Source organism: Mesorhizobium jarvisii, assembly GCF_003601985.1.
GTDB lineage: Bacteria > Pseudomonadota > Alphaproteobacteria > Rhizobiales > Rhizobiaceae > Mesorhizobium > Mesorhizobium jarvisii.
In genome coordinates, this window is the sequence record NZ_QZXA01000004.1 from 456,534 (window position 1) to 513,571 (window position 57,038).

General features: G+C 63.3%; 52 protein-coding genes, 1 tRNA gene and 1 riboswitch (2 of these 54 cut by a window edge). Of the genes, 27 read left to right on the forward strand and 26 right to left on the reverse strand.

Going from position 1 to position 57,038, the window contains the following annotated elements; all coding sequences use genetic code 11:
- The 5 genes from D3242_RS13185 to D3242_RS13205 all read left to right on the forward strand — a co-directional run.
- Window positions 1-584, forward strand: the 3' portion of a protein-coding gene (locus tag D3242_RS13185; RefSeq protein ID WP_064984656.1) for an acetyl-CoA C-acetyltransferase. 625 nt of this gene lie to the left of the window's left edge; the window shows 584 of its 1,209 coding nt (coding positions 626-1,209); its start codon lies beyond the left edge, outside the window; the stop codon is at window positions 582-584.
- Between the two features lie 13 nt (window positions 585-597).
- Complete coding sequence (locus D3242_RS13190; RefSeq protein WP_064984657.1) at window positions 598-2,817, forward strand: 3-hydroxyacyl-CoA dehydrogenase NAD-binding domain-containing protein; 2,220 nt, start codon at window positions 598-600, stop codon at window positions 2,815-2,817.
- A 9-nt stretch (window positions 2,818-2,826) separates the two neighbouring features.
- On the forward strand, window positions 2,827-3,372 hold the full coding sequence (locus D3242_RS13195) for a thioesterase family protein (RefSeq protein WP_019863125.1): 546 nt from the start codon (window positions 2,827-2,829) through the stop codon (window positions 3,370-3,372).
- Between the two features lie 137 nt (window positions 3,373-3,509).
- On the forward strand, window positions 3,510-4,148 hold the full coding sequence (locus tag D3242_RS13200; protein WP_019863126.1) for a S24 family peptidase: 639 nt from the start codon (window positions 3,510-3,512) through the stop codon (window positions 4,146-4,148).
- Window positions 4,149-4,157: 9 nt separating this feature from the next.
- Window positions 4,158-5,018: a thermonuclease family protein gene (locus tag D3242_RS13205; protein WP_394811821.1), complete on the forward strand. Its 861-nt coding sequence runs from the start codon at window positions 4,158-4,160 to the stop codon at window positions 5,016-5,018.
- Here the strand turns inward: D3242_RS13205 and D3242_RS13210 are convergent.
- Window positions 4,984-6,630: a lysine--tRNA ligase gene (locus tag D3242_RS13210; RefSeq protein ID WP_038652069.1), complete on the reverse strand. Its 1,647-nt coding sequence runs from the start codon at window positions 6,628-6,630 to the stop codon at window positions 4,984-4,986. The two genes, D3242_RS13205 and D3242_RS13210, sit on opposite strands and share 35 nt — an antisense overlap.
- 157 nt (window positions 6,631-6,787) lie before the next feature.
- On the opposite strand from D3242_RS13210, the gene D3242_RS13215 reads away from it, so the two are divergent.
- Complete coding sequence (locus D3242_RS13215; protein WP_038644445.1) at window positions 6,788-7,201, forward strand: tellurite resistance TerB family protein; 414 nt, start codon at window positions 6,788-6,790, stop codon at window positions 7,199-7,201.
- A gap of 31 nt (window positions 7,202-7,232) precedes the next feature.
- Here the strand turns inward: D3242_RS13215 and D3242_RS13220 are convergent, their stop codons facing one another.
- Window positions 7,233-8,045, reverse strand: a complete 813-nt coding sequence (locus D3242_RS13220; protein WP_276315163.1) for an ABC transporter substrate-binding protein — start codon at window positions 8,043-8,045, stop codon at window positions 7,233-7,235.
- A 299-nt stretch (window positions 8,046-8,344) separates the two neighbouring features.
- Here D3242_RS13220 and D3242_RS13225 point away from each other — a divergent pair, with 299 nt between their 5' ends.
- From D3242_RS13225 to D3242_RS13235, 3 genes are all read left to right on the forward strand, one after another.
- A complete protein-coding gene (locus tag D3242_RS13225) occupies window positions 8,345-9,076 on the forward strand; it encodes a helix-turn-helix transcriptional regulator (protein ID WP_019863131.1) in 732 nt (243 codons plus the stop codon).
- A gap of 98 nt (window positions 9,077-9,174) precedes the next feature.
- Window positions 9,175-9,813 carry an acyl-homoserine-lactone synthase gene (locus D3242_RS13230; RefSeq protein ID WP_064984659.1) on the forward strand — a complete coding sequence of 213 codons (639 nt, stop codon included), beginning with the start codon at window positions 9,175-9,177 and terminating at the stop codon, window positions 9,811-9,813.
- On the forward strand, window positions 9,810-10,574 hold the full coding sequence (locus D3242_RS13235; RefSeq protein WP_019863133.1) for an enoyl-CoA hydratase-related protein: 765 nt from the start codon (window positions 9,810-9,812) through the stop codon (window positions 10,572-10,574). The genes D3242_RS13230 and D3242_RS13235 overlap by 4 nt, the downstream gene beginning before the upstream one ends.
- A 58-nt stretch (window positions 10,575-10,632) precedes the next feature.
- Here D3242_RS13235 and ppk2 read toward each other — a convergent pair whose 3' ends face one another.
- A complete protein-coding gene (gene ppk2 / locus D3242_RS13240; protein WP_019863134.1) occupies window positions 10,633-11,541 on the reverse strand; it encodes a polyphosphate kinase 2 in 909 nt (302 codons plus the stop codon).
- Between the two features lie 113 nt (window positions 11,542-11,654).
- Between ppk2 and D3242_RS13245 the strand changes: the two genes are divergently transcribed.
- From D3242_RS13245 to D3242_RS13255, 3 genes are all read left to right on the forward strand, one after another.
- Window positions 11,655-12,923, forward strand: coding sequence for an ATP-binding protein (locus tag D3242_RS13245; RefSeq protein ID WP_019863135.1), 1,269 nt, complete (start codon window positions 11,655-11,657; stop codon window positions 12,921-12,923).
- Window positions 12,924-13,028: 105 nt separating this feature from the next.
- Window positions 13,029-13,754 (forward strand): phosphate signaling complex protein PhoU, encoded by a 726-nt coding sequence (gene phoU / locus D3242_RS13250; RefSeq protein WP_019863136.1) that lies wholly within the window; start codon window positions 13,029-13,031, stop codon window positions 13,752-13,754.
- Window positions 13,755-13,850: 96 nt separating this feature from the next.
- Window positions 13,851-14,858, forward strand: a complete 1,008-nt coding sequence (locus D3242_RS13255) for a magnesium and cobalt transport protein CorA (protein ID WP_010913391.1) — start codon at window positions 13,851-13,853, stop codon at window positions 14,856-14,858.
- 116 nt (window positions 14,859-14,974) lie between these two features.
- Here D3242_RS13255 and D3242_RS13260 read toward each other — a convergent pair whose 3' ends face one another.
- Window positions 14,975-15,493 (reverse strand): GcrA family cell cycle regulator, encoded by a 519-nt coding sequence (locus D3242_RS13260; RefSeq protein ID WP_019863137.1) that lies wholly within the window; start codon window positions 15,491-15,493, stop codon window positions 14,975-14,977.
- 358 nt (window positions 15,494-15,851) lie between these two features.
- Between D3242_RS13260 and D3242_RS13265 the strand changes: the two genes are divergently transcribed.
- The 3 genes from D3242_RS13265 (at window position 15,852) to D3242_RS13275 (ending at window position 19,157) form a co-directional block, all read left to right on the forward strand.
- Complete coding sequence (locus D3242_RS13265) at window positions 15,852-17,051, forward strand: aspartate aminotransferase family protein (RefSeq protein ID WP_064984660.1); 1,200 nt, start codon at window positions 15,852-15,854, stop codon at window positions 17,049-17,051.
- Window positions 17,052-17,067: 16 nt separating this feature from the next.
- Window positions 17,068-17,979: an ornithine carbamoyltransferase gene (gene argF / locus D3242_RS13270; RefSeq protein ID WP_064984661.1), complete on the forward strand. Its 912-nt coding sequence runs from the start codon at window positions 17,068-17,070 to the stop codon at window positions 17,977-17,979.
- A 146-nt stretch (window positions 17,980-18,125) separates the two neighbouring features.
- Entirely contained in the window at window positions 18,126-19,157 is a 1,032-nt protein-coding gene (locus tag D3242_RS13275) for an Hsp33 family molecular chaperone (RefSeq protein WP_081296126.1), read from the forward strand.
- A 37-nt stretch (window positions 19,158-19,194) separates the two neighbouring features.
- Here the strand turns inward: D3242_RS13275 and apaG are convergent, their stop codons facing one another.
- The gene (apaG, locus tag D3242_RS13280) at window positions 19,195-19,587 is read right to left on the reverse strand and encodes a Co2+/Mg2+ efflux protein ApaG (RefSeq protein WP_038644452.1); all 393 of its coding nucleotides are present in this window, start codon (window positions 19,585-19,587) and stop codon (window positions 19,195-19,197) included.
- A 279-nt stretch (window positions 19,588-19,866) separates the two neighbouring features.
- Between apaG and D3242_RS13285 the strand changes: the two genes are divergently transcribed.
- Window positions 19,867-21,018, forward strand: coding sequence for a ceramide glucosyltransferase (locus D3242_RS13285; RefSeq protein ID WP_064984662.1), 1,152 nt, complete (start codon window positions 19,867-19,869; stop codon window positions 21,016-21,018).
- Window positions 21,019-21,050: 32 nt separating this feature from the next.
- Here D3242_RS13285 and D3242_RS13290 read toward each other — a convergent pair whose 3' ends face one another.
- Window positions 21,051-22,241 carry an O-succinylhomoserine sulfhydrylase gene (locus tag D3242_RS13290; RefSeq protein WP_064984664.1) on the reverse strand — a complete coding sequence of 397 codons (1,191 nt, stop codon included), beginning with the start codon at window positions 22,239-22,241 and terminating at the stop codon, window positions 21,051-21,053.
- Window positions 22,242-22,296: 55 nt separating this feature from the next.
- Window positions 22,297-22,374, reverse strand: a riboswitch (SAM riboswitch).
- Window positions 22,375-22,512: 138 nt separating this feature from the next.
- Between D3242_RS13290 and D3242_RS13295 the strand changes: the two genes are divergently transcribed.
- A complete protein-coding gene (locus tag D3242_RS13295) occupies window positions 22,513-23,607 on the forward strand; it encodes a 2'-deoxycytidine 5'-triphosphate deaminase (protein ID WP_064984665.1) in 1,095 nt (364 codons plus the stop codon).
- Window positions 23,608-23,708: 101 nt separating this feature from the next.
- Window positions 23,709-24,482 carry an ABC transporter substrate-binding protein gene (locus tag D3242_RS13300; protein ID WP_064984667.1) on the forward strand — a complete coding sequence of 258 codons (774 nt, stop codon included), beginning with the start codon at window positions 23,709-23,711 and terminating at the stop codon, window positions 24,480-24,482.
- A gap of 180 nt (window positions 24,483-24,662) precedes the next feature.
- Here the strand turns inward: D3242_RS13300 and araD1 are convergent, their stop codons facing one another.
- The 4 genes from araD1 to chvE all read right to left on the reverse strand — a co-directional run bounded on the left by araD1 (window position 24,663) and on the right by chvE (window position 29,996).
- Window positions 24,663-25,658, reverse strand: coding sequence for an AraD1 family protein (gene araD1 / locus D3242_RS13305; protein WP_064984740.1), 996 nt, complete (start codon window positions 25,656-25,658; stop codon window positions 24,663-24,665).
- A gap of 290 nt (window positions 25,659-25,948) precedes the next feature.
- A complete protein-coding gene (mmsB, locus tag D3242_RS13310) occupies window positions 25,949-27,235 on the reverse strand; it encodes a multiple monosaccharide ABC transporter permease (RefSeq protein ID WP_019863148.1) in 1,287 nt (428 codons plus the stop codon).
- Window positions 27,232-28,764 carry a multiple monosaccharide ABC transporter ATP-binding protein gene (gene mmsA, locus D3242_RS13315; RefSeq protein WP_038644461.1) on the reverse strand — a complete coding sequence of 511 codons (1,533 nt, stop codon included), beginning with the start codon at window positions 28,762-28,764 and terminating at the stop codon, window positions 27,232-27,234. Before mmsA ends, mmsB begins: the two co-directional genes overlap by 4 nt.
- A 161-nt stretch (window positions 28,765-28,925) precedes the next feature.
- Window positions 28,926-29,996: a multiple monosaccharide ABC transporter substrate-binding protein gene (gene chvE / locus D3242_RS13320; RefSeq protein ID WP_010913404.1), complete on the reverse strand. Its 1,071-nt coding sequence runs from the start codon at window positions 29,994-29,996 to the stop codon at window positions 28,926-28,928.
- A gap of 313 nt (window positions 29,997-30,309) precedes the next feature.
- On the opposite strand from chvE, the gene D3242_RS13325 reads away from it, so the two are divergent.
- Entirely contained in the window at window positions 30,310-31,299 is a 990-nt protein-coding gene (locus D3242_RS13325) for a LysR family transcriptional regulator (protein WP_038652073.1), read from the forward strand.
- Window positions 31,300-31,383: 84 nt separating this feature from the next.
- Here D3242_RS13325 and D3242_RS33485 read toward each other — a convergent pair whose 3' ends face one another.
- From D3242_RS33485 to D3242_RS13370, 9 genes are all read right to left on the reverse strand, one after another.
- A complete protein-coding gene (locus tag D3242_RS33485) occupies window positions 31,384-31,833 on the reverse strand; it encodes a hypothetical protein (protein ID WP_064984669.1) in 450 nt (149 codons plus the stop codon).
- A 139-nt stretch (window positions 31,834-31,972) separates the two neighbouring features.
- Window positions 31,973-32,046: transfer RNA gene (locus tag D3242_RS13335), tRNA-Gly, on the reverse strand.
- Between the two features lie 97 nt (window positions 32,047-32,143).
- Window positions 32,144-34,030, reverse strand: coding sequence for an acyltransferase family protein (locus tag D3242_RS13340; protein ID WP_019863152.1), 1,887 nt, complete (start codon window positions 34,028-34,030; stop codon window positions 32,144-32,146).
- Between the two features lie 214 nt (window positions 34,031-34,244).
- Window positions 34,245-35,738, reverse strand: a complete 1,494-nt coding sequence (locus tag D3242_RS13345; protein ID WP_064984671.1) for a hypothetical protein — start codon at window positions 35,736-35,738, stop codon at window positions 34,245-34,247.
- 151 nt (window positions 35,739-35,889) lie between these two features.
- Complete coding sequence (locus D3242_RS13350) at window positions 35,890-36,915, reverse strand: glycosyltransferase family 2 protein (RefSeq protein WP_019863154.1); 1,026 nt, start codon at window positions 36,913-36,915, stop codon at window positions 35,890-35,892.
- A gap of 110 nt (window positions 36,916-37,025) precedes the next feature.
- Complete coding sequence (locus D3242_RS13355) at window positions 37,026-38,456, reverse strand: sensor histidine kinase (protein WP_064984673.1); 1,431 nt, start codon at window positions 38,454-38,456, stop codon at window positions 37,026-37,028.
- On the reverse strand, window positions 38,453-39,127 hold the full coding sequence (locus D3242_RS13360) for a response regulator transcription factor (RefSeq protein WP_064984675.1): 675 nt from the start codon (window positions 39,125-39,127) through the stop codon (window positions 38,453-38,455). The genes D3242_RS13355 and D3242_RS13360 overlap by 4 nt, the downstream gene beginning before the upstream one ends.
- 49 nt (window positions 39,128-39,176) lie before the next feature.
- Window positions 39,177-39,563 (reverse strand): hypothetical protein, encoded by a 387-nt coding sequence (locus D3242_RS13365; protein WP_064984677.1) that lies wholly within the window; start codon window positions 39,561-39,563, stop codon window positions 39,177-39,179.
- A 177-nt stretch (window positions 39,564-39,740) separates the two neighbouring features.
- Complete coding sequence (locus tag D3242_RS13370) at window positions 39,741-40,358, reverse strand: outer membrane protein (RefSeq protein ID WP_064984678.1); 618 nt, start codon at window positions 40,356-40,358, stop codon at window positions 39,741-39,743.
- 436 nt (window positions 40,359-40,794) lie between these two features.
- Here D3242_RS13370 and D3242_RS13375 point away from each other — a divergent pair, with 436 nt between their 5' ends.
- The gene (locus D3242_RS13375) at window positions 40,795-41,058 is read left to right on the forward strand and encodes a DUF6460 domain-containing protein (protein WP_027047739.1); all 264 of its coding nucleotides are present in this window, start codon (window positions 40,795-40,797) and stop codon (window positions 41,056-41,058) included.
- Between the two features lie 13 nt (window positions 41,059-41,071).
- Here the strand turns inward: D3242_RS13375 and D3242_RS13380 are convergent, their stop codons facing one another.
- On the reverse strand, window positions 41,072-41,974 hold the full coding sequence (locus tag D3242_RS13380; RefSeq protein ID WP_027047740.1) for a histone deacetylase family protein: 903 nt from the start codon (window positions 41,972-41,974) through the stop codon (window positions 41,072-41,074).
- A gap of 133 nt (window positions 41,975-42,107) precedes the next feature.
- Between D3242_RS13380 and D3242_RS13385 the strand changes: the two genes are divergently transcribed.
- Window positions 42,108-43,448 carry an MATE family efflux transporter gene (locus D3242_RS13385; RefSeq protein ID WP_027047741.1) on the forward strand — a complete coding sequence of 447 codons (1,341 nt, stop codon included), beginning with the start codon at window positions 42,108-42,110 and terminating at the stop codon, window positions 43,446-43,448.
- Here the strand turns inward: D3242_RS13385 and D3242_RS13390 are convergent.
- Both D3242_RS13390 and D3242_RS13395 read right to left on the reverse strand, forming a co-directional pair.
- Window positions 43,441-44,520, reverse strand: a complete 1,080-nt coding sequence (locus D3242_RS13390; protein WP_038644482.1) for a quinone-dependent dihydroorotate dehydrogenase — start codon at window positions 44,518-44,520, stop codon at window positions 43,441-43,443. The genes D3242_RS13385 and D3242_RS13390 overlap by 8 nt on opposite strands.
- Window positions 44,517-44,867: a DUF952 domain-containing protein gene (locus tag D3242_RS13395; protein WP_038644484.1), complete on the reverse strand. Its 351-nt coding sequence runs from the start codon at window positions 44,865-44,867 to the stop codon at window positions 44,517-44,519. Before D3242_RS13395 ends, D3242_RS13390 begins: the two co-directional genes overlap by 4 nt.
- Window positions 44,868-44,974: 107 nt before the next feature.
- On the opposite strand from D3242_RS13395, the gene D3242_RS13400 reads away from it, so the two are divergent.
- Window positions 44,975-45,409, forward strand: a complete 435-nt coding sequence (locus D3242_RS13400; protein WP_027047742.1) for a hypothetical protein — start codon at window positions 44,975-44,977, stop codon at window positions 45,407-45,409.
- 182 nt (window positions 45,410-45,591) lie between these two features.
- A complete protein-coding gene (locus D3242_RS13405) occupies window positions 45,592-46,251 on the forward strand; it encodes a response regulator transcription factor (RefSeq protein WP_019863166.1) in 660 nt (219 codons plus the stop codon).
- Between the two features lie 17 nt (window positions 46,252-46,268).
- Here D3242_RS13405 and D3242_RS13410 read toward each other — a convergent pair whose 3' ends face one another.
- The gene (locus tag D3242_RS13410) at window positions 46,269-47,777 is read right to left on the reverse strand and encodes an MFS transporter (protein WP_064984742.1); all 1,509 of its coding nucleotides are present in this window, start codon (window positions 47,775-47,777) and stop codon (window positions 46,269-46,271) included.
- 134 nt (window positions 47,778-47,911) lie between these two features.
- Between D3242_RS13410 and D3242_RS13415 the strand changes: the two genes are divergently transcribed.
- Window positions 47,912-48,820 carry a LysR family transcriptional regulator gene (locus D3242_RS13415; protein WP_064984680.1) on the forward strand — a complete coding sequence of 303 codons (909 nt, stop codon included), beginning with the start codon at window positions 47,912-47,914 and terminating at the stop codon, window positions 48,818-48,820.
- Between the two features lie 42 nt (window positions 48,821-48,862).
- On the opposite strand, the gene D3242_RS13420 is transcribed toward D3242_RS13415, so the two are convergent.
- Window positions 48,863-50,140, reverse strand: a complete 1,278-nt coding sequence (locus D3242_RS13420; RefSeq protein WP_223217814.1) for an MDR family MFS transporter — start codon at window positions 50,138-50,140, stop codon at window positions 48,863-48,865.
- Window positions 50,141-50,282: 142 nt separating this feature from the next.
- Complete coding sequence (locus tag D3242_RS13425) at window positions 50,283-50,939, reverse strand: O-methyltransferase (RefSeq protein WP_019863170.1); 657 nt, start codon at window positions 50,937-50,939, stop codon at window positions 50,283-50,285.
- 93 nt (window positions 50,940-51,032) lie between these two features.
- On the opposite strand from D3242_RS13425, the gene D3242_RS13430 reads away from it, so the two are divergent.
- Window positions 51,033-51,668 carry a TetR/AcrR family transcriptional regulator gene (locus D3242_RS13430; protein WP_064984684.1) on the forward strand — a complete coding sequence of 212 codons (636 nt, stop codon included), beginning with the start codon at window positions 51,033-51,035 and terminating at the stop codon, window positions 51,666-51,668.
- A 33-nt stretch (window positions 51,669-51,701) separates the two neighbouring features.
- Here the strand turns inward: D3242_RS13430 and D3242_RS13435 are convergent, their stop codons facing one another.
- Window positions 51,702-55,211: a PAS domain-containing hybrid sensor histidine kinase/response regulator gene (locus D3242_RS13435; RefSeq protein ID WP_064984743.1), complete on the reverse strand. Its 3,510-nt coding sequence runs from the start codon at window positions 55,209-55,211 to the stop codon at window positions 51,702-51,704.
- A 250-nt stretch (window positions 55,212-55,461) separates the two neighbouring features.
- Between D3242_RS13435 and mscL the strand changes: the two genes are divergently transcribed.
- Both mscL and D3242_RS13445 read left to right on the forward strand, forming a co-directional pair.
- Window positions 55,462-55,881 (forward strand): large conductance mechanosensitive channel protein MscL, encoded by a 420-nt coding sequence (gene mscL, locus D3242_RS13440; RefSeq protein ID WP_064984686.1) that lies wholly within the window; start codon window positions 55,462-55,464, stop codon window positions 55,879-55,881.
- A 231-nt stretch (window positions 55,882-56,112) separates the two neighbouring features.
- Window positions 56,113-57,038: the 5' portion of a pyridoxal phosphate-dependent aminotransferase gene (locus D3242_RS13445; RefSeq protein ID WP_038644495.1), read on the forward strand. It continues 241 nt past the right edge of the window; only the first 926 of its 1,167 coding nucleotides appear in the window; it begins with the start codon at window positions 56,113-56,115; its stop codon lies beyond the right edge, outside the window.

A 57,038-nucleotide genomic window follows, 5' to 3' on the forward strand; every position in this document is an offset into this window, starting at 1 on the left:
GGCCTTCGACCGACATGCAGTCGCTGGCATCGCTCAACCCATCCTTCGTCATGCCCGGCGAAATGGGCGGCTTCGACGCGGTCGCGGTGCAGAAGCACCCCGAGGTGGAAGAGGTCAACCACGTCCATCACGCCGGCAATTCGTCCGGCATCGTCGATGGCGCGGCGGCCGTGCTGCTCGGCTCGAAGAAGGCCGGCAAGGCCATGGGCCTCAAGCCCCGCGCCCGCATCCGCACCTTCGCCAATATCGGCTCCGAGCCGGTGCTGATGCTCACCGGCCCGGTCGACGTTACCGAGAAGCTCCTGAAGCGCGCCAAGATGAAGCTGTCGGACATCGACCTGTTCGAGCTCAACGAGGCCTTCGCCTCGGTCGTGCTGCGCTACATGCAGGCCTTCGACATCCCGCACGACAAGATCAACGTCAATGGCGGCGCCATCGCCATGGGCCATCCGCTCGGCGCCACCGGCGCGATGATCTTCGGCACGGTGCTGGACGAACTCGATCGCCGCGATCTGAACACCGCGCTGGTCACGCTGTGCATCGGCGCCGGCATGGGCACCGCTACGATCATCGAACGCGTCTGACGGGGAGAGAACAATGAGCTACATCAATTTCACCCTCGACACCGACGCCGACGGCATTGCGCTCGTCACCTGGAACATGCCGGATCGCTCGATGAACGTGTTCACCGAGGAGGTGATGGGCGAACTCGACAAGATCATCGACCAGGTGGTGGCCGACGCCGGCATCAAGGGTGCGGTGATCACCTCGGGCAAGGACAGCTTCTCCGGCGGCGCTGATCTCACCATGTTGCAGAAGATGCTTGCCGTGTTCGCCAGGGAAAAGACCAAGGACCCGCAGAAGGCGGCAAAGCTGCTGTTCGACAATGCCGGCCGTATGGGCGGCCTGTGGCGCAAGCTCGAAACATCAGGCAAACCCTGGGTATCGGCGATCAACGGCACCTGCATGGGTGGCGCCTTCGAATTGTCGCTGGCCTGCCACGGTCGCGTCGCCGCTGATTCAGACAAGGTCAAGATGGCCTTGCCGGAGGTCAAGGTCGGCATCTTCCCCGGCGCCGGCGGCACCCAGCGCGTGCCGCGGCTGACCGATCAGCAGCAGGCGCTGCAGATGCTGACCTCCGGCCAGAATCTGTCGCCGCAGAAGGCGAAGGCCATGGGCCTTATCCACGAGATCGCCGAGCCGGCCAAGCTGGTCGAGACGGCAAAGGCCATGATCAGGAACGGACTGAAAGCCGTCCAGCCCTGGGACGAGAAGGGTTTCAAGCTGCCTGGCGGTCAGATCTATTCGCCGACCGGCTTCAATCTCTGGCCGCCGGCTATCGCCATCCTGCGTCGCGAGACCTATGGCAATTATCCGGCCGCCGCCGCCATCCTGAAATGCGTCTATGAGGGCCTGCTGGTGCCGTTCGACACCGCGCTCAGGATCGAACAGCGCTATTTCACCGAGATCATGCAGACCAGGGAAGCGGCGGCGATGATCCGCTCGCTGTTCGTCTCGCTGCAGGAACTGAACAAGGGCGCCCGCCGCCCGGCCGGCGTGCCGGAAACCAAATTCAAGAAGATCGGCATTCTCGGCGCCGGCTTCATGGGCGCCGGTATCGCCTATGTCACGGCCAAGGCCGGCATCCCGGTGGTGCTGCTCGACCGCGACATGGAGTCGGCCGAAAAGGGCAAGGCGCATTCAGACAGCCTGGTCTCGGATCAGGTCAAGAAGGGCCGCGCCAAGCCGGAGGAGAAGGACAAGCTCCTGTCGCTGATCACGCCGACAGCCGACTATGCCGATCTTGCCGGCTGCGACTTGGTGGTCGAGGCGGTGTTCGAGGATTCGGCCGTCAAGAAGGCAGCCACCGAACAGGCGGAAGCCGCGCTGAAGTCGTCCGCGATCTTCGCGTCGAACACCTCGACCATTCCGATCACGTCGCTGGCGAAGAATTCGGCCCGGCCGAAGAATTTCGTCGGCATCCACTTCTTCTCGCCGGTCGACAAGATGATGCTGGTCGAGATCATTTTGGGCAAGAAGACCGGCGACAAGGCGCTGGCGACCGCGATCGATTTCGTCCGCGCCATCAAGAAGACGCCGATCGTCGTCAACGACACGCGCGGCTTCTACGTCAACCGCTGCGTGCTGCGCTACATGTCGGAAGCCTACAAGATGCTGATCGAGGGCGTGCCCGCGCCGATGATCGAGAATGCGGCGAAGGCCGCCGGCATGCCGGTCGGTCCCCTGGCGCTGACCGACGAGACGGCGATCGACCTCGCCCAGAAGATCATGAAGCAGACCATCAGGGATCTCGGCGACAAGGCCGTCGATCCCAAGCAGATGGCGCTGATCAACACCATGGTCGACGACCATGGCCGCTTCGGCCGCAAGAACGGCAAGGGTTTTTATGACTATCCCGCCAAGCCCGCCAAGAAGAAGCTGTGGCCGGGACTGAAGGACCTCTATCCGCAGCTTGCGCCCGAGAAGGTCGATTACGAGGAACTGCAGCAGCGCCTGTTGGTCACCATCGCGCTGGAAGCGGCGCGGGTGATGGAGGAAGGCATCGTCACCGATCCGCGCGAGGCCGATGTCGGCTCGATCCTGGCCTTCGGCTTCGCGCCCTACACAGGCGGCGCGCTGTCCTATATCGACGGCATCGGCGCCAAGGAATTCGTCAAGATCGCCAAGGGATTGCAGAAGAAATACGGCGCCGAGTTCAAGGCGCCCAAGCTGCTACTCGACATGGCCGAAAAGGGCGAAACCTTCTACCAGCGCTTCGATCCCTACGCCAAGGGCGACGTGAAACAGGCCGCCTGACGGCAGGTCATGTATGTCTGGGCGCGCATGGCGCGCATGCTGGCCACGGCGCGAAGCCGTGGCCCCTATATGATGGGCGGTGAAAGCCGCCTGGCCTTTCGCTGCCTGCCGACCGACATTGATTTCAACGTCCACCTCAACAATGCGCGCTACATGATGCTGGCCGATCTCGGCCGGATCGACCTGTTCGTCCGTGCCGGCCTGATCACGCTGGCGCGCAAGAATGGCTGGGCGCCTATGATGGGCGGGCTGCAGGCGGTCTACGCACGCGAGATCAGGCTGTGGCGCCGCTTCGAAGTGGTGTCTTCCATCGAAACCTGGGAAGGCAGACAGGTCATCGGCAAGCACCGTTTCGTCTTCGACAATGGCGAGACGGCTGCCTTGATCCTGACGACCGCAGGCGTCTACGATCGCAAGGCGCGCCGCTTTCTCGATATCGACGAGGTCGTCGCCGCGCTTGGTCGCTCGGTGAACCCGCGTCCGCCGACCGAGGCGGAGCGGCTGTTCATGGAATCTCACCAAGCCCTGCGCCGCCAGGCCAAAGGACCCGCCTGAAGCCGCGTCCGGAGAGTGTGCGGCACTGTCGTTGCGGCACAGTTTTGTTCGTGATCCGTCGCCTGCGCGGTGGACATGCCGGCGGTTGCGAGTTAGACAGGAGAGGCATTTTTTCCTGTCTGGAAGGAGAGCACGACATGCTCTCGCACGACCGCGTTTGGGCCGCCATCGATGCTCTTGCCGAGCGCTATTCGCTTTCGGCGTCAGGTCTGGCAAGGCGCGCGGGCCTCGATTCGACCGCCTTCAACAAGTCGAAACGTCTGTCCTCGGATGGCCGGCCGCGCTGGCCCTCGACCGAATCACTGGCCAAGATCATCGAGGCGACGGGTGCCTCGCTCGACGAATTCACCGGGCTGATCGAAGGCCGCATGGCCGCCGCGCCCGCCCACAGGCGTTCCGTGCCGCTGCTCGGCTTTGCCCAGGCCGGCGCCGGCGGCTTCTTCGACGATGCCGGCTTTCCGGCCGGGCAGGGCTGGGATCTGGTCGAACTGCCGGCGCAATCGACCGAGAGCTCCTATGCGCTGCAGGTGCAGGGCGATTCCATGCTGCCGCTCTATCGCAATGGCGACGTCCTCATCGTCGAGCCGGGCGCTATCACCCGCAAGGGCGATCGCGTCGTCGTCAAGACCACATCGGGCGAGGTGATGGCCAAGGTACTCGAGCGCCAGACCGTCAAGTCGATCGCGCTGGTCTCACTCAATCCCGATCATCCCGACCGCGACATTCCCATGCGCGAGGTCGAATGGGTGGCGCGGATTGTCTGGGCAAGCCAGTAGGTCGGGCTGGTGCGGTTTCCTCATCTCATTGTGGCGGTTCTGATGGTCCCGGTGATGGCGGCCCTGGTTGTCGCCGGCGGCCGCACGCTGAAAGGAAGCCAAAGCACCGTCGCGGTGGATCAGATCGATCCCGGCGTGGACACGATCTCTCAGGCCGGCACCGATGCCGGGTCTGACGAACCAGCCACCTCAGCCATTCCCGCGCCCGCCGCTCCGCCGCCGCCAAAGCCGGCGGCGCATTCGCGGGCGATCGATCCAGATGTCGTCGCGCCGCCGGAACTGCCCACCGGGGAACTCGAGCGGGTCGAGCCGCGCGAGCCTCTGAGCAAGCTGGCGCTGGCCATGCCGCCCAAGCCGAAGATGCCCGATGACTGGAATGGCACGAAGCTGTTCCAGCCGGTCGCGACCGCCGCCGGCCTGATCGAGGCGAAAGGCTATTCGGTCGCGATCTCCGGCATCGATGTCGTCGGGCAGGACGAGACCTGCACCACCGACGGCAAGTCATGGCCGTGCGGTATCCGTGCGCGCACGGCGTTCCGCTCCTTCCTGCGCGGCCGCGCCGTGGTCTGCACCGTGCCGCCCGAAGGCGGACGCGACCGCATCGCGGCGGAATGCCGGATCGGCAAGCAGGACGTCGGCCAATGGCTGGTCGACAATGGCTGGGCGCGTGCCGCCAAGGGCGGACCCTATGTCGAGGCCGGTGAAAAGGCGCAAAGCGCAAAGAAGGGCATTTTCGGATCGGCGCCGAACCTGGCCGGCATCTCGGCGGTGCCGCCCGCGCCAGCCCCGGCGCCTCAGGCGCCGGGTTCGATCCTGGAAGAGGTCGACGGCGCCCTCAAGCCAGCTGACCAGCCAGCGCCTGCTGAATGAGCGCGCGGGTCTCGGCGACGCCGTAGAGCGCGGCGAACGAGCCGAAGCGCGGGCCGCGTTCCTGGCCGATAAGCACCTGATAGATCATCTGGAAGAAGGCGCCCGAAACGCCCGGGCCACCCTCCGGGCTCTGCTTGGAATGATCCTGATAGCGCTCGATCTTGCGCGCCACGTTGAGCGAAGCGTTCTGGATCGCTTCGCCGCCGGCATCCGCCGGCAATGCACCAAGTGCCCCGTCCAGGGCCTCAAGCGCCTCGCGCTCAACCTCGTCGGCCGCACGGAAGGTCTTCGTCGGCCGCACGAAATCGTCGAAATAGCGGATCGCGTGGCCGACCAGTTGGTCGAGCTCGGGATGCGTCTTTGGCGTCACGCCCTGCGTATGGCGCGAGATGAAGCCCCACAGCACGTCCTTGTTCTGCGCATTGGAGGCGCTGACCAGGTTGAGCAGCAGCGAGAACGGCACCGGCATGTCGATTGCTGGCGGGTTGCCGTCATGCATGTGCCAGACAGGATTGCCCAGCCGCTCCTTCCAGTCCTGCCTGGGGTAGGCGCCCAGGAAGGTGTAATACTCGTCCACCGCCCTCGGAATGACGTCGAAATAGAGCTTCTTGGCCTGCCGCGGCCGCTGGTACATGTAGAGCCCGAGACTTTCGGTCGGCGCATAGGTCAGCCACTCGTCGATCGTCAGGCCGTTGCCCTTCGACTTCGAGATCTTCTGGCCGTTTTCGTCGAGGAACAGCTCGTAGACGAAATGCTCCGGCGCGCGCCCGCCCAGAATGTTGCAGATGCGGTCATAGACCACCGCGTTGGTCTGGTGGTCCTTGCCGAACATCTCGAAATCGACGCCAAGCGCTGCCCAGCGCATGCCGAAATCCGGCTTCCACTGCAGCTTCACCCGGCCGCCGGTGATCGAAAGCGTGGTCTCGGTGCCTTCGTCGTCGAAGGTGATGGTGCCGGCCTTGGCGTCGACATGCTTCATCGGCACGTAAAGCACGCGGCCGCTCTTTGGGGAAATCGGCAGGAACGGGCTGTAGGTCGCCTGCCGCTCCGGCCCGAGCGTCGGCAGCATCACCGCCATGATCTTGTCGTAGCGTTCGGCGGCGCGCAGCAGCATCGCGTCGAAACGGCCTGACTTGTAGTACTGCGTCGCGCTGGCGAATTCGTAGTCGAAGCCGAACGTGTCGAGGAAGCGGCAGAGCATCGCATTGTTGTGGTCGGCGAAGCTCGCATAGTCGCCGCCGAACGGATTGGGGACCGAAGACAGCGGCTTGTGCAGATGCGGCTCGAGTGCCGCGCGATCCGGCACGTTGTCGGGTATCTTGCGCATGCCGTCCATGTCGTCGGAGAAGCACAGCAGCTTGGTGGCGACCCTGTCTTGCGTGAGCACGCGGAACGCATGGCGCACCATCGAGGTGCGCGCCACCTCGCCGAACGTGCCGATATGCGGAAGGCCCGATGGGCCATAGCCGGTCTCGAACAGGATCGTTTCGGGAAAGTCGCTGCCTTTGTAGCGCTCGATGATCTTCTTGGCTTCCTCGAATGGCCATGCCTTGCTCTCGGCCGCTGCCGCCAGCAGTTCGGGGTTGAGATCGATTATGTTTGATCCCGCCATGGTCGTGTTTTCCAAATTGTTCGCCGGTATGGTCGCAGTGTCGATTTTCAACCGGTCCTCTAGGCGCGCATGGCCGGAGCGTCAACGCGTTGGGCGCTTTTTCCTTGCGACCTTCGACCCCCGTTCCTACCTTCGAAACCCGTTCAAGGAGTAAAGAATGCCGTCGCCGACCCCGCATGAAGCCCTGATCTACCTGATGGTCATCACCTCGGCCTCCGACCGCGACATGACCGATGTCGAACTGGCCCGGATCGGCGACGTTGTCCGCTCATGGCCGGTGTTCGAGGATTTCAAGCAGGACCGCCTGGTTCCCGTCGCCCAAGCTTGCCAGAAGCTGCTGCATGAAAAGGATGGCCTCGAGGGTGTCCTGGCCCAAATTGCCGAAGCCCTGCCAGAGCGCCTGCGCGACACCGCGTATGCCGCCGCCTTCGAAGTGGCCGCCGTCGATCTCGAAATGCGCATGGAGGAAGTGCGCGTGCTGCAGTTGATCCGCCGCAAGCTCGATCTCGACACGCTGACCGTCGCCGCCATCGGCCGCGCGGCCAAGGCGCGGCTGCGCACGCTGACCTGAGCATCACTAGAAGAAGCTGACCGGGACCGGATCAGAAAAAACTGACCGGAAAATAGCGCAGGTAGAATTCGGCGAAGGTGCCTTTCATCGAGATCTCCTGCAGCGCGTAATCGATCGCGGCGGCCAGCGCCGGATTGTCCGCCCTTGTGGCGATAGCCATGCCCGTGCCCAGATATTCGGGCGCCAGATAGGGACCGCCGGCAAAACGGCAGCACCCGCCTGCATCCGAGCCGCCCAGCCAGAATGCGAAACGCATGCCGTCACCGAAGGCGGCATCGATCTTGCCCGCCTTGAGATCGCCGTAGAGGGCTTCCGGTCCGTCGAAGGAGACGATTTGGACCGTGTTGAAATAGTCGCGCAGCATGCGCTCATGCGCCGAGCCCGCGAGAACGCCGACGCGCTTGCTGCGCAGCTTGTCGAAGACCGGTTCGGCAAACGCCTTGTTCTTCGGCGTGATGAAGCGCGCCGGAAACTGCAGATAGGAGCGCGAGAAGGCGTATGTCTGGCGCGATTGCGGCGTCGCGGCGATGCCGGCGATGATCGCTTCGCCTTCGCCTTTCTCGAGCGCCCCTTCAAGCTCACCCCAGGGCAATGCCTGGATCTGGCATTTGTCGGCAATGCCGAGTTCGGCGCAGATGGCGCGCGCCAGGTCGATATGGAAACCGGACAGCTTTCCCGCGCCATCGAGGAAATTGAAGGGCGGAAAATCCGTGGTCGTCAGGAATCGCAGCCGTGGCAGTGCCGAAAGGTCGGGCTTCGGCAACCGTTCCTTGGCGTCCCACAACACTGGTACCTGCGGTTCGGCCGCGCGCGCCCCAGGAGCCAGTGGCAGGGCGGCGATCAGCAGCGACGCCAGGACCAGAAACCTCCATTGGAACGCCACGATAGAACTCCGCCGCACTCGTGTTCGCACCGGTTTTGGTACGAAAATGGTACAGGCACAATGGTTTTTGATTTCAACGCGCCAATTTCAGGCTATGCTTTAGCACGTTTGCAAACAGCGGTGGCTGCCCTGGTTGGGGAATTAGGGTCGAGAACCACAACCGAGAATGTGCGTGTTGCAATCCGTGGTCGGTGGCGAAATGCAGACAACGCATGGACCATTGATCTCAATGCATGAGGCAACATGGGGTTGATGTTGCGATGGGTCAATTTGATCGTACGCTGGAATACATAGACCAACTGCAACACGCCGGAACGGCGGCGGCGGTTTGCGAGAAACTGCTGGGCATTACATCGGATTTCGGTCTGACCGCGCTGATGGCGGGAACCGTTCCGCAGCCAGGCACGCCGAGCGGGCAGCAGAAGCAACATGTCCTGCTTTGCGACTGGCCCGTCGAATGGCTGGAGCGCTACGTGGCGCGCAACTATGTCGACCACGATCCCGTGGTCAGCCACATGAAGCAGCTGCAGGCGCCGTTCCAGTGGCGCGAAGCCGCCCAGGGCATTAGCTTCGACAAGAGCAGCGATGAGGTGATGGGCGATGCCGGCGCCTTCAAGTTGCGCGACGGGCTGGCCTTCCCGCTGATCACACTCGATGGCCAGATCGTCATGGTGTCGCTGGGTGGCGAGGCCGTGCAGCTGTCGGGTGCCGAGTTCGGCCTTGTGTCGCTGGTCTCGACCTATGCCGTCGGCCGCGCCATGCAAATCCACACCATGGCGACCAGTACCATCGACCATATCGAACTGACCCCGCGCGAGCGCGAATGCCTGCAATGGGCCGCCGTCGGCAAGTCGGAATGGGAGATTTCGCAAATCCTCGGCATCTCCGAACACACGTCGGAGAAACATCTTCTTAACGCCAAAAGCAAACTCGGTGCCGTCAACCGGGTCCAGGCGGTCGCCGAAGCGATAAGGCGCGGCTACATTAGCTAGGTCGGCCGTGCCGACCTGGAATTTCTTGCCTACGTGATCACGCAATTTTCTCGTTGAAGCACGGCCGTATCTTCCTCTTAAACCCAGGAGACGACGGCATGCTTTTTTGTCTTACAACTCAAGAATTGATGGAACGTCCCGACCTTTGGGAGTCCGTCCATCGCCTGCGCTACCAGATATTTGTCGAGGAAATGGGGTGGGAGGACCTGCGGCGCCCGGACGGATTCGAGGTCGACCAGTTCGACCATGACGAGGCGGTGCATCAGATCGTCATCAGAGGCAACGAAGTCGCGGGCTATCAGCGGATGTTGCCGACCACGCGGCCCCATCTGCTGACCGAGGTCTTGACCGACCTTTCCGAAGGAACGCCGCCATCGGGCCCCGACATCTGGGAATTGACCCGCTATGCGGTGGCTCCCGGCTTTCGCGATGGCCGTCGCGGCGTCTCGACCGTTGGTACCGAATTGATCGCCGGCTTCGTCGAGTGGGGGCTGAAGCGCGGTGTCGACAAGGTGATCATCGAGTTCGAGCCGATGTGGGTGCTGCGCGCCTTGCAGCTGCATTTCCTGGCGACGCCGCTGGGCTATCAGCGCACCTACGGCAATCAGCAGGTCGTGGCGACCCTGCTCTCCTTCAATGAGCACACGCTGGACGTTGTGCGTTCGCGCCGCAACCACCACGCTCCCGTCCTGGCCCGGGGATATCCCGACATGTTCGGCCAAAGGAGGGCGTCATGAGGTCGGAGACCGCCATGAACCCGCACCCGCAACCGGAACTGCGCAACCACACGCTGATCGTCACTGTGTCGTCGAATGATGGCCGGCCGGTGCTGGACAGGAGGGCCTATGAAAGCCTTGCCAGGACGTTCCATGAAGCCGCCGACAATGACGAGGTCCGTGTTGTCGTGCTGCGTGGCCTGGCAGGCTGCTTCTGCCTCGGCGGCGACTTTTCAGAATTCCTCGACGCCACCAAGCACCAGAAGCTGATCGCCGCCGTCACCGACATGTTCCGCACGCTGGCGACATTCCCCAAGCCCATCCTCGCTTGCGTCGACGGCGATGCCGTCGGTGTCGGCTGCACCATCCTGTTCCACTGCGACATGGTGATCGCCTCGAATGAAAGCACGTTCAGGGTGCCGTTCGTCGATTTCGGCCTTGTGCCGGATGCGGCGACCAGCATCCTGGCGCCGCAGAAGCTCGGCTATGCCGGCGCCTTCCGCTTCTTCTGCCTCGGCGACACGCTCCACGCCGAGGACGCCAGGGCACTCGGCCTCGTCGCCGAGATCGTGCATGACGGCGTGGAGGAGGCGACACTCGGCCGCGCCAGGCAGCTCGCCAAGAAGCCGGTCGCCGCCCTGCTGCAGACCCGCGGCCTGCTCAAGGGCAATACCGGCGCGCTGTGCGACCGCATCGACCAGGAGATATCGCTGTTCCAGCAGGCGTTGCAGGACGACACCACGCTGCGGCGCCTGCAGCGGATCGCCCGGCTCGCGGCCTGAGCCACCACGTCAAGAACCACGCGCCGCGCTGCCTGGTGGCCGCGCGGCGCGAGAAGGCCTAGCCTTCCTTGCCGAGGAATGACGGCCCTTCGCCGATGATCTTCTTGTCTTCCTTGCCGATGATATCGAGATCACGCCCCTCATAGGGTACCGACAACAGGATGCGCCGCATCACCGCCAGCCGCGCGCGGCGCTTGTCATTGGCCCGCACGATGATCCATGGCGCGAACGCCTTGTGGGTGCGCTCGAACATGGTGTCGCGCGCCTTGGTGTAATCGTCCCATTTGGTGATGCCGGCGACATCGATCGGCGAGAACTTCCAGCTCTTCAGCGGGCTGTAGCGGCGATCGTGAAAACGCTCGAGCTGCGTTTCCCGACCGATGTTCAGCCAGAATTTGAAGAAATGGATGTCGTCGTTGACGATCATCCGTTCGAAATGCGGCGTCTCGTCGAGAAACTTTTCGTGCTGTTCGGGCGTGCAGAAGCCCATCACCGGCTCGACGCCGGCGCGGTTGTACCAGGAGCGGTCGAAGGTGACGAATTCGCCCGACGTCGGGAAATGGTCGACATAACGCTGGTAGTACCATTGTCCCAGCTCGGGCGGGGTCGGCTTGGTCAGCGCCACGTTGCGCGCCGTGCGCGGGTTGAGATACTGGTGCACCACGAAGATCGTGCCGCCCTTGCCGGCGGCGTCGCGGCCCTCGAACAGCGCCATCACCCGCTTGCCGGTCGCCTGCAGCCATGCCTGCGCCTTCACCAGCTCGATCTGCAATTTCTCGAGCGTCTCGTTATAGTCGTCGCTGTTCATCTTCTTGTCGTAGGGGTAGCCGCCCGCGGTCAGCTTGTGGTCCTCGACCCAGTCCGGGAGCTCGGGATTCTCGATGTCGAACTCCCGCTCCTTGCCCCCGATCCTGATCTTCAGCGGACCTGACGTCGGCGTTGCGGGATTTTCCTTGGCCTTTTTCATCGAGACGAACCCTTTCCAGCTTACGGACTCATGCTATTGGGAGCCTCCATGCCGGTCTAGCAGGAAGTTGCCATACGGCCGGACAGCGCCCGAGAGGGCTATAGGACCCGGGGATGGCTGAGCAAAGCGCAGAGCAGGCAAGTGTGGCGCAAGCCATGGCCATCCGGCTGTGGAACAGTCGCTGGCTGCTCGTCGCTGGCGTTATCGGTATCCTAGTCGCTTTTGCCTTCGCGGGGATCTCTGCCTACGTGCTGGTGCCGGCCCTGCTTCTGCTGCTGGCTGCCGCGCTGTTGCCGGCCACCGGCCTGCGCCATTCCGGCGAGAATGCCACCGCGATCGAGGCGATCGGCCTGCAGCGCCTGTCGGGCGAATATCTGGCGGCCGCCGTCGCCGATCCGCTGATCATCTTCGACCGCTCGGCCGCCATCGTCCATGCCAACGCCGCCGCCTTTGCCGCTTTTGGCGGCATCGCACCGGGCCTGTCGCTGCCGCTGAAATTCCGGGCGCCGGAAATGCAGACCCTGCTCGACAGCGTGCTGTCGGGCACGATCGCCTCCGATGTCGTCGACTATACCGAAAAGCTGCCGGTCGAACGGGCCTACCGGGTCAGCGCGTCGTCGGTCGGGCACGGCACCGACCTCTATGTGCTGGTGTTCAAGGACCAGAGCGAAACGCGCAGGATCGACCGCATGCGCGCCGATTTCATCGCCAATGCCAGCCACGAATTGCGCACCCCGCTCGCCTCGATCGCTGGTTTCATCGAAACATTGCGCGGACCGGCCCGCAACGACCCGGCGGCGCGCGAGCAGTTCCTGCAGATCATGCAGAACCAGACCGGCCGCATGGCACGCCTGATCGATGACCTGCTGTCGCTGTCCCGGCTGGAGATGAAGCCCTATCTGAAGCCCGGAACAGAGGTCGACCTGCGCCAGACCGTCGACAGTGTCATCGATTCGCTGGCCCCGCTTGCCCACGAAAACAGCGTCGTCATCGAGCGCGATTTCGCCAAGGGACCCCTCAATGTGCCGGGCGATCGCGACGAGTTGTTCCAGGTTTTCGAGAATCTTCTGGAAAACGCCTGCAAATACGGCCAGTCCGGCGGCCGTGTGGTGGTGTCGATCGCGCACGCTGATGACGGTTCCGAACCCGGCATCGACGTCACCATCCGGGATTTCGGTCCCGGCATTCCCGAGGAGCACATTCCGCGCATCACCGAGCGCTTCTATCGCATCGATGTCGAGACCAGCCGGACCCAGAAAGGCACCGGCCTTGGCCTGTCCATCGTCAAGCACATCCTGACGCGCCACAATGCCAGGCTGACGATCAAATCCGAGGTCGGTAAGGGCGCCGCCTTCTCGGTTCATTTGCCGACGCACGGATAGTGCCCTAGTTTCCCCTGGAACCGTTTCTTTTTTCTGTCATCCGGCTAGCGTATCAGCGGGGATTCGAGGAAACGACTCAAGAACCCGTGGGAAGGCATTTCATCCATGCAGTCCGTGCACATAATGAGCGCCTTTGACGAGGAGCTGAAATATCTGTCGAAGCGCATTGCGGCGATGGGCGGTCATGCCGAGCGCATGGTCGAACAGGCCGTCGCCGCTCTCGTCAATGCCGATCCGGGGCTGGCCCAGAAGGTCATCAACGACGATGCAGTCCTGGATGAGGGGCAGCGCGAGATCGACGACAAGGCGATCATCATCATCGCCAAGCGCCAGCCGATGGCGACGGACCTGCGCGAGATCGTCGGCGCCATCCGCATTTCGGCCGACCTCGAACGGGTCGGCGACCTCGGCAAGAACGTGGCCAAGCGGGTGGTCGCCGTCACCGACGGCCGCCAGCCGACCAGCCTGTTTCGCGGCCTGGAGGCCCTGGCCAATTTGGCGCTGACCCAGCTCAAGGAAGTTCTCGACGTCTACGCATCGCGCTCAGTCGACAAGATCAGCTTCGTGCGCGACCGTGACGATCAGATCGATGCCATGTACACGTCGCTGTTTCGCGAATTGCTGACCTACATGATGGAAGATCCGCGCAACATCACGCCCTGCACGCATCTTCTGTTCTGCGCCAAGAACATCGAGCGCATCGGCGATCATGCCACCAACATCGCCGAGACCATCTATTACATCGTCACCGGCGACCAGATGCCGGCCGAGCGGCCGAAAGGCGACAAGACCGACAAGATCAGCCTTTCGGCGCCGCTTCCGGCGAAATGAACGTTCATCCTCTCGAACGCCAGATCATATTGCGCTAAACTATCCCGGCGTTAAGCTTCTCAGGCCTTTATAAGGGGCCTGCTTCAGGAGGCCGCGATGGAATATGTCCGAGAGTTCAAGCCCGCGGCGCCGACATCAGGCATCATCGCCTCCAGTGTCTACACGGCCGGGCGGCGCATCGCCGACATTCCGATCGAGGAAGCCGGCGAATGGGCCAAGAAATCGGGACATGTCGTCTGGATCGGGCTGCTCGAACCGGATCGCGAGCTTTTGTTGCGTGTCCAGGCGCAGTTCCATCTGCACGAGCTGGCGATCGAGGATGCCGAGCATCCGCACCAGCGGCCGAAGATCGAGCAATATGGCGATGCGCTGTTCATCGTCGCCCGCACCGCGCAATTGATCGAAGGACGGGTGACTTTCGGCGAGACGCATCTGTTCGTCGGCTCGGGCTACATCGTCAGCGTCAGGCACGGCCCGTCGACCTCCTACGCCGCCGTGCGTCAGCACTGGGAAAGCTGTCCGCATTCGCTGGCCAAGGGCGAGGATTTCGTCCTCTACGCCATTCTCGATTTCATCGTCGACAACTACATGCCGGTGCTCGAGCAGATAGAGGACGAGGTCGAGGTGATCGAGGACCGGGTGCTTTTGAAGCCGATGACCGGTCCTGATATCGAGCGACTCTACATGCTGCGCCGCGATCTGCTGCGCCTGCGCAATGCGGCACTTCCGCTGGTGGAGGTCTGCCGCCGCCTGACCAGCGCCGACCTGCCGCAGATCCATTCAGCCATGCACCCGCTGTTTCGCGACGTGACCGACCACATCCGCACCGTCCAGGAAAAGATCGACAGCCTGCGCGAGGTGCTGGCCTTCGCCTTCGAGGCGAGCCTGCTGGTCGGTCAGAGCCAGGAAACCGCGATTTCCAAGAAACTCGCCTCATGGGCGGCCATACTGGCGGTGCCGACGGCATTCGCCGGCATCTATGGCATGAACTTCACCGACATGCCGGAACTGAAGATGGAGTATGGCTACCCGATCGTGCTGGCCACCATCGCGACGATCTGCGCGTTTCTTTACTGGCGGTTTCGCAAGAATGGCTGGCTGTGAGGGTAGGCAGTAGGCAGTAGGCAGTAGGCAGCAGGCTAAGAAGCGCCTCGCGAGCGCCGCCCAAGGCATACAGGCAGTATTGTCCTACTGCCCAATCCCCACTGCCTATTCCCTACCTATCGATTCCGCCGCCGCTCCGCCGCCGGCTGGAACGCCACGCGAGCATGATATTTGCAGTAGGGCCCCGTTTCGGCGGCCTCGTTGCCGCAGAAGTTGAAGTCCTCCGACAGCGGATCGCCGTTCGGCCATTTGCAGGTCCGCTCGGTCAGCTCGACGAGCTGCAGATGCCGTGAGATCGGTACCACGACATTCTCGACCGGGCGGATATAGTGCCGCGCCACCGGCTCGGCGTCGAATTGCGTCTGAAGGGCGGTCGCGCCGATCGATGTCGTGACGTGGCGAGCCGTGCTCGCGGCGCGCGCCACCGATTTCTGAACGGTCGAGCCCTGTGTCGTCTTCTTCTGGCGTGCCGGCGTCGCCGTTGCGCGGCCGCGGCCCGACAGCTTCAGACGGTGCACCTTGCCGATGACGGCATTTCGGCTCACCCCTCCAAGCTGGGCAGCAATCTGGCTTGCGCTCAGACCCTCCGACCACAATTTTCTGAGAAGTTCGACCCGCTCGTCAGTCCAGTTCATGAGACCGCGCTCCTGCTAAGCGTGCGGCAATCAGAATCCTTTCCCGACCCAGCACCACTGCTGGGGCAGACACCACATATACCTGGTGATTAGGTCCGCCGCACGAAATCTAGTTATTTCTCGACTACAATTACCTTATGCGCAGACTCGGTGACAAGAGTCCCAAGTGCAACACGAATCGGTTTTTTCGGTTTTCCCCAACTTGCCCGGTCGCTTGTGAGCCGGCGTCTCGTCAGGGGGCTTGCCGCGTGCCACTACGCGACGTTTTCGTTGACTTCATGGCCGAAAAACACGATAAGCCGCACAAGGCCGCCGCTTTGGCGGCTTTTTTGATTTTCCGGTACCGGAGACGCATATAATGAGCGGTTCGGCGCTTTACGAGACCTTTGCTCGCGCTCCCCTGGCTTTCGACCACGGGGAAGGCACCTGGCTGGTTACCGACAAGGGCGAGCGATATCTCGATTTCGCCGGCGGCATCGCGGTCAATTCGCTCGGCCACAGCCATCCGCATCTGGTCGCGGCGCTGACCGAGCAGGCGGCGAAGTTGTGGCACGTCTCCAATCTCTACGAGATTCCCGCGCAGAGCCGGCTTGGCGAGCGCCTGGCCGATGCCACATTCGCCGACAAGGTGTTCTTCACCAACTCCGGCGCCGAGGCGCTGGAATGCGCGATCAAGACGGCGCGGCGCTACCATTTCGTCAAGGGGCATCCCGAGCGCTTCCGCGTCATCACCTTCGAAGGCGCCTTCCATGGCCGCACGCTGGCGACCATCGCGGCCGGCGGCCAGTACAAATACCTTGAAGGCTTCGGCCCCAAGGTCGAAGGCTTCGACCAGGTCGGCTTCGACGACATCGATGCCGCCGAGAAGGCGATCACGCCGGAAACCGCCGCGATCCTGATCGAACCGGTGCAGGGCGAGGGCGGCATCCGCCCGGTCCCGACGCAGTCCCTGAAGCGGCTGCGGCAGCTTTGCGACCAGCACGGCCTGTTGTTGATTTATGACGAGGTCCAATGCGGCATTGGCCGCACCGGAAAGCTGTTCGCGCATGAATGGTCAGGTGTTGCGCCCGACATCATGGCGATCGCCAAAGGCATTGGCGGCGGCTTCCCGATGGGCGCTTGCCTTGCAACCGACGAAGCAGCTGTCGGCATGACGGCTGGCGTGCACGGCACCACATTTGGCGGCAATCCGTTGGCCATGGCCGTCGGCAATGCCGTGCTCGACGTGGTGCTCGAAGACGGCTTCCTCGAAGACGTCCAGCGCAAGGCATTGCTGATGAAGCAAGGTCTGGCGGCGATCGCCGACGAGTTTCCCGATGTCATCGAAGACATCCGCGGCACCGGCCTCATGCTTGGCCTCAAATGCGCCATGCCCAACAACAAGGTGAACATGGCACTGCGCGACCAGCATTTGCTGGCGGTTCCGGCCGGCGACAACGTCATTCGCCTGCTGCCGCCGCTCACCGTCACCGACGCCGAGATCCACGAAGCGCTCAACCGCATCCGCGCCGGTGCCAAAGGCCTGGCGGATGCCATCGCCGTGGCCGCCGCGAAGTAATTCCGGAAAATTGCTGATGTCAGTTCGCCATTTCACCGATCTTTCCACCGTTTCCGAGGGCGACCTGCGCGTCATGCTCGACGACGCGGTGGTGCGAAAGGCGCGCCTCAAGGCCGGCGAGCGCACCCGGCCGCTCGAAGGCAAGGTGCTGGCGATGATCTTCGACAAGCCGTCGACGCGCACGCGCGTCTCCTTCGATGTCGGCATGCGCCAGCTCGGCGGCGAGACCATCATGCTGACCGGCACCGAAATGCAGCTTGGCCGCTCCGAGACCATCGCCGACACCGCCAAGGTGTTGTCGCGCTATGTCGACGCGATCATGATCCGCACCACCTCGCATGAGCGGCTGCTGGAGCTGACCGAGAACGCCACGGTTCCGGTGATCAACGGGCTGACGGATGACACCCATCCGTGCCAGCTGATGGCCGACATCATGACCTTCGAGGAGCATCGCGGTCCGGTGGCCGGCAAGACCATCGCCTGGACCGGCGACGGCAACAATGTGCTGCATTCGCTGCTCGAAGCCTCGGCGCGGTTCCGCTTCAACCTCAACGTCGCCGTGCCGGAAGGCAGCGAGCCGGCGCAGAAGCATATCGACTGGTCCAAGGCCCATGGCGGGAAGCTCCACTTCACCCGCTCGCCCGAGGAAGCCGTCGAGCAGGCCGACTGTGTCGTCACCGATTGCTGGGTGTCGATGGGCCAGGAGCATCGCGCCCGCGGCCATAACGTGTTCTCGCCCTACCAGGTCAATGCCAAGCTGATGGCGCATGCCAAGCCGGATGCGCTGTTCATGCACTGTCTGCCGGCGCATCGCGGTGAGGAAGTGACCGACGAGGTTATCGACGGACCCCATTCGGTGGTCTTCGACGAGGCCGAGAACCGGCTCCACGCCCAGAAGGCGGTGCTTGCCTGGTGTCTTGGGGCTTGAAGTGTCTTGGGGCTTGAAGTGTCTTGGGGCTTGAGGTGGCTTGGAGTTTGAAAGGTCCGGGCGCTTGATCTGCGGGGGCGCGATGCCTATCTGCGCCGCATCACGCAAATCAAGCGCGTTTGGACGCATGCACCCCAGGGGGCGGCATGGCCGCGCCCTGGAGCTTTGTCATGTTGGAAACGCATCAAGTGACTGAACATCACCCCAAACTCGGCGAGTTCGGCTATGCCGGCGACGATCATGTCGTGCCCTTTGAGGTCGGCCCGCTCGACGTGCGCGGCCGTACCGTGCAGCTCGGGCCGATGCTCGACGCCATTCTCAGCCGCCACGATTATCCCGAGCCGGTCGCCCGCCTGCTGGCGGAAGCCTGTGTACTGACGGTGCTGCTCGGCACCTCGCTCAAATTCGAGGGCAAGTTCATCCTGCAGACCCGCACCGATGGGCCGGTCGACATGCTGGTGGCGGATTTCACCACGCCGTCGGCGCTGCGCGCCTATGCGCGCTTCGATGCCGATAGGCTCGAGGCGCTGGTCGCCGCAGGCGAAACGTCCCAGCAGACGCTGCTCGGCGGCGGCGTGCTGGCACTGACCATCGACCAGGGCGCCCATACGCAGCGCTATCAAGGCATCGTCCAGCTCGATGGCGAAACCCTGGAAGACGCTGCGCGCACCTATTTCCGCCAGTCGGAGCAGATCCCGACGGATATCAGGCTCTCGGTCGCCAAGCTTTTGACGCCCGGCGTCGGCGGCGCGCGCGAACAATGGCGCGCCGGCGGCATCCTGGCGCAGTTCCTGCCGCAGTCGCCCGAGCGCATGCGCGTTCCGGACCTGCACGGCGGCGACGGCGATCCGCGCGAGGAGATCCATGATCCCACGGACAATTCCTGGCAGGAATTGCTGGCGCTGCTCGGCACGATCGAGCCGACCGAGTTGATCGACCCGACGATCGGTGCCGAACGGCTGCTTTATCGCCTGTTCCACGAGCATGGCGTACGCGTCTTCGGCGGCGTTCCCGTGGCCGACCAGTGCTCATGCTCTCGCGACAAGATCCGCGGCATCCTCGAGGGCTTCTCCGCGCAGGAGATCGAGGACAGCACCGAGGATGGCGGCATCCACGTCGCCTGCGAATTCTGCTCGACACAGTACGACTTCGATCCGGCGGAATTTGCCGCACAATAAAGCCATTCCTTCTCCCCGTGGAACGGGGAGAAGGACGCTAATTCACCGTCCGCCGCGTCCCCGGCAGATCCAGCGAGAACGCCGGGATGGCGATGTCGAAGGTCTCGCCGCGCTTGTTGCGCATCGTATAGTGCCCGACCATGATGCCTGATGGCGTCGAGAGCGGGCAGCCGGACGTGTATTGATAGCTGTCGCCGGGATTGAGTTCGGGCTGGTCGCCGACGACGCCCGGGCCGCGCACTTCCTCGACTCGGCCGGCACCGTCGGTGATGTGCCAATAGCGCGACAGAAGCTGCACGAATTCGTCCGACTGGTTGTCGATCGTTATCTGATAGCCCCAGACAAAGCGGTTCTCGGAAGGATCGGAGCGGTCCTCGAGATAGAACGGCCTGACCTGCACTTCGATGTTGCGCGTGACGGCGCGGTACATAAGCGGCTCCAAAACAATCTAGAGCATGATCCCGAAAAGTGGGAACCGGTTTTCGGAAAAGATCATGCTCAAACCAACAGAACCTTTCGGCGCTCCCGGCGAGCAGGTCAACGTGCGCGTCTTGTCGCGCCTCGTCTTGAAACGCAGGTGCCGGCAAAGAATGTCATTTAAGTGACACATGACAATGGTGGTGTGCACGAACCGGGCGACTCGGCGCTCTGTCGAACTGTTGAAAACGGCCACGATGCGGGCCGTCTCTTCTGGAGTGACCAGATCTCGATGGAACTCGCTCTCATAGCCGCCTCGCTTTCGACTGCTCTTATCCTTTCAAACACCGCCAGTATCCTTCTCGCCGCCTCACAGCTGAGACGGCGCACAACGATCGCACCGCCGGCCGGCAAATCGCCGCCGGTATCGATTGTCATACCCTCGCGCGGCGTCGAGCCGTTCACGCAGGAGACGCTGGAGCGCGCCTTCTCGCTAGACTGGCCCCGCTACGAGCTGATCTTCTGCGTCGCTCATGGAGACGACCCAGTGGTCAGGCTGATCCGTGCCGCCATTGGCCGCTTTCCAAAAGTGCCGGCCCGGCTGTTGATCGGCGACGACCGCGTCAGCGCCAATCCCAAGCTCAACAATTGCGTCAAGGGCTGGGAAGCCGCGCGGCACAATTGGGTTGTCCTGGCCGACTCCAACGTGCTGATGCCGAGAGACTGCGTCCAGCATCTGATGGCGGCGTGGCGGCCGGACACCGGCCTTGTCTGCTCGACACCGATCGGTTCGCGGCCGGAGGGCTTCTGGGCCGAGGTCGAATGCGCCTTCCTCAACACGCTGCAGGCGCGCTGGCAATATGCCGGCGAGGCGCTCGGCCTTGGCTTTGCCCAGGGCAAGAGCATGTTGTGGAACAAGCCGATGCTGGATGCCAATGGCGGCATCCGCGCGCTGGCCGCCGAAATCGCCGAAGACGCCGCCGCGACCAAGCTGGTCAGTGGGCTTGGCCTGCGCGTCAATCTCGTCGCGGCACCCTTCGAGCAGCCGCTTGGCCGACGCACGCTTGGCACGATCTGGTCGCGCCAGGCCCGCTGGGCGCGCTTGCGGCGCGTCACCTTCCCACGGTTCTTCGCGCCGGAAATCCTGACCGGCGCGGTGGTGCCGCTGGCGCTTGCGCTGGTTGCGGCGGCAAGCGCCGGCTTCAGCCTCCCGCTGACGGCCATCGCCGTGCTGGCGGCCTTTTATCTCCCGGAATGCGCCCTGGCCTGGTCCAAGGGCTGGCACCTTTCGCCGCGCACGGTCGCGGCGATGATTGCGCGGGACTTGCTGCTTCCAACCATGTGGGGGCGCGGCTGGCTCGGCGGCGCCGTCGACTGGCGCGGCAATGCGATGACCATCGGCACCAAGGCGGCCGAACTGGAAGAGGCGTCGTCGCGCGCCTGATCGCGGCGCGGACGACCTACCTCGACGACCCTCTATTTAGCGGCCTTGAGAGCCTGCGCGATGTCTTCCAGAAGGTCATCGGTATCCTCCAGGCCGACCGACAGCCTGAGCGTTCCTGGCCCGATGCCGAGTTCGGCGCGCGCCTCGTCGCTCAAGTTCTTGTGCGTGGTCGTCGCCGGATGGGTGATCAGGCTCTTGGCGTCGCCGAGATTGTTGGAGATCAGCACGATGTCGAGCGCGTTCTGCAGGGCGAAGGCCGCCTGCTTGCCGCCCTTGACGTCGAGGCAGATCAGCGTCGAGCCGCCCGACATCTGCTTCTTGACGATCGCGGCCTGCGGATGGTCGGCGCGGCCGGGATAGATGACGCGGGCGATCTGCGGCTGCTCGGCGAGGAAATCTGCGATCTTGCCGGCGCTCTCCGTCTGCTGGCGCACGCGCAGCGGCAGCGTCTCCAGGCCCTTCAGCAGCGTCCAGGCGTTGAAGGGCGACAGGCTGGGGCCGGTGTGGCGGAAATAATCATGCAAATTCTCGTCGATCCACTTCTTGTCCGACAGGATCACGCCGCCGAGACAGCGGCCTTGGCCGTCGATGTGCTTGGTTGCCGAATAGACGACGATATGCGCGCCGAGCTGCAACGGCTTCTGCTGCAGTGGCGTGGCAAAGACATTGTCGACGATAAGCCGCGCGCCGATCGAGTTGGCGAGCGCAGCAACAGCGGCGATGTCGACCACTTCCAGCGTCGGGTTGGTCGGGCTTTCAAGGAAGAACAGCTTGGTGTTGGGCCTGACCGCCTTTTCCCAGTTGGCGATATCGGTGCCGTCGTCCAGCGTCGCCTCGATGCCGTAGCGCGGTGCCAGTGTCTCGACCACCCAGCGGCAGGAGCCGAACAGCGCGCGCGCCGCCACGATATGGTCACCGGCCTTGACGCTGCACAGAAGCGCCGCCGTCACGGCCGCCATGCCCGATGCCGTGGCGCGTGCGTCTTCCGCGCCTTCCAGCGCGCACATGCGCTTTTCGAACATGTCGACGGTCGGATTGGCGTAGCGCGAATAGATGAAGCCGGGTTCCTCGCCCTTGAAGCGGGCTTCGGCGGCTTGCGCCGTTTGATAGACATAGCCCTGGGTCAGGTACATCGCCTCGGAGGTCTCGCCGAAGCCGGAACGCAGGGTTCCGCCATGCACGAGGGCTGTCTGAGGCTTCCAGTTGCGCTTCTTGTTGCTCATCGCTTTGTTCCAGACACAAAAAAACCGGCCGCGAAAGTCGCAACCGGTCCATACGGCCTCGCGGCCAACGGTCCTTTAGCGACTTGTTTAACGTGGCTGCAAGCCGACCGGCCAAATCACCACGGGATAACGACCCTTTAGACCCGTACCACGCTTGCGTCAATTGCCGGCTTCATTAAGAGGTTTGTACCAGGCAGGTTCCGCAAGAATGTTCCATGTTTTCCGGCGAGAACCTGTTGGTAGGAAATTCGTCTGGCCTAGGAGCGGAGCCTTGCGGCAGACAGGCATTCTTCCCGATCAGGACATCTCGGCGCTGTTCCAGTCCGGCGCGCTGAAGTCGCCGCGCGCGCTCGACGCCGACCAGATCCAGCCGGCGAGCCTTGATCTGCGGCTCGGCGACAAGGCCTGGCGGGTGCGGGCCTCGTTCCTGCCGGGTCCCAACCACAGGGTTTCGGAAAAGCTCGACCGGCTGCAACTGCACGAAATCAATCTTGCCGAGGGCGCGGTGCTGGAGACCGGCTGCGTCTATATCGTGCCCTTGCTTGAAAGCCTGGCATTGCCGGCGGACATTTCGGCCTCGGCCAATCCGAAGAGTTCGACCGGGCGGCTCGACATTTTCACCCGTGTCATGACCGACCGTGGCCACGAGTTCGACAAGATCGCCGCCGGCTACAACGGTCCGCTCTATCTGGAAGTCAGCCCGCGCACCTTTCCGATCGTCGTGCGCACCGGTTCGCGCCTGTCGCAAATCCGCTTCCGCACCGGCAACGCGCTGCTCTCGGAGACCGAATTGCATGAATTGCACCGCGCGCAGATGCTGGTCGCCACCGAGCCGCCGAATATTTCGGGCGGCGGCATCGCGCTGTCGATCGATCTCAAGGGCAACGGTGATGGGCTGGTCGGCTATCGCGGCAAGCATCACACCGGCCTCGTCGATGTCGACAAGCGCGCCGCCCAGGATGTCGTCGATTTCTGGGAACCGATCCACAAGAGCGGCGCCGGCGAACTGGTGCTCGATCCAGACGAATTCTACATCCTCGTCAGCCAGGAGGCGGTGCATGTGCCGCCGCTCTACGCCGCCGAGATGACGCCCTTCGACCCGCTGGTCGGCGAATTTCGCGTCCATTATGCCGGCTTCTTCGATCCGGGCTTCGGCCATTCGGCGGCCGGTGGCACCGGCAGCCGGGCCGTGCTTGAAGTGCGCAGCCACGAGGTGCCGTTCATCCTCGACCATGGCCAGATCGTCGGCCGGCTGGTCTACGAGCACATGCTGAAGCGGCCGCAGGCCCTCTACGGCACCGCTCTCGGCTCCAACTACCAGGCACAGGGCCTGAAGCTCTCCAAGCATTTCCGCGCTGCGCGCTGAACCCCGGTGTTGCCGCCAGGCAAGATACTTGCCTGCACCGGTACATCATGCTTGGCTGGCTTGTCGGCCGTCGAGATGGCGGCGCTCAAGGGGACAAGAAAATGCAGATCTCGAAACGGATACTGTCGGCGGCAGGCGCCGCCCTGTTGGCGATGGCCGCCGGCTCTCTGTCGGCGCAGGCTGCCGAGAAACTGAAGATCGGCACCGAGGGCGCCTATCCGCCGTTCAACACCATCACCTCGGACGGCAAGGTTGTCGGTTTCGACATCGACATCGCCAATGCGCTGTGTGCTCAGATGAAGGTCGAGTGCGAGATCGTCACCCAGGACTGGGACGGCATCATCCCCGCCCTGCAGGCCAAGAAGTTCGACGCCATCATCGCCTCGATGAGCATCACCGAAGAGCGCAAGAAGCAGGTCGCCTTCACCAACAAATACTACACCACCCCGCTCGCGCTGGTGGCGCCGAAGGACAGCGATCTGACGTCGGCCGACCCGGCGGCCCTGGCCGGCAAGACGGTGGGCGCCCAGGCTTCGACCACGCAGGCCGACTATGCCCAGAACACCTATGGCAAGGCAGGTGCCGAGGCAAAGCTCTACCCAACCCAGGAAGAAGCGATCACCGACCTGACCAACGGCCGGCTTGATGCCGTGATCTCGGACAAGTTCGTCCTGGTGGACTGGCTGAAGAAGGCAAGCGACGGCTGCTGCAAGCTGGTCGGCGACGTCAAGGGCACGGAAACGCAAGCCGGCATCGCCGTGCGCCTCGACGACACCGCCTTGCGCGACAAGCTCAACACGGCCATCGACGCGATCGTCGCCGACGGCACCTACAAGAAGATCCAGGCCAAGTATTTCGACTTCGATATTTATTGAGACGTCGAAGCTGCCTCTTCCTTCTCCCCTTGTGGGAGAAGGTGGCCTCGCGAAGCGAGGTCGGATGAGGGGTGTTCCAGGGAACGCCAACGCCTCACTTCGCTGGAACACCCCTCATCCGTCTCGGCGCTGCGCGCCGATCCACCTTCTCCCACAAGGGGAGAAGGAAGGGGCGCTATCTCAAAGCGCCTTCACCGCCACCTTCACCGGCTTTTCGATCTCGAGCGGGTTGCGCAGTGGCAGGCCGAAATCACCGGCTTCGATCTCGAACACATCGCCGGCCTCGGTCTTGACGCCGTCGGCGAAGGACAGTGTCGCGGTGCCGAACATATGCACGTGCACGTCGCCCGGCTGGCGGAACGCCGAATATTTGAAGTGATGGTGTTCGAGATTGGCGATGGTGTGCGACATGTTCGCCTCGCCCGACAGGAACGGCTTTTCCCAAAGCGTCTTACCATCGCGCACGATGCGCGAGGTGCCGCGGATGTCGGAAGGCAGGTCGCCGATCAGGATCTCAGGTCCGAACGAGGCATTGCGCAGCTTGGAATGGGCGAGAAAGAGATAGTTTACCCGCTCAGTCACGTGGTCGGAAAATTCGTTCGACAGCGTGAAGCCGACGCGGAAGGGCGCGCCGTCATCGCCGATGACATAGATGCCGGCGATTTCGGGTTCCTCGCCGGCGTCCTTGGCGAAGGCCGGTGACAGGAGTGCGGCTCCCGGCGCCACGGCCATCGTGCCGTTGCCCTTGTAGAACCATTCCGGCTGCACGCCGACCTGGCCCTTGGCGGGCTTGCCGCCCTCCAGACCCATGCGGAACATCTTCATGGAATCGGTGAGCTGCTCCTCGCCATCGGCGCTGCTGAGCTTCTTGTGCATGGAATCGCGCGTCGCCGCCGAGCCGAGATGCGTCAGGCCGGTGCCGGTGAGATGCAGATGCGCCGGATCGGGGTGATTGATCGGCGACAACAGCCGCCCTTTCTTGTAGGCGGCATCGAGATCGACCGCCTCGCCGAGCCCCTTGCGCTCGATCAGGGTGGCTAGGCCGACGCCGGTGCGGGCTGCCTCCATCGCCAGCGAATAGACGCTGCGGGCGCCGTTGATGATCCGGGTCTTGCCGCCATTGCGGGCAACGACGCGGATGGTCTCGGCGTCATCGAGAATCTGCGAGATCAGCATGATCAATCCTCTCTCATGTGCCTTGGCATGGCTGCCGCTGCGGCAAACCTTCCCAAGCGCGGCTGGGACGTCGCCCATGCCACGGGTGAAATTGTCCGTTCGGATTGCGCTCGCGGGGCCTGGTTCCTTGAGGGAACTTCTTCGCGCCGGCTGGTTGCCGGCAGCGCCGCGATGTGACCCGTATGCCTTCCTCGTTGCCTCGCCGGAGCGGTTCGGCCCGCTCCTGGTATTTTTGTTTCTGCGCAATTCCTGTGGGAAAACCGCGATGCGCTTTCCTGGAACTGCCCCTTTCAGGCCTTGTTCTTGTTGTAGACGTCGAAGATCACGGCGCCGAGCAGCACCAGGCCTTTGACGACCTGCTGCCAGTCGACATTGACACCCATGATCGACATGCCGTTGTTCATCACGCCCATGATGAAGCCACCGACCACGGCGCCGATGACCTGGCCGACGCCGCCCATCGCCGAGGCGCCGCCGATGAAGACGGCGGCGATGACGTCGAGCTCTGAGCCCAGACCGGCCGCCGGCACTGCCTGGCCAAGGCGAGCCGCGATGATCAGGCCGCCCAGCGCCGACAGCACGCCCATATTGATGAACACCAGCAGCGTCAGCCGCTCGGTGTTGATGCCCGACAGCTGCGCCGCCTTGGGATTGCCGCCCATGGCGTAGATGCGGCGGCCGATGGTCATGCGCTTGGTGACGAAGACGAACAGCGAGATCAGCACGCCCATGACGAGCAGCACCACCGGCAGGCCCCTGTAGCTGGCGAACTCATAGACCAGGAACAGCGCCAGCGCGCTGGCGACCAGCGTCTTGACGACGAACAGGGGGAAGGGCTCGGCTTCATAGCCGTGGCGCTCGCGCTTGCGTCGTGTCCTCACCCCGAAATAGGCATAGGCCACCACGGCGATCAGGCCGAGCACGATCGTCGTCATGTGCAGTGTCAGGCCGCTGCCCACGATGGTCTTGCCGGCGGCGTTCACCGTGGGCGGGATCAGCGTCAGCGGGCCGATAACGTCCGGGATGAAGCCCGAGCTCAGCGCCTTGAAGCCGTCCGGAAGTGGGCCTACCGACGAGCCGCCGCCCAGCAGCGCCTGGCAGATGCCGCGGAAGATCAGCATGCCGGCCAGCGTCACGATGAAGCTCGGTATCCGGTGATAGGCGATCCAATAGCCTTGCGCCGCACCGATCAGGCCGCCCACGACCAGGCAGACGATTGAAACCACCAGCGGATTGCTGAGCGGTCCGAGCTGCCAGATGACCATCATGTTTGCCGCCAGCGCGCCGATGAAACCGGCGACCGAGCCGACGCTGAGGTCGATATAGCCAGAAACGATGACCAGCAGCATGCCCAGCGCCATCACGATGATGAACGAGTTCTGCTGCACCAGATTGCTGAGGTTGACCGGCTTGAACAGCGTTCCCGACGTGGTGAACTGGAAGAACAGCATGATGACGATCAGCGCGATGATGAGACCGTATTCGCGCAGGTTCGTCGTCAGCGCCGAGACGGCAATGCGTGGACGCTGGTCCTCGGCGATGTTGCCCTGTGGGGCGGGGGCGCTGTCGGTGCTCATGCTGCTTTTCCTTCTCCCCGAACGATGGCGCGCATTATTTTTTCCTGACTTGCGTCCGCCGCGGGCATTTCGCCGACGATGCGGCCTTCGTTCATGACGTAGATGCGGTCGGTGATGCCGAGCAATTCCGGCATTTCCGACGAGATGACCACGATCGCCTTACCCTCCGAGGCAAGACGCGCGATGATCGTATAGATTTCATACTTGGCGCCGACATCGATGCCGCGTGTCGGCTCGTCGAGGATCAGCAATTCCGGGTCGGCGAACAGCCATTTCGACAGCACCACCTTCTGCTGGTTGCCGCCGGAAAGATTGCCCGTCATCTGATAGACGCTCGAAGCGCGGATATTGGTCTTCTTGCGATAATCGTTGGCAACGGCGAGTTCGCGCAGATCGTCGATCACGCTGTGACGCGACACGCCGCCGAGATTGGCAAGCGTGATGTTGTGCTTGATATGGTCGATCAGGTTGAGACCGTAAGTCTTGCGGTCCTCGGTCACGTAGGCGATGCCGTGTTCGACCGCCTTGCTCACGGATGAGACATCGATCGGCTTGCCTTTGAGCAGCACCTCGCCCGTGATGCGGCGGCCATAGGAACGGCCGAACAGGCTCATGGCGAATTCGGTGCGACCGGCGCCCATCAGCCCGGCTATGCCGACCACCTCGCCCTTGCGCACATTGATGTCGATGCCCTTGATCACCTGCCGTTCGGCATGGATCGGGTGATAGACCGACCAGTTCTTCACTTCGAAGACGACCTCGCCGATCTTTGGTTCGCGCGGCGGATAGCGGTCGTCGAGCGAGCGGCCGACCATCGAGGTGATGATACGGTCTTCCGAGATATCCTTCTTGGCCAGCGTCTCGATGGTGCGCCCGTCGCGGATGACGGTAACCTTGTCGGCGACCCGGTTCACTTCGTTGAGTTTGTGCGAGATCAGGATCGAGGTCATGCCTTGCCGCTTGAACTCGAGCAAAAGGTCGAGCAGCGCCTGGCTGTCCTTCTCGCTGAGCGATGCGGTGGGCTCGTCGAGGATCAGGAGCTTGACTTCCTTGCTCAGCGCCTTGGCGATCTCGACCAACTGCTGCTTGCCGACGCCGATATTGGTGATCAGCGTCTTGGGGTCCTCCTTGAGGCCCACCTTCTTCAACAGCGCGCTGGTGCGCGCCTCGTTGGCATCCCAGTCGATCACGCCGTATTTGGCGTGTTCGTTGCCGAGGAAAATGTTTTCGGCAATCGACAGCATCGGCACCAGCGCAAGCTCCTGGTGGATGATGACGATGCCCTTGTGTTCGCTGTCATGGATGCCTTTGAACTGGCATTCCTGGCCTTGAAAGATGATCTGGCCGTCATATGTGCCCGCGGGATAGACGCCCGACAGCACTTTCATCAGCGTCGACTTGCCGGCGCCGTTCTCGCCGACCACGGCGTGGATTTCGCCTTCCTCGACGCTGAGGTTGACATTCGACAGCGCCTTCACGCCGGGAAACGTCTTGGTGATGTCGCGCATCTCCAAAATCGTCGAGGTCATAAGGGCAAGCTCCCAGACTTTCTTGTTTTTACGCAATTCCCAGGGGATGGCGCTACGCACTTTTCCTGGAATTGCTCTAGGCCGGCAGAAACAATACCGGGGTCGCTTGTGAACGAAAAGGGGCCCTGCGTCGCGCAGGACCCCAGATTTTATAACCGAGATTACTTCAGGTCTTCGGCCTTGATGTAGCCGGAGTCGACGACCAGCTTCTGGTAGTTCGACTTGTCGACCTCATGCGGCGTCAGCAGGATCGAGGGAACCACCTTGACGTCGTTGTTGTAGGTCTTGGTGTCGAGGCCGTCAGGCTTGCCGCCCGACAGCACCTTGTCGACCAGTTCGACAGTCGACTTGGCCAGTTCGCGGGTGTCCTTGAACACGGTCGAATACTGCTCGCCCGAGATGATCAGCTTGACCGAGGCGGTCTCGGCGTCCTGACCGGTCACAACAGGCCAGGGCTGGGCGGCCGTGCCGTAGCCCACGGCGCGCAGCGAGGCGGTGATGCCGCGCGACAGGCCGTCATAGGGCGACAGAACGCCATCGACGCGGCTGCCGTCCGAGTAGTTGGCCGAGAGCAGGTTGTCCATGCGCGCCTGGGCGGTGGCGGCGAGCCAGCGCAGCGTGCCGACCTTGTCCATGCCCATCTGACCGGACTTGATCTTGATCGAGCCGTCGTCGATCAGCGGCTGCAGGACGGAAATCGCACCATTGTAGAAGAAGAAGGCATTGTTGTCGTCGGGCGAGCCGCCGAACAGTTCGACGTTCCACGGCTTGGTGTTCGGGAAGCGCTCCTTGAGACCCTTCACCAGCGAATTCGCCTGGATCACGCCGACGCCGAAATTGTCGAAGGTGGTGTAATAGTCGACATTGGCGGTCTTCTTGATCAGGCGGTCATAGGCGACAACGACGACGCCCGCGTCAGCGGCCTTCTGCAGCGCGTCCGACAGGGTGGTGCCGTCGATCGAGGCGATGATCAGCGCCTTCGGGCCCTTGGTGATTTCGTTTTCCAGCTGGCTGAGCTGGTTGGGGATGTCGTCCTGCGCATACTGCAGGTCGACAGTGTAGCCGAGTGCCTCGAGCTGGGACTTGACGGCGTCGCCGTCATTGATCCAGCGCTGCGAAGTCTTGGTCGGCATCAGCACGCCGACGAGACCCTTGTCGGCCGCGTGCGCCGAATAGGTCATGGCAGCGATGCCAAGAGCCGCGACTGCGGCCAGTGTCTTGATGATTTTCACGTAACTCTCCCTGGTTGATGGACGCAGCACCCCGGGGGTCGCGGGCCGCGCAATCGTGCAGAAGCGCCAAGGCACTGCTGCCGTCATATCGATCTCCGGTATCCTCCCATGGCCCCGAGCCGCTGATTTCAATCGATACGATTTTATCGTTGGCGACCGTTGCGTCTCGGAACACGGTGACGTTGCCGCCCTTTTGCCATAACTGTCAAATGCGATCTTTGATGGTTGCTATACCGCAAGTGGTATATGTTATGACGCGTGACGGGGTTGCTGGCAAATGCCGGCGGGCCGCGAGCGGAGGCAGGAAAAAACCATGGCGGCGTTACGGAATCCGGCTGCGGGTTCAAATAGCTACAACGAGACTCCGGGCGATGGCGAAACCCTGCTGCGCAGCGGCCTCAGCCTGCGTCATATGCGCATGATCGTCGCGCTCGACGATCATGGCCGGGTGAGCGCGGCTGCGCAGGTCATGAACATTTCGCAGCCGGCGGCATCGCGCATGATTGCCGAGATGGAGGCGGTGCTCGAGGTCAAGCTGTGCGAGAGGCTGCCGCGCGGCATCACGCTGACGCCCTACGGCAAGGCCTTGGCCAGGCGTGCGCGTTCGATCCTGCTGGAGATGCGCGAGGTCGACCGCGAGATTTCCGAACTCAAGGCGGGCAAGGGCGGTTCCGTGTTTCTCGGTGCCGTGACGGCGCCGGCGATCGAACTGGCGGTGCCGGCGATCCGCGAAATCCGCCGCATCTATCCACGCATCGAGATCACGATGCAGGTCGAGACCTCGAATGTGCTGGCGCGCGAACTGATCGCCTCACGCCATGATTTCATCATTGCGCGCATCCCTGACGATCTCAATCCGCGGCTGTTCGAATCGCGTGTCATCGGTGTCGAGAAAGCCTGCCTGATCGTGCGTCGGGGCCACCCGCTGACCAGGGGCAGCGTGGTGCGGCTGGAAGACACTGCCGCCTATGACTGGGTCTTCCAGTCGGGCGGCTCGCCTTTGCGTCAGGCGATGGAGAGCAATTTCCTCAACCGCAACATCGCGCTACCGGACCGGATCCTCAACACCAGTTCGCTGCTCCTGACGCTGGTCATGGTCGCGCAGTCCGACGCCATCGCGCCGGTCTCGGTGCAGGTGGCGAAATTCATCCAGAACCCCGACGGGCTCGCCGGCGCCATCGATGTCGTCCAGACTGAATTCGACATCGAGGTCAGGCCCTACAGCCTGATCACGGTCAGGAATCGCGCGCTGTCGCCGGCCGCCAAGATGCTTCACGACTTCATCCTGCGCGAAGTGGGGTGATGGAACAAGAAGTGCAGTCGCGCGTTCAGCCAAATCGGCGTGCTCGCTGGAGCCCGTTTTGGGCGAGGGAACGAGGTGCCGATGTCAACAACTCGGGAGGTTTTGATGGAACGTCGGTTGTTTCTCACTGGAATGCTGGGCGTTGCTGGGGCCGTAGCGTTTGCGGGTGTAGTCGGACCCGGCCGCGCGGTTGCCGGTATTCCTCAGGGCAACGGAATTCTCGATGAACTGGACAAGCCGGATCCGGCTGTCTTCGAAGGCGATGACGACCTCGAAGTGGAAAAGGTCTCTCACCGTCGTTGGCATCATCGCTACTACGGAGATCGCCATTACGGAGAGAGGCGGCGGCGCCGCGGCTGGAGACGGGTTTGCCGTCGTTACTGGCGCCATGGACGCCGTCATGTGCGTTGCTGGCGCGAGCGGGTGTGGCTCCGCGTCTGGCTGTGACGAACCGTTGACGAAAAGGCCGGCCACCGCGACGTGGCCGGTGTCGTCGCCACGCGGCTGTGCGGGTAAGGTGGCGCCGCGAAACATCGACAACCTCGCCCGGCTTTCTCAAGAAGCAGATGCGCATTGGCTGGGGATAGGTACGCGTGACCAATTCGTGCCGGCTCAGCCATTTCGGCAGGTTCCGGCACCGATCAAATCAGCAGCAAAATCCGGGGCGGCAAACTGGAGCGGGTAGCGGGAATCGAACCCGCGCGTTCAGCTTGGGAAGCTGACAGGCTACCATTACATCATACCCGCGCGTGCTCTCGTTACCATGAGGTTCGGCCTTCGGGCAATCGCAAAGCGGTTCCTCGAACAAACGCTCTTTCGCCTCCCTCGGCGCTGGCCGCGATTCCTATTTTGCCTTGGCGACCTTGTTGCTGGCGGCAAAGCTTGGCCAGTATTTCGAGATGGCGAGCGTCGCGCCGGCGGACGAGAAATGACCGTAGTCGAAGTAGAGGAACTGCCGGGTGCCGGCGTCGGCATAGGAGCAGCCTGCTGGGTCGCACAGATAGGCCAACGGGTCGATGAAAGTTGCCCCTTTGACGAATGGCAACACCTGCTTGTTGATGTCCGGATCCATGGCCATCGGCCAGGATGTGTTCGCGGCGTGCTCCCGTTTTGCGAAGAACGCGATTTTCTGGACGTCGGCGATGAACTCCGGAGACTGGCCGATGACGTAGACCTTGACGCCCATGTCGCGCAGCCGGTCCACCGTCTTCTGCAGGCCGTCAAAGCCCCTTGCCTGGTAGTCGGTCCATCTGCCGCTCAGGATCACCGCCTGGATGTTGGCATCGCGGATGATCGACAGCGCCCGTTCGTTGAAGCGCGTGCAGGCCGGCCGAGCATAGGAGAAGTAGCTCAGATTGGGCGGGCAGCCGGCATAGGTGTACTGGACGACGTTGGCCTGGATCTTCTGTGCATTGGCCTCCAGCCCCGATACGTAGTGCGCGGCGAAGGAATCGCCCCACAGCAGCACATTGGTGGCAAAGCCATGCGTCCGCGTGCAGTCGGCGAGGTTCCAGTTCTCGATCCGGCTCCCGCCCTCGTTGAAACAGACGCCGTTGCGCCAGTCACCCACCAGGACCCGTTCCGTCGAGAAATCGGGGAACCGCTGCGGAAAACCCTTGCCCAGCGCACCAGCCAAGCCGACGACGCACAACAGGGCGATCGCCGTCGCCGAGAACGCGAAGATGGGCAGGGGGGCAGTGAAGGCCCGCTTCTGGCGGAAGGGCTGCTCGACATATTTCCACGAGAACGTCGCCAGCGCGACGCTGGCCACGATCATCGCCATGATCGTCGGCACGCCGATGGCCTTGAGCGAGAGATAATGGACGAACGAATTGATCGGCCAGTGAACGAGGTAGAGCGAATAGGAGATAAGGCCGATCCACACCAGCGGTGTGAGCCGCAGCACCTGCGTGGCGACAGGGACCGGCCTGTCCGCATGGGGCTGGCCAGCATAGATGAGCAGCGCCGTTCCGATGCAGGGAAACAGGGCATTGTAGCCCGGAAACGGATCGCTTTCCGAAATCGTCAGGAAGCCGAAGGCGATCAGGCCAAAACCGGCCAGCCCGATCAGTTCAGTCAGCGGACGACTGGCAAGCGCCGGCGGCTTTCTCAGCATCAGCATGGCGCCCAGCGCCAGTTCCCAGATGCGCGTCGGCAAGAGGTAGAAGCCGGCGGTCGGCGCCAGCGTGGTTGCCATGACCGCCAGGGCAAAACTGCCTATGGCAATCGGCAGCAATATCGTCAGCCAGCGCTTCGAGGCGTATCGGTAGATCAGATATACGAGGACCGGCGCGAAGATATAATACTGCTCCTCGACCGAAAGCGACCATGTGTGCAAAAGCGGCCGCAGTTCCGCGTCGATGGAAAAATAGTTGGTCGTTTTCCAGAAATAGATGTTCGACCAGAAGGTCGAGGCCGCGATCACGCTGAGGCTGTACTCATGGAGATCCGACGGCAGGAGGATGAACCAGGCGGCGATACTGGCGAGCAGGATGACGAAGGTCAGCGCCGGCAGGATGCGCCGCGCGCGGCGCCAGTAAAAGCGGCCGATCGAGAACTGGCCGCGCTCGAGATCGTCGAGCAGGCTGCCGCTGATCAGATAGCCCGATATGACGAAGAAGATATCGACACCGGTGAAGCCGCCGGGAATGGCCGATACGCCGAAATGGAAGAGCACGACGGGCAGCACCGCAACGGCCCGCAGGCCATCAATATCGCGCCTGTAGTTCATTCGGCGGGTCCGTACGCCGTGGTCCTTGGCAGCCGTGCGGCAGAACCTGACATGCTCCTCATGCGGCGATGTCCCCGTCGTTCGAAAAATCGTGGCTCGTGGGCTTTACGGACTGTGCTCTGCAACACAAGTTTGCTGCACTGCAACATCCATGTCAAGGCGGACGCCAGACCTTCGAACGCTGACGAAACCGGTTTCGTCCGGACGCTGTAAGTCAGGCGCCGGGGGGCAGGTAGATCACGGCGTCGTCGTCCGCATAGGCTCGCTTCCAGCCCAACTCCGCGAAGAAGGGGATGCGGGTATCGTCTGATGTAAGGAGTGCCCAGCCGATGGCGTATTTCTTCAGTTGGGCCTCGAGCAGTGGTTTTCCGTCGCTGTGTCCCGTCGCGTCCTCGGCTTTCGTGAAGCCGCCGAGGAACAACTGGTCCGTCCTGCCGTCGACATAGGTCTTGATGTCGTGGAAAATCAGCGTGCCGCCGAAATTATAGGAATTCAGCACGTTGCCGGAAAGCTGGTGATCCCGTGCGTATGCGAGGGCGCCGCTGGCCGCCGTCTTCGGGCTCGGCGCAACCTGGTAGGCACTGCCGAGGATGACGACCGCACCGACCAGCAGGACAGCGATTGCGCCGCAGATCGCGTAAAACTGGCTGGCGAAGAGTTTTTCCAGTCCGTCACGCTTTTCCGCCAGCCAGGTCGTGGTCGAGACTGTGGGGTATTGCCGGGCCACCTCGACCGCGATCACCAGGGGGATCAGCAGGAAGGGCAGATATACAAACCGCAGATGGGCGAGATAGACATGCAAGGCGAAGACGATGAACACCGCCTTGGCCCAGCCGATCCGCAGCCTCGATACTAAAAGTCCGAAAAGCGCCAACAGCATCACCGCTTCCTGGAAGACCTGCTCCTGCGCGTTGAACGCCCGCCACTCCAGGATGAGTGGCACCGCCTCGTTGCCATAGGCCACCGTGAACGTCGCCAGGATGGCTTTCATCCCATAGGGATGCATCAGGCTGACCAGCGGACAGAGCAGGCCGAAAGCAACCCATTTTGCCAGGAGGGCGGGTTTCGACAAGCCCGAGCGCGCCAGGAGATCGAGCCCGGCAAAGGCAGCAATGACGAAGCTAAGGGTGAACGTGGCATGAAGGTTGGCCCACAAGACCACAAGCACGAGCAGCCACAAAGGCGGGGCTCTCTCTTCCTGCGCGGCGCGAAACAGCATTGCCGTCCAGACGACGATGATCGGCAAGGTGAAGACGTGTGGACGAGCCGTATAGATCGGGGCGATCAGCAAAGCCGCGGCGAAGGCCAGCGCTATCGCCAGTGTCGGCTTCAGCCATGCGCTGAGGAACCATCCCATCAGGAAGACCGTCAAGCTGACCGTGGCGATGATCAGTGTGACGACGCCATTCCAGCCGCCGGCACGGTAGGCGAGGGCCAGAAAGACCTGCCCCAGCCATTCCTTGGCGATCCAGGGCTGACCGGCGAACGTATAGGAATAGGGGTCGACGACGGGAAACGTCCGGTTGTCCAGAAAGTCCAGCCCGACCTTCACTTGCCACCAACTGTCGGGATCCTGAAGCATCGCGCTGGCAGAGGTGGCAAGCCAATAGGCGACCAGGCAGGCGCAGAGAAGGCAAAGTATCAGCCTGCTGCGTTGCGCGTCCCCGAGCGATGGCGTCGCCGTCGCGATTGCAGCGGCCTGGTTCATGTCACGGCTCCAGGTGACGGTGTCGCCTTCGCGATTGCGATGAGGCCTGCATACATGACGGCGCCAAAGCGCAGCATCCGCGAGACGTCAAACGGAAGAGCCGACCGCATCCTGCCCATGCCGTTCCCCTTGCATCCGCTCGACCTTCGCCTCAGCCACGCGCGGCTCTTTTCGCCATCTCCTGCAGGCGATGGACGGGCAGGTCGCTGTCCTTGGCCGGCTGGTCGCGCGAAACGATTTCGTTAACGAAGTAGAGCGGCCGCCGCTTCGTCTCCATGTACATGCGGCCGAGATACTCGCCGAAAATGCCGAGCACCAGAAGCTGGACGCTGCCCAGGATCAGCATGATCGCGGCAAGGCTCGTCCAGCCGGGCACCACGTTGCCCCTGGACCATTCAAGCAGTGTATAGCCGAGCACGACCAGGCCGAGCAGGCCGAACATCATCCCCAGCATCGAGGCAAACCGCAAAGGCACGATCGAAAAGCTGGTCATCGCGTCGACCGCCAGCAGGATCATCTTCTTCAGCGGATAGTGGGTGGTGCCGGCAAAGCGGCGGTGCCTCTCATAGGGGAAGGCGACCTGCCTGAGCCCGATCCAGCTCACCATGCCGCGAATGAACCTGTAGCGTTCGGGCATCGCATTCAGATGGTCGAGCGCCCGGCGGCTCATCAGCCGGAAGTCTCCGGAGTCCGGTGCGATCTCGACATCGACCATCCGGCCGAGCAGGCGGTAGAACATCGAGGCGGAGGCCAGCTTGAACCAGCCTTCACCGTCGCGCTTCACCCTCTGGCCGTAGACGACATCGAAGCCTTCATCCATCTTCGCCATCATCGCGCCGAGCAGTTCGGGCGGATCCTGGAGATCGGCGTCGAGAATGAGGATGCGCTCGCCGCGGCAGAATTCCAGCCCCGCGCTCAAGGCGATCTGGTGGCCGTAATTGCGGGCAAGGTCGATGGCGACGACATGGTCGTCCTTTTCGGCCAGTTCGAAAATGGCCTCGCGGGTGCCGTCGGTCGCCCCGTCGATGACAAGCACGATCTCGTAGGAATGGCTTTGCTCAAGGCATACGGCGCTGACGCGTCGGTGAAGCTCGGCCACGCCGTCACGCTCATTGTAGCATGGCACGACGACCGAAAGCGTGACCGCGCGGCGCGCGCCGATTTTTCCCGTTCCCACCAAAGCCTGGCTCCCGCTCTTGGAATGGCAATAGCGGCAATTGGTTAGAAAACAGATAAGCCAGGGATCGACATGGGGGCTTCGGCCGGCCGAGACGATGGCTCGGCACGTCACGAACGCACCGGCAACTCCATGCGGATGCGGGCGCCGCGCCAGGAGCCCGTCAGGATGCGGATCGTCCCGTCATGCAGCAGCGCGATCTGCCGGGCGAGGTTCAGTCCCAGCCCCGCGCCGCGCGACTGCGGCTGCAAGCGATAGAAGGGCTCGAAGACGTTCTCGCGCTCTTCCGCGGGAATGCCCGGCCCTTCGTCGCGCACCTCGATTCCACCGGCCTCGTCGATGGCGATCGTGATCGTGCCGCTGCCGCCGCCATGCTCGATCGCGTTGCGCACGAGGTTGGCGAGCGCCCGGTCGATCTGCAGGACATTGATTTCTACTCGGGCCTTGTTTGGCGACGGCTCGAAGGCAAGGTCATAGCCAGCCTCGATGGCCAGCGGTGCGAAGTCGGCCGCCACCCGGCTGACGAGATCGTCGAGATCGACGATCTGGCGCTGGTCCGACGAGCGGTCGAGCAACTGATGGTCGAGCAGTTGCTGGGCAAGATGCGACAGGCGTTCGATATCTTGCAGCAGCCGGGCGCTCTGTGGCTCCTGCTTCAGCAATTCAGCGCGTGTGCGCAGGATGGCGATCGGCGTGCGCAGTTCATGCGCCGCGTCGGTGAGGAAGCGGTTGTGGCGGTCATAGCCGTGGGCGAGGCGGGCAAGCGCCTCGTTGAAGGCATGCACGAGCGGCGCGATTTCCTGCGGCACCTGCTTGACCGGCAGTTGCATGGCGCGGGTGCCGATGTCGATGCGCGCTGCCTGGCGGACCGTTTCGACAAGGCCGGCGAAGGAACGGCGCACCACGGCTGGCGTCGTCACCAGCGTCGTCGCGCCCATGACGAGGATTATGGGCAAAAGCAGGATCGCGATGACGAGCGCGAGGGCCGGCAGGGCGCGCTCCCAATTCCTGCTGCCGTCTGGATTGCGGGCGACTTCGACAGTGGCCGAAATGTTGATCTCGAGGCCGTCTGTCTGTTGGCGCGACGACTGCGTCGCGGCGACGATCTGCACCGTGCCGGCCTTGGTCGACGCGTTTTCGATAAAGGCTTCCGGCCGCATGTCCTTGTCGGAGAATCCGATCGTGGCGTGATCGGCCCTGTCAAGCAGCTCGCCGAAGCCTTTGGTGTAGATGTCGGGTATGTTGCCGGCACGGACGCTCCCGCCGCTGCCGTCGCGAACGATGTACCAGACATTGGGGAAGCTCTCGCGAAACGCGGTGAGTTCTTCCGTTTCACGCACGATCAGCCTGCCGTCCTTGTCCCGGTCGACCGCATCCTTGACGGCCGCGACGGCGGCCTCATTGTCGATCAGCAGGCGCGGGTTGGCGATCCAAAGGGCTGCCGCGCAAAGCACGATGAAGATGAGCAGCGTCGCCGCCTGCAGCAGGATCAGCCGCCGGACCAGGATCCATTGCAGCGAGCCGGTACGGACCTTCTTCACGAGACCGCCCGCAGAAGATAGCCGAGGTTGCGGATCGCCCGGATCTCGATGCCGGCGGCGACATCGTCGAGCTTGCGGCGCAGCCGCGAAATATGCGCATCGAGCGCATTGGAGCCGATCTCGTCGTCGAACGCGTAGACGGCCTCTTCTAGCGCGCTGCGCATGATGGTCCGGCCCGGCCGGCGGATCAGCGTTTCAAGCACCAGCCTCTCGCGCCGCGGCAGATCGAGCGCCTGGTCCTCGATCAGCGCCTCGCGATGGCGGAAATCATAGGTGAGGCGGCCGACCATCGTCTGGTTGGCGCGCGAGGTGAACGAGCGCCGGTGCAAGGCATGAAGCCGCGCGACGAGTTCCACCGTGGCGAGGGGCTTGACCATGTAATCGTCGGCGCCGGCATCGAGCCCGGCGACCCGGTCGTCCAACCCGCTCATCGCCGTCAGTGCGATGACAGGCACATCCAGATGCAAGGCACGCAGGCGCTGTATGAGGTTGAGACCGTCGCCATCCGGTAGCCGGCGGTCCAGCACCACCGCGTCGTGATAGCCCAGGCGGGCCATCGCCTCGGCATCGGCCAATGTCGCTGCATGGTCGACGATGATGTCCACACGCTCGAGCGCGGCCTTCAGCACGGAGGCCATTTCCGGTTCGTCCTCGATCAACAGGACGCGCATGAATAGTCTCCTTTATCCGCGGCCAGTCGGGGTCTCCGGCCGCGGCGATTCATTCGCATTCCAGCTTTGGCTGGCGGAAATTGGTGATGAACCAGCGACCGCCGGAAGCGCGGGCATAGAATGTGTAGAAGCATTCCTGACGCTCGATATAGCCGGGCGTCTCGGTCTCTTCATAGACGGTTCCGTGCTTTGTCTCGCGAACCTCGCCGCTCGATGTTCCGGAAACCGCTGACGTCGACAACTTGCGCCACTGATAGGCGCGCTCACCCTGGCCAAGATCGACGATCGCCGTGGGCGGACCATAATCAAGGACGACCGATTCGACCGGCTGCCCGACATAGTTCTTCATGATGTCGGAGGCACAGCCTGCGAGCGCGATTGCGATGAAGAAGACCTTCGGGGCCTGTGTCAGGAGGCTGGCGCCATGCTTGGACATATTGGAACAGATTCCCATGGTGAAAAATTCACGCACGGACCTAGATCGCGAAGATTGCATCGACATTGCAGGGACGCGTGGGAAGGGCGCCATTGCGGAAAAAGCCGCTGTGCGGTGGACATCGAGACACCGGATTGCGCGATGCCCAGCGGCATCGTGCAATCCGGTTCGCCCGTACTAGAACCGGTAGTTGATGCCGGCCTTCAGTTCATGACTACCGATCGTCGTCTTCGACGTGCCAAGAGCCGATGTCGTCTCGACGCCGGGGGTGCGGACATAGTCGTACTCGACCTTGGCGGACAGCCCGCCGGCGAAGCCCTGCTCGATGCCGGCGCCCAGGAGGTAGCCGACCTTCCATTCGTCGGTGCTGCTGACGTTGTCGCCCTTGTCGAACTTGGTCAGAGCCACACCGCCGGTGCCAAACAGCAGCGTCTGGTCGAAGCTCAATCCAGCCTTGGCCTTGGCGGCACCGCGCCATTTCTCCTTGATCTTGCCGCCCCGGACGTCGTGTTCGGCGCCGCCCAGATAAGAGCCTTCGATCTCGGCGCCGAGAACGGCGGGACCCATTTGCTGGTTGTAGCCGGCCTGGACGCCGCCGCTGAAGCCATTGCGGCCTGCAAACGGGTTTGGCATCCCGGTGAACGCCGTGCCGCCATGGACGCCGACATAGGCGCCGCTCCACTGGAAGGCGGGCGGGTCGTTGTAGGTGGGTGAAAGGTCGGCGGCCATCGCCGGCCCGAGAAGGCAAAAGGCGAGGCCAGCCGCCGTCAGGACGATCTTTACTCGAGAGGACACAGCATTACTCCAACACAAACGCGCATCCAGCAATCGACACGCAGGTTAACTCCCGAGGAGCTTGGCCGTTAGGGCGGTCAGGCTCCGGTTTGGTGTCTTTCAGGGGTGGCTGCACGGTCCTGAGACTGGCGTTCGCCAGCTGTGGTAGGGGGGCGGAGCGCCGCGCAACCAGTCACCTGAAAGACGCCGACTGTCTCGCAAGTGAAAATTGCACGCACATTGCGCGAAATCGAAAAATGACGATTTTGTGCTTTATTTTCAACAAATTAAAATGATCTTGTTTACCTATATTAAAGAATTGCGAGCCGTCTGAGGCTCGGCGTCTCGATCACCTGTTCCAGGCTTCCCCGGGCACAACCGCGCTTGATGGATGGCCGCCAAGCACGTATCTCTGGGCCATGCCTCTGAGTCTGGGCATCTCAATCGGGAGACGACCTTGTCCGCACTGACGCGCTTCCTCGGCGACTCGCCGCTCAGGGTGATCCTGAAGCTGCTGGTGGTGTCGTTCCTCGTCGGCCTTGTCATGAATGCCTTCGGCTGGTCGCCGATGGATGTCTTCTACGGCATCCAAAAGTTCTTTATCGACCTCTGGAACCTGGGCTTCCACGCCATTGACCGCTTCCTCGGCTACATCCTGCTTGGTGCCGCGATCGTCGTGCCGGCTTTCATCCTGCTCAGGATCGCCAACTATCGGAAATGACTTTTAGAGCAATCTAGGCGCAGGCCGAGGCAACCTCGAACAGGATGGCGTGCCGTGCGGCAAGGGCCGGCACATCAGTGGAATAGCCGCCGCCGATGACGCCGCAGACCGGAATGCCGAGCGCACGAAAATGGCCGATGACCATCTCGTCGCGGGCGCGCAGGCCGTCATTGGAAAGCGCCAGCCTGCCAAGCCGGTCCTCGGCGTGGACGTCGACGCCCGCATTGTAGAAAACGATGTCCCAGCGCGCCCGGGCCGACAGCTCCGGCAGGATCGTGGCCAGCCTCCGGAGATAGCCGGCATCGCCCGTGCCGTCGGGAAGCGCGATGTCGAGATCGGAGGCGATCTTGCGCACGGGATAGTTGCGCTCGCCATGCATGGAGAAGGTGAACACGCCTGGCTCGTCTCCCAGAATGTCCGCGGTGCCATCGCCCTGATGCACGTCGAGATCGACGACCAGGATGTTTTGCGCGGCACCCTCGCCGAGCAGCACCAGCGAGGCGACGGCAACGTCGTTGAAGGTGCAGAAGCCGGCGCCTTGCGCGCGCCGCGCATGATGGCTGCCGCCCGCGGTGTTGCAGGCGATGCCATGGCGCAAGGCGAGCCGCGCCGCCAGCATCGTGCCGCCGGTGGCAAGCTGCGCGCGCAGCGAAACGCGGGGGCCGACCGGAAAGCCGATCTCGCGTTCGATTTTTTCCGGCACCGAACAGCTGATGACCTGGTCGACATAGTCGGCGGCATGGGCAAGCTTCAACCATGATGCAGGCGCCGGCTCAGCCGTGTTGAGCGCTTCAGGCCTGGCCAGGCCGCGTGCGCGCAAAGCCTCCATCAGCAGCGGGTACTTGCTCATCGGGAAGCGATGGTTGGTGGCAAAGCCGGCGTCGTAGTCGGGGTGGTGGACGATCTGCAGGGGCATGAACAGAATCCGGCGGCTTCGCGCCAGACCGGGATTTCGGTTGGCCATCGCGGGAAGAATGATTGCGCGGTGGGCGGAAAATGGGGCACATCGGCTCTTCGATCAAGCCGCAAATCAGCAAGGCAGCAATCCCTTGGACAAGGGCGCAACTCCAGTCGACGCCAGATCTTTTGTCGTCACCAACCGTTCCGTGCTCGCCATAGCGGTGCCAATGACGCTCGCCTATTTGACCACGCCGATGCTCGGCCTGGTCGACACGGCTGTTGTCGGCCAGTTCGGCGACGCGGCTCTTCTCGGCGGCCTTGCTGCGGGCGCGCTCGTTTTCGACGTCGTCTTCACCAGCTTCAATTTCCTGCGTTCTGGCACCACCGGCCTCGTTGCCCAGGCTTTCGGGCGTGGCGACGCGCTGGAGGAACAGGCGGTGTTCTGGCGCGCCGTGCTGATCGCGGTCGTTGCCGGCATCGTGCTGGCGGCGCTTTCGCCGCTGATCGCCATCGCAGGCCAATGGTTCATGGGCGCCGAACCGCGCGTCAGCGAGGCGATGGGCGTCTACATCAGGATCAGGCTGCTTGCCGCACCGTTCTCGCTGATCAATTACGCCATTCTCGGCTATGTGTTGGGGCGTGGCGAGGGCGGGCTCGGCCTTGTGCTGCAACTGGTGCTCAACGGCATCAACATCGCGCTCTGCTTCCTGCTTGGCCTGGAGCTTGGCTGGGGCGTTGCCGGCGTCGCCTGGGCGACCGTCACGGGCGAATTCCTGGCCATGCTGCTGGGTCTCGCCATCGTGGTCCGCCGCTTCCGCGCGACCTCGCCCTTGCCGCGCCATCGGCTGCTCGACATGGCCGCCTTCCTGCGCATGCTGTCGCTCAACCGCGATATCATGATCCGCTCGTTCTCGCTGCTTGCCGCCTTCGCACTGTTCACCCGCCAGGGCGCGCAGTTCGGCACGGTGACGTTGGCCGCCAACGCGGTGTTGATGAACTTCTTCCTTGTCGCCGGCTATTTCCTCGACGGATTTGCCACCGCGGCCGAGCAGCTCGCGGGCCGCGCCGTCGGCGCGCGCGCCGAACAGCCCTTCCGGCAGGCGGTGCGGCTGACCCTGTTCTGGGGGTTAGGGCTGGCCGGCGCCGCGACCCTGGTGCTGCTGTCGGCAGGCGCCAATCTGGTCGCCATCGTCACAACCTCGCAGGAGGTGCGCTCCGTGGCCGACATCTATTTGCCCTGGGCGGCGTTCACCGCGCTGAGCGGCGTGCTGGCGTTCCAGATGGATGGCGTCTTCATCGGCGCAACCTGGTCGCGCGACATGCGCAACATGATGTTGCTGTCGTTCCTGGTCTTTGCCGTCGCGCTGCTGACGCTGGCGCCTGCCTTCGGCAATCATGGCCTGTGGGCGGCGCTGCACGTTTTTCTGCTGGCGCGCGGTTTCAGCCTGCTGACCATTTTGCGGCTGCGGGTGCGGACGGCGTTCAGCTGAGCGGCTTGGACGCCCACCGATCGAGGTGGCTGTCGCGCAATTCGCCAATGGACTTCAACCGCTCCGCCTCGCAAAAGCGTGCCATGCCGGCGACGATACGGCCCGGCAGCGCGGGTCCGGCATAGATCATGCCGGTGTAGAGCTGCACCAGATCGGCTCCGGCGCGGATTTTCTCCAGCGTGGTCTCGGCGGAATCGACGCCGCCGACCCCGATGATGGCGATGCCCGGCCCGAGCAGCTTGCGCATCTTCGCCAGCACGGTGGTCGAGCGTTCGAACAGCGGTTTTCCCGAAAGCCCGCCGGTTTCGCGTGCGACGTCGCCGCTGCGCAGCGGCGGCCGCGAAATGGTGGTGTTGGAGACGATGATGCCGTCGATCCGTTTTTCAATAACCTCGGCGGCGATATCCTCCAGCTCGGCCTCGACCAGATCCGGCGCGATCTTGAGGAAAATGGGCGGCTGGGCTGCGGCTGACGCACGCGCGGCCATGACACGCGACAAGAGTTCGCCGAGCTGCTCGCGTGCTTGCATGTTGCGCAGGCCGGGCGTGTTGGGCGAGGAGATGTTGACCGTGAGGTAGCTGGCATAGGGGGCAAAGCGGGTGACGCCGCGCTCATAGTCGCCGATGCGATCGGCGCTGTCCTTGTTGGCGCCGATGTTGACGCCGACAATGCCGGAACGTCCCTTGCGCGCGGCAAGGCGTCTTTCAGCCGCCGCATGACCTTCATTGTTGAAGCCCAGCCGGTTGATCACGGCTTCATCCGCCGTCAGCCGGAAGATGCGCGGCTTCGGATTGCCGGCCTGCGACAGCGGCGTGACGGTGCCGACCTCGGCAAAGCCGAAGCCAAGGCCAAGCAGTGCGTCGGGCACCTCGGCATTCTTGTCGTATCCGGCCGCCATGCCGAGCGGGTTGGGGAAATCGAGGCCGCAAAGGCTGACCTTCAGCCTGATGTCGCGCACCGTCCGCACGCCGGCCGGCAGGCCGCAGCGCAGCGCTGCGATCGACAGGCCGTGCGCGGTTTCAGGATCGAAGGTGAACAGCAGTTTCTGGCCGAGCCGGTCGAGCACGCTCATTGCCCCTCCAACGGCGGGAATTGATGCGTACCGTCGGCACCGAGCGGCAGCGGCCGCACCCATTTGACGGTATCCAGCTCCAGCACACCGTAAAGATGCGGAAACAGCGCGCCGCCGCGTGAAACCTCGTATTTCAGGGCGTCGCCCAGGCTGACTTCGTCGACGGCGACCAGCAGAAGGTCTGTCTGGCCGGAAAAATGCCTTGCCGCGGTTTCCCGGACCTGCGCCGCCGTGGAGAAATGTATGAAGCCGTCGGCGACGTCGATCGGCGCGCCGGTGAAGCGGCCACTGGCTTCGGCCTCGCGCCAAAGCGCTTGCGGGGTTATCTTGTAGATAAACTGAGACATGGTTGCGCTATAGTCCGAACCAGTCGTGCGGGGAAGACCACGCCAAAGGTCTTCGCCATTTCCGGCGCAAACATGCGATATTTCAAGCCTTGGCCATGGAGGACAACATGCGTCTGCAACACATCTTGATCCCCGCCGCGCTGGTTTCACTGGTCGCGGTATCTGCTTATTCGGAAGAGACCGACCGCTACCGGCTGGAAAAATCCGCCAACGGCTATGTCCGCATGGACACGCAGACCGGTGCGATGTCGATCTGCGAGGAACGCTCGGGTCAGCTCGTCTGCAAGGTGGCGGCCGACGAACGCGCCGCGTTCCAGGACGAAATCGACCGCCTGCAGACCTCGATGAAGGCAATGGACGAGCGCGTCACCAAGCTGGAGAATTCGCTCTCCGCCCGCCTCGAATCGAAACTGCCGAGCGAGGAGGATTTCAACAAGACGATGAGCTATATGGAGCGCTTCCTGCGCGGCTTCATGGGCATCGTCAAGGATATGGACAAGGACAATGGCGGCGGCGCCCAGCTCAACTCGCAGAAGACCTGAGCTTCCGGCAGCGCCGCGCGTCCTTTTGGACGCGCAAAGGACGCTGTAGCACTTTGATCTTGCGAAGTAGGGAAAACGCGGCGCGCTGGTTTTGCCGCTTGAAAACAGCGCGCTGCCCCTCATAATCGTCCGACTGGTCCCGAAAAGCTTAAAAATCATCGACGGGATTCGGGGAGGAACATTTGCCGTCAGGCTATTCTTTCGTCATCGCCGACGATCACCCGCTGTTTCGCGGCGCGCTGCGCGAGGCGCTTGCCGGCATCGGCAATGTCGCCGCCATCCACGAGGCCGGCGATTTCGAAAGCGCCAAGGCATTGGTCGTGGCCAATGAGGATGTCGATCTGGTGCTGCTCGATTTGTCGATGCCGGGCGCCAGCGGCCTCTCCGGCTTGGTTTCGCTGCGCGGCATTCATCCTGCGGTACCGCTGATCGTGGTCTCGGCGCATGACGATCCGGCGACCATCAGGCGGGCGCTCGATCTCGGCGCATCCGGCTTCATCTCCAAATCGGCCAGCATGGAGGAGATCCGCAACGCCGTGCAATCGGTGCTGGCCGGCGACATCGCCGCGCCCGTCGGCGTCGATCTCGGTGTCGAGCGCGATCCCGAAATATCGGACCTGATCAAGCGGCTGCAGGCGCTGACGCCGCAGCAGACCCGCGTGCTCGGCATGCTGGCCGAAGGCTTGCTCAACAAGCAGATCGCCTATGAGCTCGGCGTTTCCGAGGCGACCATCAAGGCGCATGTCTCGGCCATCCTGCAGAAGCTCGGCGTCGACAGCCGCACCCAGGCGGTGATCCTTCTGTCCAAGATCGGCACCGACCCGTTGCAGACCAACAGCTGAGCGTCTGCGTCGCCCGTTCAATCGGGACACTGAACCTCCGTCCGCACAGGTCGGGCGTTGAAGCTCACGAAGCTGATGGCGGCCATGATCCAGACGCCGATGCCGCCATAGAGCATCACCCAGCCAAAGCCGTTGCGCAGTGCATTGTGGACAACGGAATCGGCAAGACCGGGGTTGGGATTTCCGGCAGCGATCCCGTCGGCGAAGTGACGCAGCTGGCTGGGGTCGAGGTCGGGCAGTGCTGTGCTCAGATGCGCCAGCACGCCGCTTGCCAGGATGAAGCCCATCACCGCTATGTTCACCGCCAGCGAAACCATGCGGGCGCTCATGTCGATGCCCGAGGCCATGCCCGCCCGGCCGCTCGAAACGGAGCCCGTCGTGGTGTTGGTGACGGGCGTGTTGGTGATGCCAAGACCGGCTCCGGCGATCAGGCAGCCGGGCAACATCGTCAACCAGTCAGGCCGCGCGGCGGCGCTGCCGAACTTCATCAGGAAGAAACCGACGCCGATGAGGGCAAGCCCGGCCGGAATGATGATGCCGGGCTGGTAGCGCAGCGAAAGCCGCTCCGCCAAGGGCGGCATGACGAGCGTCGGCAGCGTGTAGGCAAGCAAGGCAAGACCGGTCGAGACGCTGTCATAGCCCAGTCCGGCATGAAACCAGATCGGCAGGTAGATCATGAACGGCCAATAGGAGAGGTTCATCGCCGCCGAACCGACGATGGCGCCCGAAAAGGGCCGGATCCGGAAGACCGAGAAGTCGAACATCGGCCGCTTGCTGACCCGCTCGGCGATGAAGAAGGCGATCAAGCTCGCGATCGAGAGGCCGAGGATCGTCAGCGCGGCCGGACTGGCGAAGCCGAGATCCGGTCCCTGCGTGATGTAGAAGACCAGGCAGAAGACCGACGGCGACAGCGTCACGATGCCCGCAAGGTCGAGTTTGCCCGCCTCCGGATCCTTCGATTCGTGGACGCCGGTCCAGGCCAGCACGAACGCCACGGCCGTTGCCGGCACGTGGATGAGGAACACCCATTCCCAGGTCGAGACCGCGACGATGCCACCGCCGATGATGGGTCCGAAGCCGAGGCCGACACCGAAGATCACGCCCCACCAGCCCCAGGCGACGGCGCGCTCACGCCCTTCCCTGAATTCGTGCGACAGCACCGCGAGTTGGCAGATCAGCATCGCGCCGCCGCTCAAACCCTGCAGGAACCTGGCCACGATCAAGGTCGATACATCGTCCGCCAGGCCGCAGATCAGCGACGTCAGGCCGAAGGCGGCGATGGAGACCAGGAAGACGCGCTTGCGTCCGTAGCGGTCCGCGATGGTGCCGACCGCCATCAGCACGGTGGTGACCGCGATCGTGTAAGCGTTCATCACCCATTGCAATTGCCTGAAGTCGGCATGCAGCTCTTGCTCCAATGTCGGCAGGATGGTGGGAATGCTCGAAATCTCCAGCCCGAACATCAGGCACGCCAGGCATGCGGCGGACAGAACGACGATGCCTCGACGGGTCAGGGCAGTGGGCATGATCAAACCTTTCGACTTCTTGGGCAGGACGAACCGGTATGACGGCCGCCACGCCAAGCCAGACTAGGGCAGGCTTGATCATTTTAGAATTGCATGGTTGGCTATTTCAGAGACAACAAAGCGAGATAACTGACATGACGCTGGACGTAGATGCGGTGAAAGCTTTCGTCGCCGTCGCCGAGTTGCGCAGTTTTACGCGCGCGGCCGAGGCGCTTGGCAGCACGCAAGGCGCAATCAGCGTCAAGCTGAAGCGGTTGGAGGATCGGGTGGGGCAGAAGCTGATCGAGCGGACGCCGCGACTGGTGCGCCTTTCAGCGCGTGGTGCGGTGTTCCTCGAACCGGCGCGCGAGCTGCTCGCCGCGCACGACCGTGCCGTCGCCAGTCTCGCTGCTGTTCGCCGCCATTTTCGGCTAGGCATTGCCACCCATGTCGGCGGTGCCGAAGTGCCGACCTTGCTGGCACGCCTCAATGCGCATGATCCGGCCTTGACCATTGAGGTGCGGCTCGACGATACACGCGAGTTGATTGCTGCGTTCGATCGCGGCGAGCTCGATGCCGCGATCGTCCGGCGCGAGGACGACCGCCGCGATGGTGAGGTGCTGGCGCCCGAACATTTCGGCTGGTACGCCACGCCGGATTTCGTCTACCGCGCCGGCGAGCCACTGCGGCTGGCCGCCTCCGCCCCATCCTGCAGCATCCGCGACGTCATCACCGGTACGCTCGATGCGGTTGGAATACCGTGGACGCAGGTTTTCCTCGGCTGCGGATCCTTCGCCGTTGCCGAGGCCGTTTCCGCCGGCCTCGCAGCCGGGGCCTTCTCGTCTCGCCTGGTTCCGCCCGGCACCATCGAGGTCAGCCGCAAATTCGGCCTGCCGCCGTTGCCGGCGTCGGAGATCATGCTTTTGTCCACGCTCTCGGACGCTCAATCGCGTGATGCGTTGCGCACCCTTGCCATGGCGTTTCGCGAGCATCGTCCGTCCGCGGCGGCCAACGGCGCGAGGCCCCGGTTCCGCAGTTCGCAGATGGTCGACAACCCCGTCTGAGGTTTCCGACCCGTGTCTGCGCGATGATGTCGAACGACTATCTCAGCGATAGTTTTCGACGGCTGAGCCCAGTTGCGGCGTGGCATCATCCTCGGTCGGCCGCGAAGGGCGCCGCGCACGGCCTATCGCGGCGCCAAGGCCGAGCGATGCGATCGCCACCAGCGGGATGCCGGCGATCCAGGGCAGGCGCGGCGCCAGCGCGTAGAGCGCCGTGCCGATCGATGGCCCAAGCGAGTCCTTGAGGTCGACCGCCACCGACGAGGCCGCCATGTAGGAGGCGCGTCGCGCGGGCGGCGCCAACGCATTGACGGCGGTCGGCACCAATGGCCCGACCAGCATCTGCGCGATCGAGCACAGGCTGACGGCTCCAATCAGCGTCAGCATCGCCGGCGAGGCGGCGAGCAGCGCAAAGGCGAGGATCGTCGCCAGGCCGGCACCGACCGCCAGCCAGAGAGCGGATCGTGCCTCGACCAGGCGGCTGACCAGCATCTGCAAGCCGACCGTCAGCGCGGCGGCATAGGCGAACAGTGCGCCGACGCCGGATGGCGTCAGCGTCGCGGCATCCTGCGCATAGAGCGGGATCACCGCCTCGATCCAGTTGCCGGCGACCTCGAACACCACGATCCAGAGCAGCAGCTTCGCCAGCCGGCCGTCGCGGAACGCCGGCAGCAGCGCCGACAGCCCTTCCTCTTCATCGTCCCCACCGTCGAGGCGATCGTCGCCGGCGGCGTGGCCGATGCCGCTCGTCTCGTTCAGGGCGAAGAACATCACGATCCCGCCCAGCACAAGTATCGTACCGCCGGCGAGGAAAACGCTGCGTAGCGATACGAGCGCAAGCAGGGCGCCGCAGGCCGGCCCGAGAATCTGCCCGGCGCTTGAACTCACGCGCGCCAGGCTGAACCAGCGCGGATGGGCGGATGGCGGGGTCACGTCGGCGATCGCGGTCAAGATCGTTGGATGAAGCACCGATTCGCACATGCCGGTCGCAAGCAGAACGATCGCGGTAACGGCGACGCCGTGCACAAAGAACAGGGCCAGGAAGCCGGCGCCGACGCCGAGCGAGGATGCAATCAGCACCGGCCGCCGGCCGACGCGGTCGGCTATGCCGCCGATCAGCGGCGCCGCCAGCAGCTCGCCGCCTGCATAGCAGCCGAACAGCAGGCCGATCGCGCCGACGGGAATGCCCGCCTCGCTACTCGCCCAGAGCGGAAAGAAAGGCATCAGCGCACCATCGGCGAAACCGGCGCAGAAGAACAGCAGAAGCCCCAACAGGGCTGGGCGTGGGGCTGCGCGCCAGGAGGAAGGAAGCATGTTGATCATGACGTCACCTGCGCATGGTGGCCTGACTTTGGTCGACGGCCCGGGGTTTGCGCGTTGATTGACGTGAACGCCTACGGTCGCCCTGGAGCGACAGGGAGGTTTGAGCCGCGTGGTAGAATCCCAGACGGCGATGGGGTCGGCTTCAGCCGAGCCGCACCGACAGTTCGACGTCCTCGCCGAACGGCGTGGACATGTAGCCCGATGCTGGCGAGCGCACCCGTTCCAGATATTCAGGCGAGAAATCGGCATTGTCGGCGATGACCAGCGCGCCTGGCCGCAAGCGGCTCTCGACCAGGCTGAGGATCTCCGGATAGATCGCCTTGGCGCCGTCGAGCAGCAAGAGGTCGATCGTTTCGGGCAGGTCGGCGCTCAGCGTTTCAAGCGCGTCGCCTTCGCGGATCTCAACCAGGTCGATGAGGCCGCCCTCGACCAGATTGGCCTTGGCCCGCATCGCCTTGGACGGCTCGAATTCGGTGGTGATCAGGCGACCGCCGCCATTGTCGCGCAGCGCCGCGGCAAGATAGAGCGTCGAGATGCCGAACGAGGTGCCGAATTCGATGATGATGCGCGCCCCGCTGCTGCGCGCCAGCATGTAGAGCAGCGTGCCGGTCTCCGGCGAGATCGCCAGCCAGAGGTCCTTCAACCGTCCGTAGAAATCGAGATATTCGGTCTTGCTGTTGAGCAGGCGCGCCCGTTCCTCGTGCGAGAGTGCGGCCACCGCCGGACTGGTCGCGGCATTGGCTTCTTCGAACAGGCGGGCGAGCAGCGGGGCCAGCGGGGCATTGGTCAGCGTCGTCATGAAAGTCTCCGGTCGAAATGGCTGCGTGATTGTGTTGTGCCGAAAAATACGAATAATCCTTCAGGTTTCCAATTCGCATTGCCGAGCCGCGACATGACCGGACGCCCAAGCCCTTCGATTTCCTCACGAAAACAGCCCAAACAGGCTCGTGCCACGGACCTTGTCGCGGCGATTTTGCAAGCTGCTGTTCAGGTTTTGGAGAAGGAAGGCGCGCAGCGTTTCACCACCACGCGCGTGGCCGAAAAGGCAGGGGTCAGCGTTGGCTCGCTCTATCAGTATTTCCCCAACAAGGCGGCGCTTCTGTTCCGGCTGCAGAGCGACGAATGGCAGCAAACGACCGACTTGCTGTGCCGTATTCTCCAGGAGGTCGAGAAGCCTCCCCTCGAACGGTTGCGCGTCCTGGTTCATGCCTTTGTCCGCTCGGAATGTGAGGAAGCGGCAGTGCGTGGCGCGCTCGACGACGCGGCACCGCTTTATCGGGACGCGCCCGAGGCGCAAGCGGCGAGGGCTTCGGCGCAGCGAACGGTCGAGATATTCATGCAGGAGACACTACCAGAGGCCCCGGATGCCACCCGAGCCTTGGCCGGCGACCTGGTCATAACGATGCTCAGTGCGGCGGGACGGGAATTTTCCGCAAGTCCGCGAATGCCGGCGGAGATCGAGACCTATTCCGATGCGATAGCCGATATGTTCTGCGCCTACCTCAGGAGCCTGGGGCACAGGGCTTGAGATCGCCAGCCGTGGCCGGCCGGCCCGTTGGCGTCACTCAGCGGCAGATGCCAGCGGCCTCACCCTGGCCATCATCGAGCGCAGCACCGCCGGTTTCAGCGGCTTGTTGATCACCGCAATATCGAACCCGCCTGCCGCCGCCCGCACCTCGTTGGACCGGTCGGCGGTGACCAGCACGGCGGCCAGATCGTTGCCATGGGTCGCCCGCAGTCGGGCGATGATGTCGAGGCCGGTTTCGCCGTCGAGATGGTAGTCGGCAAGCACGATATCCGGGCGATGTATTGCGGCCTTCTCCAGATCCCGGGAGCCGGACACGGTATCGACCTTGCATCCCCAGCCTTCGAGCAGCAGCCGCATGCCCTCGAGGATGCGGGCGTCGTTGTCGATACAGAGCACATGCAGCCCGGCGAGCGAAGCCGCGGCACGGGCGGGAGCCTTGGTTTCGACCTCGCGTCGCGGCTCCTGCACCGCCGCGACGGGCAGGATGACGGAAAAGCGCGTGCCCTTGCCCGGATTGGAGAAGATGCGGATTTCCAGCCGAAGCACCCGGGCGATGCGGTCGACAATGGAGAGCCCAAGGCCGAGACCTTCGGCTTCGCGCGCCCCTTCATCGAGCCGGGTGAATTCATGGAAGACCGTGTTCAGCTTCTCGCCGGCAATGCCGATGCCGGTATCGATCACCTGGATCTCCGCCAGTTCGCCGCGCCGCCGCACGCCGACCAGGATGCGGCCCCTGCGCGTGTACTTGATGGCGTTCGAGACCAGATTCTGGATCAGGCGGCGCAGCAGATTGCGATCGGTCACCACCGTTAGCGAAGACGGCATGATCGTCAGGCCGAGCTTTTTCTCGGCGGCCATTGGCCGAAAATCATTGCCGATCTGGCGCAGCAAACCGTCGAGGTTGAAGGCGGTATCGTCCGGCTTCATCGCGCCGGCATCGAGGCGCGAGATGTCGAGCACGGCGCCGAGAATCGTCTCGACCGATTCCAGCGAGGATTCGATGTTGACCGCCGCCTTGCCTGCTGGGCCCTTGCCGGCCTTCTCGATCAGCGAGGAGCAATAGAGCCGGGCGGCGTTCAGCGGCTGTAGGATATCGTGGCCGGCGGCGGCGAGGAAGCGCGTCTTGCCGAGATTGGCCTCCTCGGCCAGCATCTGCGCCTGCGCCAGTTCCTCGTTGACCCGGGTCAACTCCTCGTTGACGCTAGTCAGCTCGATGGTGCGGGTTTTCACGCGCTGCTCCAGCGATTCATTGGCGCGCTTCAGCGCCAGATCCTGTTCGACGCGCCCGGAAATGTCGGCATAGGTGGCGACGATACCGCCATCCGGCATCGGATTGGAGCGCAGTTCCAGGATGCGGCCGCTGGTCTTCAGTTCCATCTGCCAGGGGCTGACGAAACTGGTCAGCCGGTTGAGCGTCGTCACGCGCTGGTCGGCGGGGATGTCGCCGCGCTCGGCGAGATGGCGCAGGATCTGATCGAGCGAGACGCCGACCTGGCCCATCTCGTCGGGCAGGTCGAACAGCACCCGGTATTGGCGGTTCCAGCAGATCAGCCGGAAATCGCGGTCGAAGACGGTGATGCCCTGTTCCATCTGGTCGAGCGCGATCTGCAAGAGGTCGCGGTTGTGCTGCAGCGCCTCGGTGGCGTCGTCGAGCAGGCGGAAGGCATCCCTGGATTCACGGTCATGGCGCCGGAACAGCAGCGACAGGATCAACCGCGCCGAGGAGGAGCCGACGGCGCTGGCCAACAGCTGCTCGGAGAAGCGGATGACGTCCATGCTCGCCTGCTCCTTGCCGTGCAGCGAGGTGCCGTTGGTCTTCTCGAACGACTGGAAAGAGCGCTCGGTGCGCTCGACGCCGAGGTAGCGGGCGATCGTGTCCTTGAGGTCGTTGACGGTGATGGCGGTGCGGAAGCGGCGCAGGCTCGGCATCGGACCGGCGTCGCGTGGCACGAAGATCGACGCCTGGATGCGCTCCAGCGGCACCGACGCGCGCGACAGCGAGCCAAGGACAAAAAACAGCGTGTTGATCGACAGGCTCCACAACACGCCGTGGTTCAGCGGCTCGGCCACGGTACCGAACAGGGCTTGCGGGCGCAGCGCCTCGAAGCCGAAGAGCCCGTGCACGACGATGTCGGTGTCGGGCGCGACAAGCGAGGGCAGGAGCAGCGTGTAGCCCCAGACGATGATGCCGGCGACCATGCCGAGTGCGGCACCCCTGCCATTGGCGCCGCGCCAGATCAACCCGCCGATCAGCGCCGGCGCGAACTGCGCGATGGCCGCGAAGGACATCAGGCCGATCGACGACAGCCGCGCTGAGTTGGTGCTTTCGCGATAGTAGAGGAAGGCGATGAACAACAGGATGAAGATCGCCCCGCGCCGCACATTGAGGATCAGCGTCGACCAGTCCTCGTTCTCGGAGGTCGAGGTCTTGAGCAGGCGGCGCACGAACAGCGGAATGACGAGGTCGTTGGAGATCATGATCGACAGCGCCACGCTTTCGACGATCACCATGGCCGTTGCCGCCGACAGCCCGCCGATGAAGGCGGCCATGGCCAGCACGTCGTGGCCGCTGAACAGGGGCAGCGACAGCACATAGAGATCGCTGCTGGTGCCGGTGCCGACCAGCGACAGGCCGGCAAAGGCGATCGGCAGCACGAACAGGTTGATCGCCACGAGATAGAGCGGAAACACCCAGGTCGCGGTCCGCAACTCGGCCTCGCCGCGGTTCTCGACGATGGTGACGTAGAACTGCCGCGGCAGCATGACGATGGCAAAGCCGCTCAGACAAGTCAGCACCAGCCAGGTGGCGAGCGAGGTGTTGTAGCCCATCGCCTGGCGCACCTGAGCATTCTGCGCCAGCTTGGCGAACATGTCGCCCGGGCCGCCGAAGATCAGGAAGGTGACCATCAGGCCGATCGCCAGGAAGGCGGCGAGCTTGACGACGGTTTCGACCGCCACCGCCAGCACCAGCCCGTCCTGGTGTTCGGTGGCGTCGGCATGGCGGGTGCCGAACAAGACGGCAAACAAGGCCAGCAGCATGGCGACTACCAGCGATATGTCGCTGACGAACGGATCGAAGGAGGGCGGCGACCCCGTATAGTGCTCGACCATCAGGCTGACCGAACCGGAAATCGCCTTCAGCTGCAGCGCGATATAGGGAACCGCCCCGATGGTGGCGATCAGCGTGGCGATCGCCGCGACGGTGAAGCTTTTGCCGTAGCGCGCGCCGAGGAAGTCGGCGATCGAGGTGATCTTCTCGGTCTTGGCCAGCCGCACGATGCGGTTGAGCAGCGGAAAACCGAACACGAACACCAGCACCGGGCCGGTATAGATACCGAGGAATTCGAGGCCGCGTTCGGAGGAGAGCCCGACCGAGCCGAAGAAGGTCCACGAGGTACAATAGATCGCCAGGCTGAGCGCATAGATGAACGGCCGCGCACGACCGGGTCCGGAGATGGCCGAGCGGCGGTCGCCCAGGCTGGCGATGGCGAACAGCAACGTCACATAGGCGATCGCGATGATGACGATGAACAAGCCTTGCACGCCTGGAATTTCCTCCTTTGCCGTCTTTTTATCCGGCTTATCCGAACGCAATCACAGCTTGGCGCCGGAGTCCATTGCGGCTTTGGGCGCATGAAGCGCGTGATTTCTCGAGGTTGACGCAGGGGAGGGAGAAAGCGGTTGCTTTCTCCGTTTTGCCCATGTTGCAACCGGAGGTTTTTGTTATGTTGTCGCCGGGTCGATGCCGCAAGGACGGAACGGCAGCGCGGCCGGTCATGACAAGGAGGGTCGAATGCTGAAAGAATTCCAGGAATTCATTTCCAAGGGTAACGTGATGGACTTGGCCGTCGGCGTCATCATCGGCGCGGCCTTCGGCAAGATCGTCACTTCGCTGGTCGATGATGTCATCATGCCTTTCATTGGCGCGCTCGGAGGGGTCGATTTCAACAACTACTTCATTGGCCTGTCGCACAACGTGACTGCGACAAACCTTGAAGATGCGCGCAAGCAAGGCGCTGTCTTTGCCTATGGCAGCTTCATCACCGTGGCGCTGAACTTCCTGATCATCGCCTTTGTCATCTTCCTGATGGTCAAGGCGGTGAACAATCTGCGCCGGCGGCTCGAGCGCGAGAAGCCGGCTGCCCCGGCCGCACCACCCCCCGCCGATGTCGCGCTCCTCACCGAAATCCGCGATCTGCTCGCCAAACGATAATTCAGCCGACCATTGCTGGACCAAAACCCCGGTCGTTCGCGGCTGGGGTTTTCTGTTTTCGTATCTGGTAAAGAGCGGCAAGCCTAGAGCAATTCCAGGAAAAGTGTGAAACGGGTTTCCCAGGGAAACCGCGTAGCGCTTTCCCTGGGGAATTGCGTTAAAACAAAGAGTTAGAACGGTTTGCCGTTTCCGTGAAACAGTGAACTGCTCTAAGGGAAAACGGATTTGTCCATGAGCCTGATCGATAGCTTTCGCGCCGAAGCCCGCGCCGCACCGGAAAGCGGCATTGTCGCCGTCGTCAACTACGGCCGCCTGCGCGAGGGCCTGATCCCGTTATGGGCCGGCGAGGGCGACCTGCCGACACCCGCCTTCATCACCGATGCCGCGTCGAAGGCGCTGGCCGGCGGCGAGACGTTCTACACCTGGCAGAGGGGCATCCCCGATCTCAGGCAGGCGCTGGCACGATACTACGCCAGGCATTTCGGCAAGACGTTCCCGGAGGAGCAGTTCATCGTCACCGGATCCGGCATGCATGCCATCCAGATGTCCCTTACCGCTCTCGCCGGCGCCGGCGACGAGGTGATCTATCTGTCGCCGGCCTGGCCGAATTTCGACGCCGCCGCCGCCCTGTCGGGAGCCGTTCCGGTGCCCGTCACGCTCGATCATTCCGGCAATGGCTGGTCCTGCGACGTCGAGAAGATCGCCGCGGCGATCACGCCGCGCACCAAGGCGCTGTTCATCAACACGCCGTCGAACCCGACCGGCTGGACCGCCGATCACGAGACCTTGCAGGCGATCCTCGACCTGGCGCGCGCCAAGAACGTCTGGATCATCGCCGACGAGATCTATTCGCTGTTCCACTATGGCCATGGCCGTGCGCCGTCCTTCCTCGACATCGCGACGGAGGAAGACCGCATCCTGTTCGTCAACTCCTTTTCCAAGAACTGGGCGATGACCGGCTGGCGCGTCGGCTGGATCAAGACGCATCCGAGCCTGCAGCAGGTGTTCGAGAACCTGATCCAGTATTCGAATTCCGGCGTTGCCCAGTTCATGCAGCGCGGCGCGGTCGCAGCTCTTGACGAGGGCGATGGCTTCGTCGCCGAACAGGTGGAGCGGGCGAGAAAAGCGCGCGACCTGGTCTGCGGTATTCTCGGCGC

Coding starts and splice junctions, on each gene's coding strand:
- D3242_RS13420 (WP_223217814.1), bottom strand. CDS start 50,140: ATGATCAACATGCTTCCTTCCTCCTGGCGCGCAGCCCCACGCCCAGCC.
- D3242_RS13210 (WP_038652069.1), bottom strand. CDS start 6,630: ATGGCGGGATCAAACATAATCGATCTCAACCCCGAACTGCTGGCGGCA.
- D3242_RS13195 (WP_019863125.1), top strand. CDS start 2,827: ATGTATGTCTGGGCGCGCATGGCGCGCATGCTGGCCACGGCGCGAAGC.
- D3242_RS13275 (WP_081296126.1), top strand. CDS start 18,126: ATGGCCGCGCCCTGGAGCTTTGTCATGTTGGAAACGCATCAAGTGACT.
- D3242_RS13230 (WP_064984659.1), top strand. CDS start 9,175: ATGCTTTTTTGTCTTACAACTCAAGAATTGATGGAACGTCCCGACCTT.
- D3242_RS13390 (WP_038644482.1), bottom strand. CDS start 44,520: ATGAGCGTGCTCGACCGGCTCGGCCAGAAACTGCTGTTCACCTTCGAT.
- D3242_RS13290 (WP_064984664.1), bottom strand. CDS start 22,241: ATGAGCAACAAGAAGCGCAACTGGAAGCCTCAGACAGCCCTCGTGCAT.
- D3242_RS13415 (WP_064984680.1), top strand. CDS start 47,912: ATGACGCTGGACGTAGATGCGGTGAAAGCTTTCGTCGCCGTCGCCGAG.
- D3242_RS13265 (WP_064984660.1), top strand. CDS start 15,852: ATGAGCGGTTCGGCGCTTTACGAGACCTTTGCTCGCGCTCCCCTGGCT.
- D3242_RS13365 (WP_064984677.1), bottom strand. CDS start 39,563: ATGTCCAAGCATGGCGCCAGCCTCCTGACACAGGCCCCGAAGGTCTTC.
- D3242_RS13395 (WP_038644484.1), bottom strand. CDS start 44,867: ATGTCTCAGTTTATCTACAAGATAACCCCGCAAGCGCTTTGGCGCGAG.
- D3242_RS13425 (WP_019863170.1), bottom strand. CDS start 50,939: ATGACGACGCTGACCAATGCCCCGCTGGCCCCGCTGCTCGCCCGCCTG.
- D3242_RS13235 (WP_019863133.1), top strand. CDS start 9,810: ATGAGGTCGGAGACCGCCATGAACCCGCACCCGCAACCGGAACTGCGC.
- D3242_RS13255 (WP_010913391.1), top strand. CDS start 13,851: ATGGAATATGTCCGAGAGTTCAAGCCCGCGGCGCCGACATCAGGCATC.
- D3242_RS13400 (WP_027047742.1), top strand. CDS start 44,975: ATGCGTCTGCAACACATCTTGATCCCCGCCGCGCTGGTTTCACTGGTC.
- D3242_RS13430 (WP_064984684.1), top strand. CDS start 51,033: ATGACCGGACGCCCAAGCCCTTCGATTTCCTCACGAAAACAGCCCAAA.
- argF (WP_064984661.1), top strand. CDS start 17,068: ATGTCAGTTCGCCATTTCACCGATCTTTCCACCGTTTCCGAGGGCGAC.
- D3242_RS13190 (WP_064984657.1), top strand. CDS start 598: ATGAGCTACATCAATTTCACCCTCGACACCGACGCCGACGGCATTGCG.
- mmsA (WP_038644461.1), bottom strand. CDS start 28,764: ATGACCTCGACGATTTTGGAGATGCGCGACATCACCAAGACGTTTCCC.
- mmsB (WP_019863148.1), bottom strand. CDS start 27,235: ATGAGCACCGACAGCGCCCCCGCCCCACAGGGCAACATCGCCGAGGAC.
- D3242_RS13285 (WP_064984662.1), top strand. CDS start 19,867: ATGGAACTCGCTCTCATAGCCGCCTCGCTTTCGACTGCTCTTATCCTT.
- mscL (WP_064984686.1), top strand. CDS start 55,462: ATGCTGAAAGAATTCCAGGAATTCATTTCCAAGGGTAACGTGATGGAC.
- D3242_RS13200 (WP_019863126.1), top strand. CDS start 3,510: ATGCTCTCGCACGACCGCGTTTGGGCCGCCATCGATGCTCTTGCCGAG.
- D3242_RS13360 (WP_064984675.1), bottom strand. CDS start 39,127: ATGCGCGTCCTGTTGATCGAGGACGAACCGGAAATGGCCTCCGTGCTG.
- ppk2 (WP_019863134.1), bottom strand. CDS start 11,541: ATGAAAAAGGCCAAGGAAAATCCCGCAACGCCGACGTCAGGTCCGCTG.
- D3242_RS13300 (WP_064984667.1), top strand. CDS start 23,709: ATGCAGATCTCGAAACGGATACTGTCGGCGGCAGGCGCCGCCCTGTTG.
- D3242_RS33485 (WP_064984669.1), bottom strand. CDS start 31,833: ATGTTTCGCGGCGCCACCTTACCCGCACAGCCGCGTGGCGACGACACC.
- D3242_RS13380 (WP_027047740.1), bottom strand. CDS start 41,974: ATGCCCCTGCAGATCGTCCACCACCCCGACTACGACGCCGGCTTTGCC.
- D3242_RS13215 (WP_038644445.1), top strand. CDS start 6,788: ATGCCGTCGCCGACCCCGCATGAAGCCCTGATCTACCTGATGGTCATC.
- phoU (WP_019863136.1), top strand. CDS start 13,029: ATGCAGTCCGTGCACATAATGAGCGCCTTTGACGAGGAGCTGAAATAT.
- D3242_RS13410 (WP_064984742.1), bottom strand. CDS start 47,777: ATGCCCACTGCCCTGACCCGTCGAGGCATCGTCGTTCTGTCCGCCGCA.
- D3242_RS13260 (WP_019863137.1), bottom strand. CDS start 15,493: ATGAACTGGACTGACGAGCGGGTCGAACTTCTCAGAAAATTGTGGTCG.
- apaG (WP_038644452.1), bottom strand. CDS start 19,587: ATGTACCGCGCCGTCACGCGCAACATCGAAGTGCAGGTCAGGCCGTTC.
- D3242_RS13245 (WP_019863135.1), top strand. CDS start 11,655: ATGGCTGAGCAAAGCGCAGAGCAGGCAAGTGTGGCGCAAGCCATGGCC.
- araD1 (WP_064984740.1), bottom strand. CDS start 25,658: ATGCTGATCTCGCAGATTCTCGATGACGCCGAGACCATCCGCGTCGTT.
- D3242_RS13225 (WP_019863131.1), top strand. CDS start 8,345: ATGGGTCAATTTGATCGTACGCTGGAATACATAGACCAACTGCAACAC.
- D3242_RS13345 (WP_064984671.1), bottom strand. CDS start 35,738: ATGAACCAGGCCGCTGCAATCGCGACGGCGACGCCATCGCTCGGGGAC.
- D3242_RS13340 (WP_019863152.1), bottom strand. CDS start 34,030: ATGAACTACAGGCGCGATATTGATGGCCTGCGGGCCGTTGCGGTGCTG.
- D3242_RS13325 (WP_038652073.1), top strand. CDS start 30,310: ATGGCGGCGTTACGGAATCCGGCTGCGGGTTCAAATAGCTACAACGAG.